Origin of the sequence: Reyranella sp., assembly GCF_004296935.1 — a bacterium.
Taxonomy (GTDB): domain Bacteria; phylum Pseudomonadota; class Alphaproteobacteria; order Reyranellales; family Reyranellaceae; genus Reyranella.
Genome location: NZ_SCVH01000061.1, coordinates 1 through 46,371 on the forward strand (window position 1 = coordinate 1; position 46,371 = coordinate 46,371).

The 46,371-nt window shown below is 64.7% G+C and carries 44 protein-coding genes; 12 read left to right on the forward strand and 32 right to left on the reverse strand.

The features are described 5' to 3' along the window. The first annotated feature begins 220 nt into the window (after positions 1–220). A complete protein-coding gene (gene mazG / locus EPO55_RS08085; RefSeq protein ID WP_296336105.1) occupies positions 221–1,003 on the forward strand; it encodes a nucleoside triphosphate pyrophosphohydrolase in 783 nt (260 codons plus the stop codon). A 10-nt stretch (positions 1,004–1,013) separates the two neighbouring features. Here mazG and EPO55_RS08090 read toward each other — a convergent pair whose 3' ends face one another. The 11 genes from EPO55_RS08090 to dusB form a co-directional block, all read right to left on the reverse strand. Beyond that, on the reverse strand, positions 1,014–1,847 hold the full coding sequence (locus tag EPO55_RS08090) for an inositol monophosphatase family protein (RefSeq protein WP_296336107.1): 834 nt from the start codon (positions 1,845–1,847) through the stop codon (positions 1,014–1,016). 5 nt (positions 1,848–1,852) lie between these two features. Next, the gene (locus EPO55_RS08095) at positions 1,853–2,140 is read right to left on the reverse strand and encodes a co-chaperone GroES (protein WP_296336108.1); all 288 of its coding nucleotides are present in this window, start codon (positions 2,138–2,140) and stop codon (positions 1,853–1,855) included. A gap of 54 nt (positions 2,141–2,194) precedes the next feature. After that, complete coding sequence (gene hflX, locus EPO55_RS08100; RefSeq protein ID WP_296336110.1) at positions 2,195–3,541, reverse strand: GTPase HflX; 1,347 nt, start codon at positions 3,539–3,541, stop codon at positions 2,195–2,197. A 1-nt stretch (position 3,542) separates the two neighbouring features. Continuing rightward, on the reverse strand, positions 3,543–3,791 hold the full coding sequence (gene hfq, locus EPO55_RS08105) for an RNA chaperone Hfq (RefSeq protein WP_296336111.1): 249 nt from the start codon (positions 3,789–3,791) through the stop codon (positions 3,543–3,545). A gap of 105 nt (positions 3,792–3,896) precedes the next feature. After that, positions 3,897–4,553: an HAD hydrolase-like protein gene (locus tag EPO55_RS08110; protein ID WP_296336112.1), complete on the reverse strand. Its 657-nt coding sequence runs from the start codon at positions 4,551–4,553 to the stop codon at positions 3,897–3,899. Next, complete coding sequence (locus EPO55_RS08115; RefSeq protein ID WP_296336113.1) at positions 4,550–5,413, reverse strand: D-amino-acid transaminase; 864 nt, start codon at positions 5,411–5,413, stop codon at positions 4,550–4,552. The genes EPO55_RS08110 and EPO55_RS08115 overlap by 4 nt, the downstream gene beginning before the upstream one ends. A gap of 18 nt (positions 5,414–5,431) precedes the next feature. Then, positions 5,432–6,844 (reverse strand): sigma-54 dependent transcriptional regulator, encoded by a 1,413-nt coding sequence (locus EPO55_RS08120; protein WP_296336115.1) that lies wholly within the window; start codon positions 6,842–6,844, stop codon positions 5,432–5,434. Positions 6,845–6,878: 34 nt separating this feature from the next. Further along, the gene (locus EPO55_RS08125; RefSeq protein WP_296336116.1) at positions 6,879–9,110 is read right to left on the reverse strand and encodes a PAS domain-containing sensor histidine kinase; all 2,232 of its coding nucleotides are present in this window, start codon (positions 9,108–9,110) and stop codon (positions 6,879–6,881) included. Between the two features lie 5 nt (positions 9,111–9,115). Beyond that, positions 9,116–10,597, reverse strand: coding sequence for a nitrogen regulation protein NR(I) (gene ntrC, locus EPO55_RS08130; RefSeq protein WP_296336118.1), 1,482 nt, complete (start codon positions 10,595–10,597; stop codon positions 9,116–9,118). Then, positions 10,594–11,706, reverse strand: a complete 1,113-nt coding sequence (locus tag EPO55_RS08135) for an ATP-binding protein (RefSeq protein WP_296336156.1) — start codon at positions 11,704–11,706, stop codon at positions 10,594–10,596. Before EPO55_RS08135 ends, ntrC begins: the two co-directional genes overlap by 4 nt. 1 nt (position 11,707) lies before the next feature. Continuing rightward, positions 11,708–12,715, reverse strand: coding sequence for a tRNA dihydrouridine synthase DusB (dusB, locus tag EPO55_RS08140; protein ID WP_296336119.1), 1,008 nt, complete (start codon positions 12,713–12,715; stop codon positions 11,708–11,710). A gap of 124 nt (positions 12,716–12,839) precedes the next feature. Between dusB and EPO55_RS08145 the strand changes: the two genes are divergently transcribed. After that, entirely contained in the window at positions 12,840–14,006 is a 1,167-nt protein-coding gene (locus EPO55_RS08145) for a bifunctional 2-C-methyl-D-erythritol 4-phosphate cytidylyltransferase/2-C-methyl-D-erythritol 2,4-cyclodiphosphate synthase (RefSeq protein WP_296336120.1), read from the forward strand. A gap of 8 nt (positions 14,007–14,014) precedes the next feature. Continuing rightward, positions 14,015–14,506 carry a CinA family protein gene (locus EPO55_RS08150; RefSeq protein WP_296336121.1) on the forward strand — a complete coding sequence of 164 codons (492 nt, stop codon included), beginning with the start codon at positions 14,015–14,017 and terminating at the stop codon, positions 14,504–14,506. Here the strand turns inward: EPO55_RS08150 and EPO55_RS08155 are convergent. From EPO55_RS08155 to EPO55_RS08195, 9 genes are all read right to left on the reverse strand, one after another. Next, positions 14,466–14,951, reverse strand: coding sequence for a type II toxin-antitoxin system RatA family toxin (locus EPO55_RS08155; protein WP_296336122.1), 486 nt, complete (start codon positions 14,949–14,951; stop codon positions 14,466–14,468). The genes EPO55_RS08150 and EPO55_RS08155 overlap by 41 nt on opposite strands. Positions 14,952–14,958: 7 nt before the next feature. After that, positions 14,959–15,930, reverse strand: coding sequence for a lipoyl synthase (gene lipA / locus EPO55_RS08160; protein WP_296336123.1), 972 nt, complete (start codon positions 15,928–15,930; stop codon positions 14,959–14,961). A gap of 6 nt (positions 15,931–15,936) precedes the next feature. Further along, positions 15,937–17,349 (reverse strand): dihydrolipoyl dehydrogenase, encoded by a 1,413-nt coding sequence (lpdA, locus tag EPO55_RS08165; protein ID WP_296336124.1) that lies wholly within the window; start codon positions 17,347–17,349, stop codon positions 15,937–15,939. A gap of 9 nt (positions 17,350–17,358) precedes the next feature. Next, a complete protein-coding gene (locus EPO55_RS08170; protein ID WP_296336125.1) occupies positions 17,359–18,636 on the reverse strand; it encodes a pyruvate dehydrogenase complex dihydrolipoamide acetyltransferase in 1,278 nt (425 codons plus the stop codon). Positions 18,637–18,654: 18 nt separating this feature from the next. Beyond that, complete coding sequence (locus EPO55_RS08175) at positions 18,655–20,025, reverse strand: pyruvate dehydrogenase complex E1 component subunit beta (RefSeq protein WP_296336126.1); 1,371 nt, start codon at positions 20,023–20,025, stop codon at positions 18,655–18,657. A 3-nt stretch (positions 20,026–20,028) separates the two neighbouring features. Further along, positions 20,029–21,081, reverse strand: coding sequence for a pyruvate dehydrogenase (acetyl-transferring) E1 component subunit alpha (gene pdhA / locus EPO55_RS08180; protein WP_296336127.1), 1,053 nt, complete (start codon positions 21,079–21,081; stop codon positions 20,029–20,031). Between the two features lie 174 nt (positions 21,082–21,255). Further along, complete coding sequence (locus tag EPO55_RS08185) at positions 21,256–21,555, reverse strand: septum formation initiator family protein (RefSeq protein WP_296336128.1); 300 nt, start codon at positions 21,553–21,555, stop codon at positions 21,256–21,258. Between the two features lie 44 nt (positions 21,556–21,599). Next, positions 21,600–22,319, reverse strand: coding sequence for an alanyl-tRNA editing protein (locus tag EPO55_RS08190; protein WP_296336129.1), 720 nt, complete (start codon positions 22,317–22,319; stop codon positions 21,600–21,602). A gap of 47 nt (positions 22,320–22,366) precedes the next feature. Next, complete coding sequence (locus EPO55_RS08195; protein WP_296336130.1) at positions 22,367–23,197, reverse strand: AraC family transcriptional regulator; 831 nt, start codon at positions 23,195–23,197, stop codon at positions 22,367–22,369. A 49-nt stretch (positions 23,198–23,246) separates the two neighbouring features. Here EPO55_RS08195 and EPO55_RS08200 point away from each other — a divergent pair, with 49 nt between their 5' ends. Beyond that, positions 23,247–23,552, forward strand: a complete 306-nt coding sequence (locus EPO55_RS08200) for an antibiotic biosynthesis monooxygenase (protein WP_296336131.1) — start codon at positions 23,247–23,249, stop codon at positions 23,550–23,552. On the opposite strand, the gene eno is transcribed toward EPO55_RS08200, so the two are convergent. The 6 genes from eno to tpiA all read right to left on the reverse strand — a co-directional run bounded on the left by eno (position 23,549) and on the right by tpiA (position 29,618). After that, a complete protein-coding gene (eno, locus tag EPO55_RS08205) occupies positions 23,549–24,829 on the reverse strand; it encodes a phosphopyruvate hydratase (RefSeq protein ID WP_296336133.1) in 1,281 nt (426 codons plus the stop codon). The genes EPO55_RS08200 and eno overlap by 4 nt on opposite strands. A gap of 156 nt (positions 24,830–24,985) precedes the next feature. After that, entirely contained in the window at positions 24,986–25,873 is an 888-nt protein-coding gene (locus EPO55_RS08210; RefSeq protein ID WP_296336134.1) for a hypothetical protein, read from the reverse strand. A 10-nt stretch (positions 25,874–25,883) separates the two neighbouring features. Then, complete coding sequence (locus tag EPO55_RS08215; protein ID WP_296336136.1) at positions 25,884–26,648, reverse strand: hypothetical protein; 765 nt, start codon at positions 26,646–26,648, stop codon at positions 25,884–25,886. A gap of 66 nt (positions 26,649–26,714) precedes the next feature. After that, positions 26,715–28,346: a CTP synthase gene (locus EPO55_RS08220; RefSeq protein WP_296336137.1), complete on the reverse strand. Its 1,632-nt coding sequence runs from the start codon at positions 28,344–28,346 to the stop codon at positions 26,715–26,717. Positions 28,347–28,447: 101 nt separating this feature from the next. Then, a complete protein-coding gene (secG, locus tag EPO55_RS08225) occupies positions 28,448–28,771 on the reverse strand; it encodes a preprotein translocase subunit SecG (RefSeq protein ID WP_296336138.1) in 324 nt (107 codons plus the stop codon). Between the two features lie 91 nt (positions 28,772–28,862). Beyond that, positions 28,863–29,618 (reverse strand): triose-phosphate isomerase, encoded by a 756-nt coding sequence (gene tpiA, locus EPO55_RS08230; RefSeq protein WP_296336139.1) that lies wholly within the window; start codon positions 29,616–29,618, stop codon positions 28,863–28,865. 128 nt (positions 29,619–29,746) lie between these two features. On the opposite strand from tpiA, the gene EPO55_RS08235 reads away from it, so the two are divergent. Genes EPO55_RS08235 through EPO55_RS08255 form a run of 5 tightly spaced genes read left to right on the forward strand, consistent with a single transcriptional unit; the run spans position 29,747 to position 35,735 of the window. Further along, the gene (locus EPO55_RS08235; protein ID WP_296336140.1) at positions 29,747–31,678 is read left to right on the forward strand and encodes a peptidylprolyl isomerase; all 1,932 of its coding nucleotides are present in this window, start codon (positions 29,747–29,749) and stop codon (positions 31,676–31,678) included. A 7-nt stretch (positions 31,679–31,685) separates the two neighbouring features. After that, positions 31,686–33,218: an anthranilate synthase component I gene (trpE, locus tag EPO55_RS08240; RefSeq protein WP_296336141.1), complete on the forward strand. Its 1,533-nt coding sequence runs from the start codon at positions 31,686–31,688 to the stop codon at positions 33,216–33,218. Positions 33,219–33,265: 47 nt separating this feature from the next. Continuing rightward, the gene (locus EPO55_RS08245; protein ID WP_296336143.1) at positions 33,266–34,078 is read left to right on the forward strand and encodes an enoyl-CoA hydratase/isomerase family protein; all 813 of its coding nucleotides are present in this window, start codon (positions 33,266–33,268) and stop codon (positions 34,076–34,078) included. Between the two features lie 13 nt (positions 34,079–34,091). Further along, entirely contained in the window at positions 34,092–34,844 is a 753-nt protein-coding gene (locus EPO55_RS08250) for an SDR family oxidoreductase (protein ID WP_296336144.1), read from the forward strand. 12 nt (positions 34,845–34,856) lie between these two features. Further along, positions 34,857–35,735 carry a TauD/TfdA family dioxygenase gene (locus EPO55_RS08255; RefSeq protein WP_296336145.1) on the forward strand — a complete coding sequence of 293 codons (879 nt, stop codon included), beginning with the start codon at positions 34,857–34,859 and terminating at the stop codon, positions 35,733–35,735. Here the strand turns inward: EPO55_RS08255 and EPO55_RS08260 are convergent. From EPO55_RS08260 to EPO55_RS08275, 4 genes are all read right to left on the reverse strand, one after another. Next, the gene (locus EPO55_RS08260; protein ID WP_296336147.1) at positions 35,732–36,856 is read right to left on the reverse strand and encodes a DUF2235 domain-containing protein; all 1,125 of its coding nucleotides are present in this window, start codon (positions 36,854–36,856) and stop codon (positions 35,732–35,734) included. The genes EPO55_RS08255 and EPO55_RS08260 overlap by 4 nt on opposite strands. A gap of 68 nt (positions 36,857–36,924) precedes the next feature. After that, positions 36,925–37,938, reverse strand: coding sequence for an aldo/keto reductase (locus EPO55_RS08265; RefSeq protein ID WP_296336148.1), 1,014 nt, complete (start codon positions 37,936–37,938; stop codon positions 36,925–36,927). A 178-nt stretch (positions 37,939–38,116) separates the two neighbouring features. Beyond that, positions 38,117–39,331 carry an acyl-CoA dehydrogenase family protein gene (locus tag EPO55_RS08270; RefSeq protein ID WP_296336149.1) on the reverse strand — a complete coding sequence of 405 codons (1,215 nt, stop codon included), beginning with the start codon at positions 39,329–39,331 and terminating at the stop codon, positions 38,117–38,119. Positions 39,332–39,456: 125 nt separating this feature from the next. Further along, positions 39,457–40,668: an acyl-CoA dehydrogenase family protein gene (locus EPO55_RS08275; RefSeq protein WP_296336150.1), complete on the reverse strand. Its 1,212-nt coding sequence runs from the start codon at positions 40,666–40,668 to the stop codon at positions 39,457–39,459. A 98-nt stretch (positions 40,669–40,766) separates the two neighbouring features. Here EPO55_RS08275 and EPO55_RS08280 point away from each other — a divergent pair, with 98 nt between their 5' ends. Then, on the forward strand, positions 40,767–42,095 hold the full coding sequence (locus tag EPO55_RS08280; RefSeq protein WP_296336151.1) for an FAD-binding oxidoreductase: 1,329 nt from the start codon (positions 40,767–40,769) through the stop codon (positions 42,093–42,095). Between the two features lie 4 nt (positions 42,096–42,099). Here the strand turns inward: EPO55_RS08280 and EPO55_RS08285 are convergent, their stop codons facing one another. Further along, on the reverse strand, positions 42,100–42,786 hold the full coding sequence (locus EPO55_RS08285) for a glutathione S-transferase N-terminal domain-containing protein (RefSeq protein ID WP_296336152.1): 687 nt from the start codon (positions 42,784–42,786) through the stop codon (positions 42,100–42,102). Between the two features lie 64 nt (positions 42,787–42,850). Here EPO55_RS08285 and EPO55_RS08290 point away from each other — a divergent pair, with 64 nt between their 5' ends. Continuing rightward, on the forward strand, positions 42,851–43,732 hold the full coding sequence (locus tag EPO55_RS08290) for an aldolase/citrate lyase family protein (RefSeq protein WP_296336153.1): 882 nt from the start codon (positions 42,851–42,853) through the stop codon (positions 43,730–43,732). Between the two features lie 19 nt (positions 43,733–43,751). After that, the gene (locus EPO55_RS08295) at positions 43,752–45,359 is read left to right on the forward strand and encodes an amidase family protein (protein ID WP_296336154.1); all 1,608 of its coding nucleotides are present in this window, start codon (positions 43,752–43,754) and stop codon (positions 45,357–45,359) included. Between the two features lie 13 nt (positions 45,360–45,372). Here EPO55_RS08295 and EPO55_RS08300 read toward each other — a convergent pair. Then, positions 45,373–46,371, reverse strand: a 999-nt coding sequence (locus tag EPO55_RS08300; RefSeq protein WP_296336155.1) for a gamma-glutamyltransferase, incomplete at its 5' end; no start/stop codon positions are given.

The window sequence follows — 46,371 nt, forward strand, 5'->3', positions numbered from 1 at the left end:
GCTCGGCGTACTGTTGACGTTGGGTGTGCCTGCGAGCGATGCCGGGCGAGGCATCAAACTCTTCGCAATATTGAAGGAAGGAATGAAAATTGACTGGTAATACCATAATATTAAACATCAATTTATATTTGTCATAATATATATTATACGATAATCAGAAATGAGGCCAGACACCGTGCCATCGGCGCGTCCAACGGCGGAAACGCTTCCCCGCGAACCAATGGCCCGCCTCTTGGCGGTCATGGCCTGGCTGCGCGACCGTACCCATGGCTGCCCTTGGGATATCGACCAGACGTTCCGGACGATCGCGCCCTATACGATCGAGGAAGCCTACGAAGTCGCCGACGCCATCCAGCGCAACGACATGCCGGCCCTCAAGGAGGAACTGGGCGACCTGCTTCTCCAGGTCGTCTATCACGCCCAGATGGCACAGGAAGCCGAGGTGTTCGGCTTCGCCGACGTGGCGGCCGCCGTGGCCGACAAAATGGTGGATCGGCACCCCCATGTCTTCGGCGATACCCGGATCGACACCGCCGAGGCCCAGACCGTGTCCTGGGAGGCACGCAAGGCCGCCGAACGTGCAGCCAAGCAGACAGCCGAACCGGCAGGAGCCCTGGACGGGGTGGCACGCGCTCTTCCCGCTCTTCTGCGTGCCGAGAAGATCCAGAAGCGTGCCGCCCGCGTCGGCTTCGACTGGAAGGAAACCACGCCCGTCATCGACAAGATCGAGGAGGAGCTGGGCGAATTGCGCGCCGAGATCACCGCCGGCACCGTCGATCAAGCCCGCCTGACCGATGAATTGGGCGACGTGCTGTTCGCCGTCACCAACCTCGCGCGCCACTGCAAGGTCGATCCCGAGGCTGCGTTACGGGCCACCAACGACAAGTTCGAGCGCCGTTTCCGCTACATCGAACGCCAGCTTGCCGGCCAGGGCCGGAAGCCTGCCGACGCCACGCTGATGGAAATGGAAACGCTTTGGCAGGAAGCCAAGACCCGCGTCTAAGGCCGGCCTGCTAAGGGCGCGGCGCCAGCAGCGGCATCTCGATGGCCTCGAACACCGCCCTCACCTCGACCAAGGTCGCCAGCGAGGCGGCGCTGATGATGCCGGCATCGGTCGGCTGCGCCGCTCCGTAGGGCGTGCCGTCGAAGCGCAGGGAGCCGCCGCCTGCTTCGGCCATCATCAGCGCGCCTGCGGCATGGTCCCAAGGCTTGGTGGTGCGGTAGAGGCTGAAGCCCGCCCGGCCCGACAGGATGTCGAGATACTCGACGCCGGCACAGCGCTGGGTCGAGATGCGCCCGAGTCTCTGGCGATCGGACGCCGGCAATTGCTTGTCGAAGGCCTTGCGGATCTTGTAGCCGACGAAGCCGTCGGGAACCCCGGCAGACGCCGCGCCGGTCACCGGGACGCCATCGAGCGTGACGCCCTGCCCTTTGATCGCAACCGCCATCCGCCCCCTCGGCGCGTCAAAGATCCAGGCTCCGACCGTGACCGCGTCGCGCACGAGGCATACGATCACGGCGAAAATTTCCTTGCCGGCCGCGAAGTTTGCAGTGCCATCCAGGGGATCCACGATCCAGCACATCTCGCCCGGGCGGCCGATCAAGTCGACCAGGCCGGGATCGGCCTCGACCGCCTCCTCGCCCACCACAGGAACGCCCGGCAGGATCTTCGCCAGGCCCGCCGCCAGCCGCCGTTCGGCCGCGACATCGGCCACGGTGACCACGTCACCCGGCCCCTTCTCGCGGATATCGTCCTTGGAGAGGTTGCGAAACCGCGGCAGCAACTCAGCTGCCGCCGTGTCCCGGATCAGTTCGGTGACCCGCGACGGGTCGCCACTACCCAGCATTCCGGTCAGCCAACGACGCCGAACAGGTCCTCTTCCTTGAGGATGACATGATCGACGCCGCCGATCTTGACCTCGGTGCCCGACCACTTGCCGTAGATCACCTTGTCGCCGACCTTGACGTCGATCGCCTGCAGCCGCCCGTCCTCGAGCCGCTTGCCCTTGCCGACGGCCACGACCTCGCCCTGCATCGGCTTTTCCTGCGCCGTGTCCGGGATGATGAGGCCGCCCTTGGTCTTGGTTTCCGCGGTCATCGGCTTGAGCAGCAGCCGATCATGCAAAGGCTTGAATTTCATGGCATTTCCTTCGTCTGGGACGGTGCCGCTTATAGATTTTGCGCCGCAGGCATGTCAACGCGCGAGCCGGCGCTCCAACTGCGCCGCGGCAGCGGTATCCAGGGCCACGGTCAGCAACGCCAATTCGCCTTCGTCGCGGCGGTCGCGGACCTCGCCGTGGCGGTAGAGCCAGGCAATGGTGGCGCCGTCGCTCAACGGTACGGAAATCTCGCGCGCGGTCCCGGACCGGCCGAGAAATTCACCGATGGCCTCGAGAAGGCGGTCGACCCCCTCCCCGGTCAAGGCTGAAACGGGATACTGAAGCGCCCGGGCGGCGCCGGCGGCGGCACGGGTCTGCAGCGTGTCCAGCCTGTCCGCCGGCAGCGCGTCGATCTTGTTCAGCGCCTCGATCAGCGGCTTGCCCCCACCTTCCTCGAGCGCCCCGAGTTCCTTCAACACCTGCTCGACATCAGCACGCTGTTGCTCGGTCTCGGGGTGGGCGATGTCGCGGACATGGACGATCAGGTCTGCTTCGATCACCTCTTCGAGGGTCGCTCGGAAGGCGGCAACGAGATGGGTCGGCAGATCCGAGACAAACCCTACCGTGTCGGAGATTACGCATCCCTTGCCGTTTGGCAGCTTGATCGACCGCATGGTCGGGTCGAGCGTGGCGAAAAGCAGGTCCTTGGCCATTACGCCGGCGCCCGAGAGTCGGTTGAACAGCGTCGACTTGCCGGCGTTGGTGTAACCGACCAGTGCGACCGTCGGCAGCCGCGCCTTCTTGCGGCCGACGCGATTGACGGCACGCGTCCGCTGCACGCCCTCAAGGTCGCGCTTGATGCGCACGATGCGCTCGCCGATGAGGCGGCGGTCGATTTCGATCTGGGATTCGCCGGGACCACCCAGGAAGCCGAAGCCGCCGCGTTGCCGCTCGAGATGGGTCCACGACCGAACCAACCGACCGCGCTGGTAGTCGAGCGCTGCGAGTTCGACTTGCAGCCGGCCTTCGTGTGTCCGGGCGCGGGCACCGAAGATTTCCAGGATGAGGCCTGTCCGGTCGATGACCTTGGTCTGCCAGGCTTTCTCGAGGTTGCGTTGCTGAACCGGCGTCAGTCTGTCGTCGACGATCACCAGGCCGATGCCCAGTTCGTCCACAGCCTCCTTCAGCCGTTCGACGACGCCTTTGCCCAGCAGCGTGGCGGGCGTGACGCGTCGCAGCGGCGCGGTCTGCGCCAGACGGACGTCGATGTCGATCGCCCGCGCCAATCCAACGGCCTCATTGAGCTTGGCCTCGCTGTCGCGTTCCTCGCCCCGGCCACGCGTATAGGGGCACAGAACGGCGGCCACCGTCGCCGGCCGTGCGGTGTCGTTGGGCGTACGCTTGCGCCTTTCGTGGACTTCCTGCTCGAGGTCTTCGATCAAATCAGCCTGCTGCCTCGGCTTTGTCCCCGTCGAACAGCTGTACCGGGGTCACCGGCATGATGGTCGAAATCGCATGCTTGTAGACCAGCTGCGAGTGACCGTCGCGGCGCAGAAGCACCGAGAAATTGTCGAACCACGTGACGATTCCCTGCAATTTCACGCCGTTCACGAGGAATATCGTGACCGGAGTCTTGTTCTTTCGCAGGTGGTTCAGGAACACGTCCTGAACGTTTTGTGCCTTTTCGCTCATGTTCTTGGCCTCTTGCTGGGCGGCCGGTTCCCCGAAGGTCGCCGGTTTGGGGGGCGCGGGGCTCTCCCCGCTACCGAGTTGAAACAAATATAGGGGACGCTTGGGTCAAAGCAATGCTAGCAACTCATGACAATTACGTGCCCTGAGGCGGGGCGGATGTTCCAGCAGGGAGGCGGAGAGTTGTTCCGCCCCCCCGACCAGAACGGGTAAACACCCCGCCGCATGGGCACATTGGAGGTCGGCAAGGGAGTCTCCGACCATCCATACGGTCTCGTCAGGGGCAATTCCCGTGCCGTCGAGGGCCAAATAGATGGGATCGGGGGCAGGCTTGTCGCGTTTGGCGTCTTTGGCACCCACCGCACGGGCGATCCAACGTTGCCAGCCTAGGTGGGCCATCTCGGTGCGCAGGTTTTCACCCACCTTGTTGCTGACCACCGCCACGTAGCAACCGGCCTCCCGGCAGCGTGCCAGCAGCGCATCGGCCCCCGGCAGCGGCTGCAAGCGCTCCAGATGGATGCGGTGAAAGGTCTCGTAGAAGACTCGTTCGGCCTCGCCCGCCTGTTCGCCGAAGAGCTTGGGGAAGACATCGCGCAACGAACCATGGGCGCGGACTTGCACCTCTTCCGCCGTCCAGGGAATCAATCCCAGGGCCGTGAAGGTATCGTGGTAGCACTCGACGATCGTGGGCCAGGTGTTGACCAGGGTGTTGTCCCAGTCGAACAGCACGGCGCGGGGCAGTTTGACCGCGGCCGAACCGCTCATGTAACCGCCTCTCCGGCTGCGGCAAAGCGCACGTATTCCTCGCGCAGACGCCGCGCCGTCAGGCCGACTTTGCCATCGCCCACGGCTTCGCCGTCAATCTTGACCACCGGCATCACGAACGAGGTTGCACTGGTGATAAACGCTTCCTTCGCCTTCTTGGCCTCCGCCAGTGAAAACGGGCGCTCGACGAACTTGAGCTGCAGCGCGTTGCACAGCGACTTCAGCGTGTGACGCGTGATGCCGGCCAGGATGCCGTTGTCGGTCTGTCGCGTCACGAGTTCGCCATCCTGCGTCACGATCCAGGCGTTGGTCGACGCGCCTTCGGTCACACAACCGTCAGCATCGATCAACCATGCTTCATACGCGCCGCTTTCCCGCGCCGCCTGCTTGGCCAGGACATTCGGCAACAAGGCCACGGTCTTGATGTCGCAACGCTCCCACCGGATGTCGGGCTGGCTCTTGACGGCAATCCCCGGGCCGGGATCGGCATCGGCGCGCTTGCTGTTCTTGGTCGTGAGCACCAACGCGGGCTTCACCGGCACGGTCGGAAAGGCATGATCGCGACGGGCGACGCCGCGAGTCACCTGCATATAGATCAACCCGTCGCGCAGACGGTTCCGGCGCATCAGTTCACGCATGATGAAGGCCAACGCCGCGCGGGTAACCGGCCAACCGATCCTGAGTTCGCGCAACGACCTGTCGAGCCGATCGATATGAGGACCCTCGTCTATCAGCCGGCCGTCGCGCACGCCGACAACTTCGTAGACGCCATCGGCAAGCTGGTAGCCCCTGTCCTCGATATGGACGCTGGCCTCGCGGTGATCGACGTAGCGGCCATTTACATACGCGTAGCGGGCCATGCCGCACTCCTTCGCTTCTCAGCCCGTGGGGTCCGTCTCGTTGCGCTCGTCGGGTGTGCTTCCGTGCAGCCCCAGCGACTTCAGCTTGCGGTGCAGGGCCGAACGCTCCATGCCGACGAAGGTCGCCGTACGCGAAATGTTTCCGCCAAACCGCGTGACCTGAGCCAGCAGGTATTCTCGCTCGAAGACCTCGCGGGCATCGCGCAGCGGCAACTGCATGATTTCTCCACCCTTTTCCCAGCGCAGGACCGACGGTGCGTCCTCGCTGACGTCGCTGGGCAATACGTCGGCCCGGATCGGGCCGCCGCCCACCGGTGCCAGGATCAGCAGCCGCTCGATGACGTTGCGTAGTTGCCGGACGTTTCCCGGCCAATCGTGCCCTTGCAATGCGGCCAATGTGTCCTCGCCGATCGTCCGCGACGGCAGACCGGTCGCGTCCGCAACCCGTCGCAGGAGGTCGGCGGAGAGCTCGGGGATATCCTCGCGGCGTTCGCTGAGCGGCGGCACGCGCAGCGAGACCACGTTCAGCCGGTGATACAGTTCCTCCCGAAACTGCCCCGAGGCGATTTCTTCCTGCAGGGTCCGGCTCGTCGAGGCAAGGACGCGGACGTCGACCTCGACGCGCGTCTTGCCGCCATCGCGCACGAAGGACTGTTCCTGGAGAACCCGCGCCAATCGGGCTTGCAGCGCCAGCGGCAGATCGGCGACTTCCTTGAGCAGCAAAGTGCCACCGTGGGCCATCTCGAAAGCGCCCGAGACGCGGAGTGTATCGCCTTCGGTCTCGCCGTCGGTGCCGAACAGTTCGATGTCCAGTCGTTCGGCGGGCAACGTCGAGCAATTGACCACGACGAACGGACCATCGGCCCGCTTGGAGCTCAGATGGATCAGGCGGCCCATGGTTTCCTTGCCTGCCCCGGAAGCGCCGACGATCAGGACGCGGCTGCCAGTGGGGGCAACCCGCTCGATCTGGGCGCGGACGCTCGCGGCACTCGCCGAAGATCCAACGAACGTGACATCTCCCCCCGCCCGTCGGCGCAAGGACGCGTTCTCGCGCTTGAGCTTGTCGGCCTCGATGGCGCGATCGACGACCAGCAGCAAGCGATCGGCTTTGAAGGGCTTCTCGATGAAATCGTAGGCACCCGTCTTGATCGCCGACACCGCGGTGTCGATCGTGCCGTGGCCGCTGATCATGACGACGGGAATGGGCGGATCCTCTCGGCGGATGACCTCGAGGAGTTGCAGGCCGTCGAGTTCGCTGCCCTGCAGCCAAACGTCCAGGATCACGAGCGCCGGCCGGCGCTGGCGCACGGCGTCGATCGCCTCGGTGCTGTTGTGGGCGCGCCGGGCGACGTGGCCCTCATCCTCAAGAATACCTGCGATCAGCGTGCAGATGTCGCGCTCGTCATCGACGATCAGGATGTCGTGGGCCATGGCTCTTCAAGCAGTCCGCTACTATCGCTGCGGATCATTGTGCGGCTGTCGCATGCGGTCGAGCCGACGCGATTTCCTTCGCGTCTCGCCGGAATACCAGACTGATGCTCGCACCGCCACCCTCACGGTCCTCCAGAGCGAGATACCCACCGTGGTCTTCCATGATTTTTTTTACGATCGCCAAGCCCAAGCCCGTACCTTTGCTGCGGGTCGTCATGTAAGGCTCGGTCAGACGCTCCCGCCCTTCCTTCGGCAGGCCCTTGCCGTTGTCCTCGATGATGATGCGCACCGTGGCACCGTCGTCCGTCAGGGCCAGCGAGATTTCGCCCGGCGGCAGCGGTGTGGCCGATGACGCCTCCCGGCCTTCGATTGCCTCAGCTGAATTCTTCAAGATGTTGGTCAGCACCTGGCCAACCTGGCGGCGGTCACAAATCAGTGGAATTGCACTCTCCGGCAGGCGCGAGACATAGCGAATGTCGGGGTTTCCGTTACGCTGAAGGAACAGCGCCTGCTGGCAAAGCTCCTTGGCGTCTTCGACCTGCACCGTTGGCCTGGGCATGCGGGCAAAAGACGAGAATTCGTCGACCATGCGACCGATGTCGCCGACCTGTCGAATGATCGTGTCGGTGCAGATCGTGAACGTTTCGGGGTCTTCCTTGATCTGCTTCAGGTAGCGACGTTTCAACCGCTCGGCAGAAAGCTGGATCGGCGTGAGCGGGTTCTTGATCTCGTGCGCGATGCGCCGCGCCACGTCGCCCCAGGCCGCCATCCGCTGCGCCGACATGAGGTCGGTCACGTCGTCGAAGGTGACGACATAGCCGGCGTCTGAGGCAGCACTGATCCGGACCAGGAGGATGCGCCGCACGCCCCGTTGCAGGATTTCGACCTGTCCCTGGGTGACACGATCCGACCGCTCTGCCGCCTGCACGACGAGTGCGGCAACCTCGGGCATGACGTCGGTCAACGGCCGTCCCAAAACGCCATCTTCGGGCAGTGCCAAAAGTTCGAGCGCCGAGCGGTTGCTGCGGGCAACGATGCCCTTGCTGTCAACACTGAGTACGCCTGCCGACACACCCGCCAGTACGGCATCGGTAAGGCGTCGACGGGTATCGAGTTCCTTGTTGGCGTTGACCAATTCGCCGCGCTGCTGCTCGATCTGGCTCGCCATGCGATTGAATGAGCGCGCGAGCTGACCCAGTTCGTCATTCGGTGGCCCCTCTTCCACACGTGTCGTGAGGTCACCACCTCGTACCCGCTCGGCCGCCAGCATCAGGCCGCCGATCGGCGCCGTCAGGCGGGTCGCGAACAGAATCGCCAGCCAAACGGCCGCCAGCAGCATCAGAAAGGCGATGGCACCGCAGACCAGGAAGATGACGAGCTGACTGCGCTGCAGGGCAGACTCGATCTGCGAGTAGAACGTTCCGGCGAACTCGATGCTCTTGATGTAGTCGACGACCCTGAGATCGACGGCATGGCCGGTTGCCAGGAAGAGCGGCTCGCCGACGAAAAGCTGCATGACGAAGTAAGCGCCCTTCGCGGAGTCGAACTGGACCGGGCGCCCTTGATTGACCGCCTGCCAGAGATACCTCGCCGACGGCAGCGGATCGACCATGCCCTCGGCATCGGCCGCCTGGGCCCGTGCGATCACGCCCTTGTCGGCATCGAAGACGGTTGCCTCGATAATCGGACGGCCATCGATCAGCGTTTCCAGGAGCCGCTTCGTGACCTCGCCGTCACGAATTCCATCGACGCCCAGAGCTTGCAAAGGAGCAGCGATTGCACCGATGTCGCGCAGAATTTCCTCTTCCCGGGCGCGTCGCACCGGCTCGCCGATTGTCCGAGCCGCCTCGTAGGCGGCCTGCGACGGCTTCACGACGAAATCCGTCAGGTTGAGAAAAAGCAGAGAAAGAATGATAGCGACGATCAGCGTCGGCGTGATGGTAAAGACGCTGCAGACCAGCACGAGGCGCATGTGAAGCCGTGAGCCAGCCGCGCCACGTCGTCGATCCAGCCATAGTTGTGTCAGGCGAACGGCGAGCACTGCCACGAGGGCGATGGCGATGACGAGGTCCGAGACCAGAAGGCCGGTCATCCAGCCGAGGGTCCCGAACGCCGCCGGCACGAACCCCGCCAACCAGGCATAGGTGGTGGCGCCGGCAACGATGGCCAGGATAGCAAGGGACACTGCCGCAAAGCGGCCGCTCAGACCGCGGAGCACCGCGCTTACCGTGTCGCCCAAGCGTGAAACGCCCAGCGCAGTTGTCACTAGAGTCACCCGCCTCGGCGAACCTGCGGCGTACGAACCACTGGGACGTCGAGGTCCTTTATCTTCTTGCGCAACGTATTGCGATTGAGCCCTAGAAGTCGGGCTGCGCGCAACTGATTCCCGCGCGTTGCCCCAAGCGCAAGCGATAGGAGCGGCCGCTCGACCTCGGAAATGACACGATCGTACATGCCGTCCGGCGGCAGCCGATCGCCATGGGCGGCGAACAGGGCTTGCAGGTGCCGGTCCATGGCGTCGGCCAGCGAGGCGTCGGCGAGACCGGGGCTGCTGGCGCCTGCGGGTTCGAACTCCGGAGCCTGGACGGCATCTGCAAGTTCCGACTCGATCGTCTCGACGCCGATCACCTCTTCCGAATAAAGCGCGGACAGGCGGCGGACGAGGTTTTCCAATTCACGCACATTGCCGGGCCAGCGGTGCTGACGCAGACGCGCCATGGCGTCCGTCGACAGCACCTTGGTCGGCAACCCGTCCATGGTCGCCGCACGCAGGAAATGGTTGGCCAGCTCCGGAATATCGTCGAGGCGTTCGCGCAGCGGCGGCAACCGGATCGGCACCACATTCAAGCGATAGAACAAATCCTCGCGGAACAGTCCCTGCTGAATCAGGCGACGCAGATCGCGATGGGTGGCGGCCACGATGCGGACATTGGCCTTGATCGGCGTGCGGCCGCCCACCGTCATGTACTCGCCTTCCTGCAGGACACGCAGCAGGCGGGTCTGCGCCTCGGGTGGCATGTCGCCGATCTCATCGAGGAACAGCGTACCGCCAGAAGCCTGCTCGAATTTGCCCGACGACCGCTGCACGGCACCGGTGAAGGCTCCGCGCTCGTGGCCAAACAGTTCGCTTTCGATCAGCTCGCGCGGGATGGCGGCCATGTTCAAGGCCACGAACGGCCCCTTGCGGCGCTTGCCATAGTCATGCAGCGCCCGTGCGACGAGCTCCTTGCCCGTGCCCGATTCACCCGACACCATCACGGTGAGGTCGGTCGACATCAACCGGGCCAGAGCGCGATAGATCTCCTGCATGGCCGCCGATCGGCCGATCAGCGGCAGGCGTTCGCTCTCCTCCGGTGGATGGGCGCCGCGCGGCATCGACGCGGCAGGCGCCGAGAGCGCCCGATTCACCACCGAGACCAATTCGTTGAGATCGAACGGCTTCGGCAGGTACTCGAACGCGCCCCGTTCGGTGGCACGCACCGCCGTCAATAACGTCGACTGGGCGCTCATCACGATGATGCGCAGATCGGGCCGGAGCTTGCGAATGCGCGGCACGAGGTCCAGGCCGTTTTCGTCAGGCATGACGACGTCGGTGATGACGAGTTGCCCCTCGCCTTCCTGGACCCACTGCCAAAGCGTCGCGGCAGCACCCGTGCTACGCACGGTGTGGCCCTGACGTCCCAGTGCCTGATGCAGGACCGTCCGAATCGCGCGATCGTCGTCGGCGATAAGAATTGTCGCAGAAGTGCTCATGGGACGGTCTGCGGGAATTGCATCGGCAGCATCACTCGGAATGTTGTCCGGCCGGGCTCGCTGTCGAATTCGATGGCCCCGCCGTGGTCGTTGATGATCTTGGCCACCAATGCAAGACCCAGGCCGGTTCCCGTCGGCTTGTTGGTCACGAATGCGTCAAACATGTGGGCACGGATCTCGTCGAGGACCCCACGCCCATTGTCGCGGACCGAAACGACCAGCGGCAGGTTGACCCTCGCCTGCTGGCCCGGGACAGCCAGGCGCAGGCCGTGGCGGAAACCGGTCGAAAGCTCGATCTCGCGCTCGCCGTCGCCCGGCGTTTCGCAGGCATTCTTCACCAGATTGAGGAACACCTGGATGAGCTGGTCGCGATCGCCATGGACCTCGGGCAGTGACGGATCGTAGGTCTCGATGAACCGTACGCCCTTGCCGAAGCCATTTTCGGAGAGGCGGCGAACGTGATTCAGGACCTGATGAATATTGATCGGGCCGCGGTCGATCGGGCGGCCATCGGCGAAAGCCTCCATCCGGTCGACCAGTGCCACGATCCGGTCGGTTTCCTCGCAGATCAGGCTGGTCAGCTCGCGGTCGCTGTCGGGAACGGATTGCTCGAGAAGCTGGGCGGCGCCGCGGATACCCGACAGCGGATTCTTGACTTCGTGCGCCAGCATGGCCGCGAGCGCGCTCACCGAACGGGCGGCGCTGCGATGAGACATCTGTCGATCGATGTTGCGCGCGATCGTCTGCTCGACCAGCGACACGGCGATCAGTCCGTCACTGTCGGCGACCGGCGACAGACGAAGGGCGCAGAATCGGGTCCCGATGCGCGGCGAGGCAAGCGTGATGCCGTTCTCTGCCAATGCACCGCCGCTTGTCTGTACCTGCTCGAGCAGCGAGAAGAGCGGCGTGTCATCTGGCACGAACTCATCCAGCGGATGGCCGACGAGGCGCGCGCGGCCGACGCCGAAGAACTGCTCAGCGGAAAGATTGGCGTATTGAATGAGCCGGCCGGCATCCACGACCACGACCGCCTCGGAGAGGGAATCCAGGATCGCCGCGGAAAACAGCTCGGGTGATGTGCCGGGGCGCTTGAGCGGGCGCAATGACATGTCAGGCCGCCTGCCGTTCGAGGGCGGGAAGGAAAAATGCGGCGAGCATCGCTCGCACCTTGGTGGGATCGGCCTCGCGATTGACGGCACCGCGAAAGTCGGCCGACGCCGGCAGACCCTTCGAGTACCAGCCGAGGTGCTTTCGCGCCATGCGCACACCCGTTTCGAGGCCATAATGCTCGAGCATCGATTCGTAGTGGGCCCGCACCGTGGCGTACTGCTCTACAAGGGCTGGATCCGGCAGCCGTTCACCCGTGCGCAGGTAATGGATCGCCTGGTTGAGGAACCATGGCCGTCCGTAGGCGCCGCGCCCGATCATTACGCCGTCGGCGCCCGATTGGGCCAGCGCCTGGTCGACGTCATCGAGCGTGTTGATGTCGCCGTTCACGATCACCGGCAGGTTCGTCGCCGCCTTGACGTTGGCTACAAACGCCCAATCGGCATGGCCTTCGTAGAATTGGCATCGTGTGCGGCCGTGCACCGTCAGCATCCGGATGCCGCAGGCCTCGGCGATGCGCGCGAGGTTGGGGGCATTGCGGTTGGTCTCATCCCAGCCCGTGCGCATCTTGAGCGTCACCGGAAGCTTCACGGCCTTGACCGTGGCTTCCAGAATCTTCGCGGCATGCACTTCGTCGCGCATCAGGGAGGATCCGGCATGGCCATTCACGACCTTCTTCACCGGACAGCCGAAGTTGATGTCGATGATGGCCGCTCCCCGGTCCTCGTTCAGCTTGGCGGCCTCAGCCATTACTTCGGGCTCGCAGCCGGCGAGTTGGACCGACATCGGGAATTCTTCCGGTGAATTCTTGGCCATCAGCAGCGTCTTGCGGTTCTCGCGCACCATCGCCGCCGAGGCGATCATCTCGGACACGACCAACCCCGCGCCGCCGCGCTTGACCATCCGGCGGAATGGCATGTCGGTGACTCCCGACATCGGAGCCAGGATGATGGGGTCCTCAAGACGGACCGGACCGATATCGACGGGGCGGAGTCGGTTGGCGCTGACCATTACTCTTGCTCAGTTAATAGGCATCTTGTGCAGTGCACAATAATTGAGCGAGCATTACCGGGTCCAGCCCCCTTCTGCAAGGGTCTGAAGTGCGCACCCCCTGTCGCGGTGTTATTAACCGCCCGTGCCCACCTGTACCGCCTTGATCGTCGCCGCTGGCCGCGGCAGCCGCTTCGGTGGCCCCCTGCCCAAGCAGTATGCGCTTTTGGGCACTCAGCCCGTCCTTTGGCACACCCTCACAGCACTTCGGGGTGCCCCCGGCATTAGCCAGATCCAGGTCGTGATCGCCCCTGGTGACGAGCTTCTCTACCAGGCCTCCGCCGCCGGGTTCGACCTCCCACCGCCCGTCGCCGGCGGCGCAAGCCGGCAACTCTCGGTTCTGAACGGGCTCGAGGCGCTGGCCGGAGCCCCTCCGGACTTTGTCGCCATCCACGACGCCGCCCGTCCCTTCGTGCGGCCAACCGACATCGCGGCCTGCCTCGACGCCGCGGCGGTGCCCGGCATCGACGGTGCGGTCCTCGGCGTGGCACTCGCCGACACGCTGAAGCGCGTCAAGAACGATGGTGTTATTTCCGAGACGGTCCCGCGTCGCCACCTTTGGCGGGCGCAGACGCCTCAGGTCTTCCGCTTCGCCCGGTTGCTCGAAGCGCATCGCGCCTCAGCGCCCCTTGGGGCGACCGAGGCGACGGCCCTGACCGACGATGCCGCCGTCGCTGAACGCGCCGGCCTCAAGGTCGTCATGGTGGCCGGCAGCGGCGATAACGCCAAGATCACCACCATCGAGGACCTGCAGCGGGCGGCGACGATGGAAACACGCACCGCGTTCGGCTTCGACGTCCACGGCTTTGCGCCGGGCAGCGCCGTCGTGCTGGGCGGGATCGCCATCCCGCATGGCCAGGCGCTCAGTGGCCACTCCGACGCGGACGTGGCGTTACATGCCTTGACCGATGCCGTGCTCGGGACGATCGGTGCCGGCGACATCGGCAAGCATTTCCCACCGTCCGATCCGCAATGGCGCGGCGCGTCCTCCGACCGCTTCATGCGTCATGCCGTCGGCCTTCTCGCCGAGCGCGGCGGGCGGATCGTCCATCTCGATCTCACCCTGATCTGCGAAGCGCCGCGCATCGGCCCACACCGCGAAGCGATGGTCGACAGCATCGCCCGCATCGCCGGTGTCGGCCGGGACCGCGTGAGCGTGAAAGCGACCACCACCGAAGGGCTGGGTTTCACCGGCCGGCGCGAGGGCATCGCCGCCCAGGCGGTCGCGACCGTGGAAGTGCCGAGAAGCTAGAGGTTCGCATGTTCGATCACGAGATGAGAGAAGCAGCCGAGCGCGTGTTGGTCGCCTGCCGCAAGCGTAAACTCAAGGTCGTGACCGCCGAGTCGTGCACCGGCGGGTTGGTGGCAGCCACTCTCACCGCCATCGCCGGCTCATCCGACGTCGTCGAACGCGGCTTCGTCACCTACGCCAACGAAGCCAAGCGGGAAATGCTGGGCGTGCCATGGGATGCACTGCTCGGTCATGGGGCCGTCAGCGAACCCGTGGCCCGGGCGATGGCGACAGGCGCCCTCACCCATTCCCAGGCCGACATTGCGGTCTCGGTGACGGGGGTTGCCGGTCCCGGCGGCGGCTCCGAAGACAAGCCCGTCGGACTGGTCCATCTGGCGGCCGTTCGGACCGGCCACGAGCCGATCGTCGAACGTCACGTCTTCCCCGGCGATCGCGACGTGATCCGCCGTGTCTCGGTCCTTACTGCGCTTGCGATGCTGGCGTCGCTGGCCGAACGCTAGGCCTGCCGTAGAGCTGGGTGGCGCGCGCCTCGAAGGCCGAGACCATGCGACGGACTGCCTCGGCGAAGAGCAGGCGGACCGTCTGCTGCAACAGCATCGAGCGGAAGTCGAACTCGAGTTCGAAATCGATCATCGTGCCGTTGGGATGAGGCTGGAAGGTCCAGCGGCTGATCAGCCGGCGGAACGGACCTTCGATCCCCGTCGTGTCGATGCGCGGACCACCCGGCAGATCCGGCGCCAGTTCGACCCTGGAAACGAACTTTTCGTGGAAGGGACCGAAACCGATCGCCAATTCGGCGATCTCGACTGCGCCATCGCGCTGGCGTACCCGGGCAGCATGGCACCACGGCAGAAACTCAGGATAGCGCCCGACATCGGCCACGAGGTCGAACAGCTGCATCGGCGTATGGCCGACGAGGCGGCGCTCGGCGTGGCGGGTCGTCAAGGTCCGGTCAGGCCCGCGACCGGCTGGCCAGTCGCTCCGACCGCGCGGCGCGCAGGCGGGCGAAGTCATCGCCCGCATGGTAGCTCGAGCGGGTGAGCGGCGAGGCCGAGACCATCAGGAACCCCTTGGCGCGGGCGAGCCTCGTCAGTTCCTCGAATTCGGCCGGCGTCCAGAAGCGATCGATCGGCGCATGCTTGGGCGTGGGTTGCAGGTACTGGCCGACGGTCAGGAAATCGACGTCGGCGGCACGCAGATCGTCCATCACCTGCAGTATCTCCTCGCGCGTCTCGCCAAGGCCGACCATCAGCCCGGACTTGGTGAACATCGAGGCGTCGATTTCCTTCACCTTCGCAAGCAGCCGTAGCGAGGTGAAATAGCGCGCGCCAGGCCGGACGGTCGGGTAGAGCCGAGGCACGGTCTCGAGATTGTGGTTGAAGACGTCGGGTCGCGCGGCAACCACGGTCTCGACAGCGCCATCCTTGCGCATGAAGTCAGGCGTTAGGATCTCGATGGTCGTCGATGGCGCCGACTTGTGCAGGGCCGTGATCACTTCGGCAAAATGCCCTGCCCCGCCATCATCGAGATCGTCGCGATCGACGGAAGTGACGACCACGTGGCCAAGGCCCAGCTTGCCGACCGCCTCGGCGATGTTGGCCGGTTCGTGCGGATTGAGTGCGCCGGGCTTGCCGGTGGCGACATTGCAGAAGGCACAGGCCCGCGTGCAGACCTCGCCCATGATCATGAAGGTGGCGTGCTTCTGCTTCCAGCACTCGCCGATATTTGGGCAGGCCGCCTCTTCACATACCGTCGTGAGGCCATACTCGCGCATCAGGCGCTTGGTCTCGGCATATTCCGGCGAGTTCGGTGCGCGCACGCGAATCCAGTCCGGCTTGCGCCGGATCGGATTGTCCGCCCGATGCGCCTTTTCGGGGTGCCGTTCGGCGCGGCTCAGGGGGAGCTTGTCGTGCGATCCGTCCATGACGCCCTAGATATGGAGCGTCCGGCCGTACGCCGCCAGTACCGACTCGTGCATCATCTCCGACAGCGTCGGATGCGGGAACACCGTGGCCATCAACTCGGCTTCCGTCGTCTCCAGCGTCTTGGCGATGCTATAGCCCTGGATCAGCTCGGTGACCTCGGCGCCGATCATGTGGGCACCCAGCAATTCGCCGGTCTTGGCGTCGAAGATCGTCTTGATGAAGCCCTCGGGCTCACCCAGGGCAATCGCCTTGCCGTTGCCGATGAAGGGAAACTTGCCGACCTTGAGTTGCAGACCCTTGGCTTTGGCTGCAGCCTCGGTCAGGCCGATGCTAGCCACCTGCGGCTGGCAATAGGTGCAGCCCGGGATGTTCTCGGTCTTCATCGGGTGCACGCCCTTTACGCCGGCGATCTTCTCGACCACCAGCACGCCCTCGTGCATCGCCTTGTGGGCGAGCCACGGCGGCCCCGCGACGTCGCCGATCGCATAGACGTTGGGCTCGCCTGTAAATCCCCACTGGTCGATCACAATGTGGGTCTTCTCGACCTTCACCTTGGTACCTTCGAGGCCAAGGTTTTCGACATTGCCGACGATACCCACGGCGCTGATCACGCGGTCGACGGTGATCTGCTCGGCTTTGCCGCCGACCGTGATGGTCGCGGTGACATTGTTGGCGCCCTTCTTCAGGTTCGACACGGCGGCGCTCGTGAGAATCTTCATGCCTTGCTTCTCAAAAGCACGCTTGGCAAAGGTGGACACCTCAGCGTCTTCGACCGGCAGGACGCGGTCCAGCACCTCGCAGACCGTTACTTCCGCGCCCATGGTTCGGTAGAAGCTCGCGAACTCGATGCCGATTGCGCCCGAACCGATCACCAGAAGCGACTTGGGAAACTCCGGCGGCACCATCGCTTCCTTGTAGGACCACACCAGCTTGCCGTCGGTCTCCAGACCCGGAAGCTGCCGCGCGCGGGCACCCGTCGCCAGGACCACGTTCTTGGCGGTGAGCGTGATGCTGCTCTTGTCGTTCATCGCCACGGCGAGCTTGCGCAAGGGCCCTTCCGTGCCGGCCAGCCTGGCCGCGCCGTCGAAGACCGCGATCTTGTTCTTCTTCATCAGACCCTTGACGCCGTTGCTGAGCTGGCTCGCGACCTTGCGCGAGCGTTCGACGATCTTCTTGGGGTCGAATGAAACCTCCTTCACCGACAGGCCGAAGGACTCGGCGTGCTTGATCAGGCTGTAGACTTCGGAGGTGCGCAGCAGCGCCTTGGTCGGGATGCATCCCCAGTTGAGGCAGATGCCGCCCATGTGCTCGCGCTCGACGACGGCGGTCTTGAGCCCGAGCTGGGCGGCGCGAATGGCAGCGACGTAGCCGCCCGGCCCGCCACCGACGACTATGATGTCGAAATTCGTTTCGGCCACAGCTCGCTCCTAGGCCAGCATTGCTGCCGGCTGCTCGACATAGGCACGCAGCGTCTGGAGGTACTGCGCCCCCATAGCACCGTCGACGACACGGTGATCGACCGCCAGCGTGCAGTTCATCATGTTACGCACGACCATCTGGCCCTTGCGAACCACTGCCCGTTCCTCGCCCGCACCGACGGCGAGGATCATCGCCTGTGGCGGGTTGATGATAGCGGCGAAATCCTTCACCCCGAACATGCCGAGGTTGGAGATGGTGAAGCCACCGCCCTGGAATTCCTCGAGCTTCAGCTTTCCCACCTTGGCCCGGGCCGCGAGATCCTTCATCTCCGCCGCGATCTGGGCCAGGCCCTTCATATCGGCGTTGCGCACGATCGGCGTGATCAGGCCGCGGTCGGTGGCAACGGCGACGGATATGTCGACGGCGCCGTATTGGATCATCTCGTCTTCGGTCCAAGAGGCGTTGCATTCCGGATGATCGCGCAGTGCTTTGGCGCAGGCCTTGATCACCATATCGTTGACCGAGACCTTGGTGCCCTTCTTCTCGACCACGGCATTGATGGCCTGGCGCGCCGCCAGCAAGGCATCGATCTCGAGCTCCACCGTCAGATAGAAATGCGGTACCTGCTGCTTCGACTCGAGCATGCGCCGCGCGATCACCTTGCGGATCGAGGTGTGCGGGATGCGGGTGTCACCCGGCGCCGCGAAGATCGGCTGCGGCGTGAAGGCCGGGGCCGCCTTCGGTGTCGGTGCCGCCGCGGGGGCCGCCCCCGGCTTGGCCTGCTCGACGTCGGCTTTGACGATGCGCCCGCCAGGCCCGCTGCCCTTGATCCGGGATAGGTCGAGCCCCTTGTCGGCCGCGATACGCCTGGCGAGCGGCGACGCGAAGACGCGGCCGCCCGAAGACACTGCTGCCGCAGATGCAGCCGGTGCGACGGGAGCAGGTGCTGCAGGCTTGGCAGCGGACGGCTCCGGTGCTGCGGCCGGTGTTGCGGCCGGTGCCGCTGCGGGAGCGGCGGGCGTGCTCGCAGGCACAGCCTTCTCGCCCTCCTCCAGGAGAATCGCGATGACGGCGTTCACCTTAACGCCCTCCGTTCCTTCCGGCACGACGAGTTGGCCGATCCGTCCCTCGTCGACGGCTTCGACTTCCATGGTCGCCTTGTCGGTCTCGATCTCGCACATCACCTGGCCGGACTTGACGGTGTCGCCCACCTTCACGTGCCACTTGGCGAGCTTGCCCTCCGTCATGGTCGGCGACAGCGCTGGCATCAGGATATTGATGGACATGGTCCCAGCCTCCCCGCGTCAGCGATTGCAGACCGCGCGGGCGGCCTCGACGATGTTGCTCGATTGCGGCAGAGCCATCTTCTCGAGGTTGGCCGCATACGGCAGCGGCACATCGAGGCCGGCAACGCGCTTCACCGGCGCATCGAGCCAGTCGAAGGCATGCTCCATCACGATGGCAGCGAGTTCCGAGCCGATACCGGCGAACGGCCACCCCTCTTCGACCGACACGAGCCGGTTGGTCTTCTTCACCGAGGCAACGATGGTCTCGGTGTCGAACGGCCGCAGGCTGCGAAGGTTGATGACTTCGGCGTCGATGCCCTGCTTGGCGAGTTCCTCGGCCGCCTGCAGCGCCTTTCCGACCATGATCGAGAAGGCCACGATGGTGACGTCCTTGCCGACCCGTTCCACCTTTGCCTTGCCGATCGGCAGGACGAAGTCGGGATCTTCCGGCACGTCGAAGGATTGGCCGTAGAGGATCTCGTTCTCGAGGAAGATCACCGGATTGGGATCGCGGATGGCGGCCTTGAGCAGCCCCTTGGCGTCGGCGGCGCTCCACGGCGCCACGACGCGCAGGCCGGGAACGTGGGCGTACCAGCTCGCGTAGCATTGCGAATGCTGGGCGGCGACCCGCGAGGCGGCGCCATTGGGGCCGCGGAACACGATCGGACAGGTCATCTGGCCGCCGGACATGTAGTGCGTCTTGGCGGCGGAGTTGATGATCTGGTCCATCGCCTGCATGGCGAAGTTGAAGGTCATGAACTCGACGATCGGCTTCAGGCCGCCGAACGCCGCGCCGACACCGAGGCCGGCGAAGCCATGCTCGGTGATCGGCGTGTCGATAACGCGCTTGTCGCCGAACTCTTCCAGCAGGCCCTGGCTGATCTTGTAGGCACCCTGATATTGCGCCACTTCCTCGCCCATCAGGAAGACCTTTCCGTCCTTGCGCATCTCTTCGGCCATCGCGTCGCGCAATGCCTCGCGCACCGTGATGTGGACGGTCTTGCCCTTCCATTCGGGCTCAGTGGCGACCGAAGAAGCGGCTGGTGTCGCAGGCGCGGAGCTCGCTGCAGGCGCCGGAGGTTCGGCTTTGGGGGACGCGGCAGCCGCCGCCGCCGGCGCCGCCTTCGCGGCATCTTCGGCGCTCTCGCCTTCGCCGGCGAGCAGGCAGATCGGCGTGTTGACCGCCACGCCCTCGGCCCCCTCCTCGATCAGGATCTTGGCAACCGTACCTTCATCGACCGCCTCGACTTCCATGGTCGCCTTGTCGGTCTCGATCTCACAGAGCACCTGACCCGACTTCACGACGTCGCCCACCTTGACGTGCCATTTGGCGAGCTTGCCCTCGGTCATGGTTGGTGACAGCGCAGGCATCAGAACCTGAATGGACATGTCTCAGGCTCCAACCAGAATGTCGGTCCACAGCTCCGCCGGATCCGGCTCCGGGCTGTGCTGGGAGAACTCGGCAGCATCGTTCACGATCTTGCGCAGTTCAGTGTCGATCGCCTTCAGCGCCGCCTCGTCGACGATCTTGCCGTCGAGCAGGCGCTTGCGCAGGTGGTCGATCGGATCGCGTTCGTTTCGATACTTGTCGACTTCTTCCTTGGTACGGTACTTGGCCGGATCGCTCATCGAATGGCCGCGATAGCGATAGGTTTGCATCTCGAGGATGTAGGGCCCTGCCCCGCTGCGTGCGTGCTCGATGGCCTTTTCGCCGGCGGCGCGAACCGCCAGCACATCCATGCCGTCGACGCGCTCGCCCGGAATGCCGAAAGCCTCACCGTGACGATAAAGTTCGGTCGTCGCGGAGGCGCGCTCGACCGACGTGCCCATGCCGTAGTGGTTGTTCTCGATGATGTAGACGACCGGCAGCTTCCAGAGTGCCGCCATGTTCATGGCCTCGTAGACTTGGCCCTGGTTGGCGCTGCCGTCGCCGAAGTAGGTCAGCGAGACGTTCTTGGCGCCGTTGTATTTGTGCGCGAAGGCCAGGCCCGTGCCGATCGGCACTTGGGCGCCGACGATGCCGTGGCCGCCGTAAAAGCTCTTCTCGCGGCTGAACATATGCATCGAGCCGCCCTTGCCCTTGGAATAGCCGCCGCTCCGGCCGGTCAGTTCGGCCATCACCCCCTTGGGGTCCATGCCGCAGGCCAGCATATGGCCATGGTCGCGGTAGGAGGTGATCACGGCGTCCTTGTCGCGCACATTGGCCTGCATGCCGACCACGACGGCTTCCTGACCGATGTAGAGGTGGCAGAAGCCACCGATGAGACCCATGCCGTAGAGCTGCCCCGCCCGCTCCTCGAAGCGGCGGATGAGGAGCATGTCGCGATAGTAGGACTTGAGCTCTTCGGCACTCGCGCTGTTGTCGCCGGGCCCAGATGACTTGGGGGGCAACTTCGATTTGACGGGAAGAGATTCGACCTTCGGCTTTACCGCCGGCTTCGCCATAGCATTCCCCTCGGTAGCCCCACTCAAGCTTATAGCATCGCTCATGCCGATGTGTTTGATCTAGCAGGAAAAAATCAGATTGCGGCCGGGTGCGCCGCAGCAATTGAGCGATTGTTTGCAAACGGACCGACGTGCCGGACAGTTTCTTTCGGCAGACCGCTTTGCGGTCTCTCTTCAGCGCGTTTGCGTGAAGATGATCGTGTCGTCCTTGCGTGCAAAGTTGAGAAGGACGCGTGCGCGCTCGTCCAGCATGTCGGGGTCGAGACTCTGGTTGCGCAACGCCGCCACCCGCCGCTCCCAGATCTTTCGTGTCGCCTCTGCTTCGGCGAAATTCTGTTCGGCGACCAGGACTTCGCGCTGGAGATGCGCCATGGCCAGCAGGCCGCGATCACCATTCACCAGGTGATATCCGAAGTAGCCGAACACCGTGGCGAAGATCACGGGGGCCAAAATCTGTCGAGGTCTCAACAACATATGCCGTATTCCCGAAGTGATAAGGCAACATATGGTGTCGAAAATCAAGATTTTTCGGCCAATCCGATCCGGACCCGCCTGTTGTGGCGTCCCTTGTTCTCGATTTTGAGGATGTGGACAGGCACCGACTCGGCGGTCGATGCGAGATGGGTCCCACCGCAGGCCTGACGGTCGAGGCCGACGATCTCGACGATGCGGATCGTGCCGTCGGGCGTGGGCGGCGGCGCCACCGAACGGCTGCGGATCAACCCGTGCTCGGCCTGCGCCTCGTCCATTGGCACGTAGAGGAAGTTGAGCGGGATGTCCTGGCGGATCAAATCGTTGATCGGCCCTTCAAGTGCGCGCAGGCGGTCATTGTCGGCGCCGGGCAGATCGAAGTCCATGCGCGCCGTTCCGTCGTCGGCCATCTGCACGCCGGTGACGAGCGCGCCATCGAAACTCTGGAACACGAGCGCGTTCAGGATATGCGTGTCAGTGTGGAGTTGGCGCATCCGGCGCCGGAAATCCGGATCGACACTCGCCTCCACGCTGCCCGCGAGTTCGACCTGTGTGTCAAGCAGGTGCCACAATTCCCCACTCGAGACGTCGAAGCCGACGATCCTTGCCTCGCCGCCGGTCCAACGCAGGACGCCACGATCGGCGAGCTGGCCGCCGCCCCCAGGATAGAAGGGAGATTGGCCGAGCGCGACCTTGCCCGGTTGGGCATCGACGATCTCGGTCTCGAGGATCAGGATGTCGGGCTGTTCATGACAAAACAGATGCATGCCGGCGTCTTACGGTCGGCGAAGGCCGGACGTATTGGCGAAAATTGCTAGGCTGCGGCAGCGCGTGCGAATTGAAGCGGCGTGATGCCGTAGCACCGCTTGAAGTGCTTGTTGAGCGCACTCTGGTCGTAGAAGCCGACCGCCGTGGCCACCTCGGCCGGTGCCGCGGCGCGCCGCAGATACCGGCAGGCCACGTTCAGTCTGACTTGTGTCAGGTAGGCATGCGGGGTCAGTCCGACCGTGCGCTTGAACAGGCCAATGAGCTGAAAAGTCGTTAGGCCGACACTCGTAGCCAGATCCTCCAAGCGGAGGTCGGAGGCATATTCGGCTTCGATGCGCGCCTGCACGCGTGCGACGAGCACTTCGTCCCGCGGCGCTCTCTTGATGCAACTGCCGCCGCTGCCATGACGCAGAAACAGGGTGCCGAACGATCCGATCAACAGTTCGCGCTCATGGAAGACGTCCCGCCCCTCTTCGATCGCGCGATGCATGGCGAGGAACGCCTGGATGAGATCGGGGTCACCGAACAGGTTGCGCATGAAATAGGGTATCGCGTCGATACCGAGCCCGTCGGCCACACGGTCGAGAGCACTCTCCGTGAGATACATGGCTCGATATTGCCAGCGCTCACTCCAGCCCATCCAGCCGGCGTGCGGCTCGGTGGGGTTGAACACGAACATGGTCGAAGCCTGGGCGTCCTGCACCTGGCCTCGGCTCTTCACCACCGAACCGCCGCGCTCCGTCACCGCCACGACCAGCGCGTCGTGCGTGTGCGGAGGATATTCATGGGTGGTGAAGTCGGCGCAGAGCAGGCTGAGGCCGGAGAGGTGCCGGTCCCACCAGTATTGGGTCGAGTTGCGGGGATCGACGCGCGCCATCCGCAATTTTTACCAATATCATCCCCGGCAATACCACTAGACTTTGCCAATGATCAGTCGTCTCTGGCGCGGCCGCGCCGAAACCGCCACGGCCAACGCCTATTATCGTCACTTCACTGAGACGGTCGTGCCCGCGTTGAAGACGCTCGCCGGTCACCGCGGAGCCTGGCTACTTCGGCGCGATGCCGACGGCGACACCGAGTTCCTGGCGATCACTCTCTGGGAGTCCCGCCAATCGATCGAGGCTTTCGCCGGCGCGAATATCGATGTCGCCATCGTCGAGCCCGAAGGGCGCGCCGTGCTCTCGGACTTCGACGATTTCGCGCGTCACTATGAGGTGGCGTTCAGGAGCTAGACGCCGCGCAGGATCGAGGTACCGGCGTAGCGCGCCTGGGTGCCGAGCTGCTCCTCAATGCGCAAGAGTTGATTGTACTTGGCGAGGCGATCCGAGCGCGACAGCGAACCGGTCTTGATCTGGCCGCAGTTGGTGGCGACCGCAAGGTCGGCGATCGTGGCATCTTCGGTCTCGCCCGAGCGGTGGGACATGACCGCGCCGTAGCTCGCGTTCCGGGCCATCGAGACGGCTTCCATCGTCTCCGTCAGCGTGCCGATCTGATTGACCTTGATCAGGATCGCATTGGCCAGCCCGTCCTTGATGCCGTCGGCGAGGCGCTTGGGATTGGTGACGAAGAGATCATCGCCCACGAGCTGGATCTTCTTGCCGAGACGGTCGGTGATGGCCTTCCAGCCAGCCATGTCGTCCTCAGCCATGCCATCCTCGATCGATACGATCGGGTAGCGCTTCACGAGATCGGCGTAGTAGTCGACCATGCCTCCGGCATCGAGCGACTTGCCCTCGCCTTCCAGCTCGTACTTGCCCTTCTTGAAGAACTCGGTCGAAGCGGGATCGAGGGCCAGCATGACGTCGACGCCGGGCTTGTAGCCGGCCTTCTCGATTGCCTTCATGACGAAGGTCAGCGCCTCGTCGGCCGTCGCCAGGTTGGGCGCGAAGCCACCTTCGTCGCCGACGTTGGTATTGTGTCCGGCGTCCTTCAGCTGGCCGCGCAGAGCGTGGAAGACCTCCGAGCCCATGCGGAGCGCGTCGGCAAAACGGCCGGCCTTCACCGGCATGATCATGAATTCCTGGATGTCGATCGGATTGTCGGCGTGGGCGCCGCCGTTGATGATGTTCATCATCGGCACCGGTAGAACCGAGGCCTGGCTGCCGCCGACATAGCGATAGAGTGGCAGGCCGCTGTCCATGGCGGCAGCCTTGGCGACCGCTAGCGAGACGCCCAGGATCGCATTGGCGCCAAGCCGGCTCTTGTTCGGGGTGCCGTCGAGCTCGACCATCGCCCGGTCGATCTTGATCTGCTCCAGTGCGTCTAGTCCGGACAGGAGGTCCATGAGGTCGGCGTTCACCGCCGCCACGGCCTTGAGCACACCTTTGCCGCCATAACGCTTCTTGTCGCCGTCACGCAACTCGACCGCCTCATGGGCGCCGGTCGAGGCACCCGAGGGCACCGCTGCCCGGCCCATCGCGCCGCTTTCGAGCTCGACTTCGACCTCGACCGTGGGATTGCCCCGGCTGTCGAGGATTTCGCGGGCGCGGATTTCGGAGATGGCGCTCATCGGGCAAACTCCCTGTGGGACCGGGCGTGGGGCGCGGCTTGTCTAGCCGCGCCCCACGCCCGGAGCAAGCGACGGAGCGGCGCAGGCATTCAATGGGGGGCTCAAGGCGGTGCTATGGACCGACGGCCGCGCCAGGGCCGGCCGGTTGGGCAGTCGCTAGCGCCAGGCGCTCTTCAGTGCCTGGTCGGTCTTCCATTTCTCAACGGCGGCGACATCGTCGCAGGAGAAGGCCTGGGTACTCTTGCGTGGCGTGCCTTCGATCCAGGCAAAGACGAGGCATTGTCGGTAGACTTCGGCGCCTTGCTTGGTCTCGAACCTGATCTCCGCAGTAGCGGCCACTCCCGTCTTGGCATCGCCATAGTCGTCGATCGAGGGCGCAATACCTCCCATCGTGCGCCCCGCCGCCTTGTTGTCGGCGTACCATTTGGCAAAGGTAGCAAATTGTTCGCCCGCCACGCCCTTGCCGTCGGCGGCGACATAGGCCTTGAGGTCGCGGATCAACGCTTGCGCCGCTGCATCGGCCTTGGGCTCGGCCGCCTTGCGGCGCTCCGCCAGCCTGTCGCGCATGGCCTTCAGCGCATCGGCATTCGAGGGCGGTGGCACGGCAACCTGTGTTGACGGCTCAATGCGACGGATCGGCGCCTTTGCCGCTTCGGCATTGAGCTGCTGGGCTTCGAGTGGCGTCAGCTTGCCAACCACCGCTGTGCCCCGCCCCTTCTGCCAGTCGCCGATCGCCTTTACGCTCGCCTCGGACTGCAGGTTGCCGTCGATGGGGCCGTTGTATTTGTCGAGCGTACGGAGTGACTCCTGGATCCGCTTACGGTCGGGCTCTGGGCTCTGCAGCACCGTCGTGTAGTCAGGCGGCGGCACTGGCCGGGCCGCTGCCACAGGCGCGCCACCGCCAGTCCCGGGACCGGGCGCTGGCGGTGCAGCGCCACCCGTTGAGCACGCGGCCGGATTCTGGAAGCAGCGCTCGACTTCGCCGGCGCTCTGGCCAATTGCCGACGCCGGCAGGAGCGCGGCAAGACCCAAAAGGAGCGACACGAGGCGCATATCAGATACCGCCATAGGTGCCGGCGGCGAGCTGTGATGGCAACCCGATCACCAGCACGATCGGCAGGCCGCGAGAAGTCTGGCCGCGGGCGATGATATGATCGTTCGGCGCGCCCATCTTTCTTTCGTAGCTGCCGTTGCCACTGAACTTGCCACCGAAGCACGACAGCGAGAACTTGCCGTTGTTCGGCCCTTCATTGGTGAAGGTGCCATCGCAGACTTGTTCGTTGCGCACGTTCTCCACGCTGAAGGTGACCGACCGGTCGCGTCCAATCAGGGCGCCATAGCGGGCCACCCCGTTCAGGCGTGCAACGTTGCCCCGGTCGTCGCGATAGAAGATCGAAGTCGGTCCGTAGGAATCGTCGGGCAGCGTGTCGCGCGGCACGACGTAGACGTCATCGCTGATCACGACCTTGCACTGGCAGTTAACGCCATAATTCTCGCCGAGCGGCCCCAGTTCAGCCAGCCTGCGGTTGCAGTTGGACAGCGCCACCTGCTGCACTTCACTCTCGCTCATCTGCCCCCTCGAATAGGAGTCGGCGTAGAGGAAGGCGCACTGACGCGGCATCGGTACGGCGACGACCTTATGGCTCGCCGCCATCGTCTCGGTGTTGACCCAGTAGCGATCTGCCATCTGGTTGAAACGCAGGAAAAGCGGATCGCGGCGCTCTGCCTTGCCGTAAGGCGATTGCGCAGCGGTCTGAGCGCCGGCGTCCGCGGCGAGCGCCATGACAGAAAACAGGACGAACAGAAGGGTGCGGATCATGGAAATGATCTTGCGCCGAGAAAGATGACCGAAATACGACCTGCCGGCGGGAATGTCCCTGCCCGTTCACACCAGCCGGCTCTGCTTCTTGGCTGCACTGATAAACGAAGTGAACAACGGATGAGGGGCAAACGGCCGTGACTTGAGCTCGGGATGATACTGCACGCCCAGGAACCAGGGATGGCCGGGGATTTCCACTACCTCAGGCAGGATGCCATCGGGCGACATCCCGGAAAACCGCAACCCGACCTGCTCCAGCCGGTCCTTGTAGTTGACGTTCACTTCGTAGCGGTGGCGATGGCGCTCACTGATCACGTCCTGGCCGTAGATGTCGTGCGCCATAGTCCCCGGCCGCAGGTGCGCCGCATAGGCGCCGAGCCGCATCGTTCCACCCAGGTCTCCCGCCGCGTCGCGTTTTTCGACCTGGTTACCCTTGATCCATTCGGTCATCAGGCCAACCACGGCGTGCTCACACGGTCCGAATTCCGTCGACGAGGCCCCCTCGAGCCCGAGCAGGTTGCGCGCCGCCTCGATCACGGCCATCTGCATGCCGAAACAGATACCGAAAAATGGCACGTTGCGTTCTCGGGCGAATTTCACCGCATGGATCTTGCCTTCGGTCCCGCGCTCGCCGAAACCGCCGGGCACGAGGATGCCATGGACGTTCTCCAGATGCGCCACGGCGTCGTCACGTTCGAAGATTTCGGAGTCCATCCACTCCAGGCCGACCTTTACGTTGCTTGCGAAACCACCGTGCGTGAGCGCTTCCGACAAAGACTTGTAGGCATCGAGCAGCACCGTGTACTTGCCAACGACGGCGATCGTCACCTTGCCCTCGGGCTCGCGCACCGAGCGCACGACGCCCCGCCATCGATCGAGGTTCGGCTCCTTGTCCGCCTCAAGGCCGAAATAACGACAGACTTCGCGATCGAATCCCTGGTCGTGATAGGCGATCGGCACCTGATAAATCGTGTCGACGTCACGCGCCTCGATCACGCGCTCCGGCTTCACATTGCAGAACAGCGCAATCTTGCGTCGCTCGTTGACGGGAATCTCCTTGTCGCCGCTGCGGCACACCAGCAGGTCGGGCTGGATCCCGACACTCAGCAGCTCCTTGACCGAGTGCTGCGTCGGCTTGGTCTTGAGTTCGCCCGCAGTCGGTACCCACGGCAACAGCGTGAGATGGATATACATCACGCGTTCACGGCCGACCTCGTTGCCGACCTGACGAATGGCCTCGAGGAAGGGCAGGCTTTCGATATCGCCCACGGTGCCGCCGATCTCGACCAGAACGAAATCCTCCTGATCGACGTCTGTGAGCACGAACTCCTTGATGGCATCGGTGATGTGCGGAATGACCTGGACGGTGGCGCCGAGATATTCGCCGCGACGCTCCCGGGCGATCACACCGGAGTAGATCCGGCCCGTCGTGATGTTGTCGGCCTGACGGGCGTCAACACCGGTGAAGCGCTCGTAGTGACCCAGATCGAGGTCGGTTTCAGCCCCGTCGTCGGTTACGAAGACCTCGCCGTGCTGGTAGGGGCTCATCGTCCCCGGGTCGACATTGAGGTACGGATCGAGCTTGCGCAGCCTGACCCGGTAGCCACGCGCTTGCAGCAACGCACCCAGCGCTGCCGACGAAAGACCCTTACCAAGCGAGGAAACCACGCCGCCCGTTATGAAGATAAAGCGCGTCATGGGCTTACAGCATACTAAACCTTGTTGGTCCCAGCCATGGGGATATCCCACCAGCGGAAGATTTCTCCGCCCGGCGACCGTCGGCATGCAGCCGTCGCCCCCTAGCGGGTGGGTGCTGCCGGCTGGGCTGGGGCAGGCGCGGCGCCGCCAGGAACTGTGGGCGTGGTCTGTCCGGGGGGCATGCGGTCCATGATGGACTTCGCTGTCCGGCCCGGGTCGGTCATGCTCCAGGCCATGAGCAAGCTGAGAGCGAAGAAGATGGTGGCGAAAATCGCCGTCAGGCGCGACAGCACATTGGCCTGACCGCGCACCGAAAACAGCGCATCGGAACGACCGCCCATGCCAAGGCCACCGCCTTCGCTGCGCTGAAGCAGGATGACAATGATCATCGCAGTCGTGACGCCGACATGGATAATGAGCAGCACCAGCCGCCAATCGTGCAGAAAGCCTCGTACCGCGTCCATTATTGTCCAGCGCTAGATGGGGATGTCCGCCAAGCGGGCGCTTCTAGCCGCTTTAGGCGGCCTTGGCGATAGCCAAAAATTCATCGGCCTTCAGGCTGGCGCCACCGACCAGGGCGCCGTCGACGTCGCCGGCCGCCAGCAATTCACCGGCATTGCTCCCCTTTACCGACCCGCCATAGAGCAGGCGCACGGCACCGGCGTCGGGTATCAGCGCGCCCAGCACATGGCGAATGTGCGCGTGTGCTGAGGCGACTTCGGCGACGGTCGGCGTCTTGCCCGTACCGATCGCCCAGACCGGCTCATAGGCTACGACCAGCTTCGCTGCCGCTGCTCCCGCGGGCACACTGCCCTTTAGCTGCGTTTCCAGCACCGCGAGAGTCCGGCCGGCCTCGCGCTCCGCCAGCGTCTCGCCAATGCAGACGATGGGCAGCAGGCCGGCACGCCAGGCCGCCTCGGCCTTGGCTCGCACGATGGTGTCGGTTTCGCCGCAATCCGTGCGCCGCTCCGAATGGCCCACAATGACGTGGCCCGCGCCGACATCCCGCAACATCTCGGCTGAAATATCGCCTGTATGGGCACCACTGGCATCGGCGTGGCAGTTCTGCCCGCCGACCAGGACGCCGCTACCTATTACGGCGTCGGCGACGGCCATGAGCAATGTCGCCGGAGGGCAGACCAGCACTTCGCGGTCGGTCCAGCCAGCCCGCCTCACGCCCTCGGCGACGCCCGCGGCCAGCGCCAGCGCATCGGCGCGCAGACCGTTCATTTTCCAGTTGCCGGCGATCAGCGGCTGCCTTGAGCGTGCCATTCAATGTCCCCCGATTCGTCTCGCGGCGTGTCTAGCGGCAGTGGCGTTTGTGGTCAAAGTCCGCTTGGTTGCCTGCCAATGGGGCTGGTGGTAGGCATGGCGCCCATTCAAAAACCCCTACCGGCTCCGTGAATCAGTTCCGCAAACTCGCCCGTTTCGTCATCCTGTTCCTGCTTTTCGGCATGCTGATCATCAGTTTTGCCTTCTGGGGCGTCGGCGACATGCTCCGCACCGACGGGCGCAGCACCGAAGTGGCCCATGTCGGCGGCACCCGAGTGCCGCTTTATGGCTGGGTCGGCGGCGCCCCGGTCTATGTCTCCGAGGTACGTGAACAGTTCAACCGCCAACTCGAGGCGATCCAGCGCCAGACGGGGCAGCGGCCGGAGCCGGAACAGGCCCTGCGCTTCGGGTTGCACGTCCGCGCCCTCGAAGAAGTCATCCAGCGCGCCGTACTCGACTATGCCATCCAGCAATTCGGACTGACGGTGAGCGACGCCGAGGTCCAGGCAGCGATCGCCCGCAATCCCGCCTTCCAGGGCACCGGCGGGTCGTTCGACCCCCTGCTCTTCCGCAATCGTCTTCAGCAAGCGCGCATCGGTGAGGCGCAATTCGTTGCCGATACGCGTCGAGAGATCGCCGCCGGCCAGCTCTTCGCCGTCGTGCGCAGCGATGGGCTCTCGCCCAAATCGTTGCGCGACAACATTTTCCGTCTCGAGAGCGAGAAGCGCGTCGCCGATACGATCTACGTCCCCGATTCCATCGTCGTGGATGTGCCGAAGCCAACAGCCGAACAACTCGGCACCTACTTCGAGGCCAACAAAGCCAAGTTCCAGATTCCGGAATATCGTGCCTTCTCCTACGTCCTGCTGACAGTCGACGACATCCTGCCGCAGATTTCGGTATCGGCCGATCAGATCAAGCAGGAGTACGATGCCCGCGTCGCCGAGTTCGGCACGCCCGAGAAGCGCGACGTCGATCAGGCGATGGCCGACAGCGAGGCCAAAGCCAAGGCGATCATCGCCGCCACTGCCGCCGGCAAGTCGCTCGAGGACGCGGCCAAGGAAATCCTCGGCAGCGCCGACGGCGTCATCAAGCTTGGCCCTGTGACGAAGAAGGAACTACCGCCCGGCCCACTTGCCGACGGTATCTTCGCCCTGCCCGAAGGCATTGCGCCGGCACCGATCCAGTCGCCGCTTGGCTGGCATATCGTTCGCATCAACAAAATCGAGCCGGGCAAGTCGGTGCCATTCGACGAGGTCAAGGAGAAGCTCGAGAAGGACATGCGGGCACAGCAGGCGCCCGACCTGCTGATCAAGCTGGTCACCGATTTCGAGCGCATGCTGGGCAAGACCCAGTCGATGAAGGCCGCCGCCGAGGACCTCGGCATCAAGGTGAAGACCTACGAGAACGTCGACGCGCGTGGCCAGGATCCGATGGGCAAGCAGATCGTCGTCGGTCCGGCCGCCGCCGAACTGATCCAGGCGGCCTTCGCCACGCGAGAAAGCGCGGAGAGCGACCTTCTGGAAACCCAGCGTGGCGAGTACTTCATCGTACGGACCGACCGCATCACGCCGGCACGCATTCCAGCCCTCAATGAGGTCGAAGCCAAGGTCGTCGAGGCTTGGCAAACCGAAGAGCGGCGCAAGCTCGCCGAGGCCAAGGTCAAGACCGCGCTCGAAAAAGCCAACACCGGCGTCGACCTCGCCGAAGTCGCCAAGGATCTCGGCCTCGAGGTCCGGACCACGAAGGCGGTCACCCGGTTCGAAGCCGATGCCGGCAATTACCTCAGCCAGCCGGTTGTCCAGGAACTCTTCAAGCTCGCTCCGGGCAAGACCGAGGCAGTCCGCACGGCGGAGGGGAGTGTCATCGTCCGTCTCAAGCAAGTTGAAACGCCCGACCTCGCCAAGGACAAGGAATCGCTCGAACGTTTCGGCAAGCAGCTCGACACCATGATGGCCAATGACCTCATTCTAGAACTCGTCGCAGCACTTCGCGCGAAGTACGGTGTCACCGTCGACGACGGCGCCTTTGCGGCAGCGTTCCGCCCGCAGCAGCAGTAGCCGCACCATGTCGATCTCTCCCGACTTCGACGCCTTCGCGGCGCGCTACGATGCCGGTCAGCCGCAGGTTGTCTCGACCACGCTGGTTGCCGACCTGGACACGCCGGTATCGGCCTACCTCAAGTTGGCCGATGGCCGCGCCAATTCATTCCTATTGGAGTCGGTCGAGGGGGGGTCGGTCCGCGGTCGCTACTCGATCATCGGCTTAAAGCCCGATGTCATCTGGCGCTGCACCAAGGGCAAGGTCGAGATCAACCGCCGTGCCCGCACAGACGCCCAAGCCTTCGAGGCGATGGACGGCCGGCCACTCGAGACGCTGCGCCTGCTGATCCGCGAATGCCAGATGGAGCTGCCGCCCGGCCTGCCGCCCATGGCTTCGGGCCTGTTCGGCTTCCTGGGCTACGACATGGTCCGCGACATGGAGCGGCTGCCCGACGAAAACCCCGATCCGATCGGTCTGCCTGACGCGATCATGGTGCGACCGACCCTGATCTGCGTTTTCGATCGACTGGAAGACAACGTCACTCTGGTCACCCCGGCCTGGCCAATTCCCAGCACCAGTGCTCGTGCAGTCTACGAGGCAGCCCAAGAGCGACTGGCCGACGCTGTGTCGGATTTCGAGCGCACGCTGCCCTTCCGTGGCGACGATGCCGCCGCGCTCGACGCCCTGCCCGAGCCGCAGGCCAACATGTCGAAGGACGACTTCAAGAAGATGGTCGAGACCTGCAAGGAGTACATCCGCGCGGGTGATGCCTTCCAGATCGTACCCTCGCAGCGCTTCTCGCTGCCCTTCACCCTGCCGCCGCTGTCGCTCTACCGGGCGCTGCGCCGTATCAACCCTTCGCCGTTCCTGATCTTCTTCGACTACGGCGACTTCTCGATCGTGGGCTCGAGCCCGGAGATCCTGGTCCGCCTGCGCGACAACATCGTCACCATCCGCCCTCTGGCCGGCACCATCCGGCGCGGCGCCACGCCCGAGGAGGACAAGCAGCTCGCCGACAAGCTGCTGGCCGACCCCAAGGAGCATGCCGAGCACCTCATGCTGCTCGACTTGGCGCGCAACGATGTAGGTCGCGTCGCCAAGATCGGCTCGGTGCGGGTCGTCGAACAGTTCACCATCGAGAAGTACAGCCATCTCCAGCACATCAGCAGTCACGTCGAGGGTACGCTCGAGGACGGGCTGGATGCGATCGATGCGCTCAAGGCCGGCTTCCCCGCCGGCACGCTGTCGGGCGCCCCCAAGGTGCGCGCCATGGAGATCATCGAAGAGGTCGAGCCGGTGCGCCGCGGCATCTATGCCGGCTGCGCCGGCTACTTCGCCGCCAACGGCTCGATGGATACCTGCATCATGCTGCGCACGGCCTTCGTGAAGGATCAGGTCATGTACGTGCAGGCGGGCGTGGGCGTCGTGGCCGATTCAGACCTCGAGGCCGAGTACCAGGAGAGCGTGCTGAAGGCGCGTGGCCTGGTTCGCGCGGCGGAAGAAGCCGTGCGCTTCGCCAGCTCGCGCCAATGGAACGCCGGCAACACGCGGCGTTGAGCGGACGGGACGAAGCGGGATAGGCTCCTCCCAACGGAGGAGACCCAATGTCCGACTGGCAAAAGCGCTATCAGCGTCTCGTTTTCGATCGTCCGCACCCCAAGGTGCTTCGGGTGACGATGAACCGCCCGGAGAAATACAACGCCACCGACGCGATCATGCATCGCGAGCTGGTCGACGTCTGGCGCGACATCGACGGCGACGACACCGTCAACTGCGTCATCATCCAGGGTGCCGGCGGCAAGGTGTTCTCGGCCGGCGGTGACTTCGACATCATCGAAAAGAATATCAAGGACTACAACGCGCTGCTCCGTACCTGGAAGGAAGCGCGCGACATCGTCTACAACGTAATCAACTGTTCCAAGCCGATCGTGAGCACGATGCGCGGACCGGCCGTCGGAGCCGGCCTCGTCGCCGGCATCCTGGCCGACGTCTCGATCGCCTCGAAGAAAGCGAAGATCATCGATGGCCACACGCGGCTGGGTGTCGCCGCCGGCGACCACGCCTGCATCGTCTGGCCCCTGCTCTGCGGTATGGCCAAGGCGAAGTACTATCTGCTGCTCTGCGAGGCCATCGATGGCGAGGAGGCCGAGAAGATCGGCCTGGTCTCGCTCTGCGTCGAGGACGACCAGCTCGAAGCCAAGGGTCTCGAAGTGGCGACCAAGCTCGCCGAGGGCGCGCAGACTTCTATCCGCTTCACCAAGTACGCGCTCAACAACTGGCTGCGCATGATGGGCCCGACCTTCGATACCTCGCTCGGTCTCGAGATGCTGGGTTTCCTCGGTCCCGAAGTGAAGGAAGGGCTCGCCTCCCACCTCGAGAAACGCAAGCCCAAGTTCGACCCCTACTCGCCCCTCTGAGGAGCACCACACCATGCGTGGACTGGACGGCAAGAATGTCATCGTCACCGGCGGCGGCGGCGCCATCGGCAGCGCGATCTGCCGCCGCTTCGCGGGCTACGGCGCGCGCGTGGGTGTGTTCGACAAGAATCTCGAGGGCGCGAAGAAGGTCGCCGCCGAGATCAAGGGCTTCGCGTCATGCGTCGACATCGCCGACTACGAGGCCGTCGGCAAGGCGATCGCGGAATTCGAAAAGCAGGCCGGCCCGACGGACATCCTGGTGAACAACGCCGGCTGGGACCGCTTCGCCAACTTCGTCGACACGACGCCCGACCTCTGGGACCAACTCATCGCCATCAACCTGCGCGGCCCCCTCAACATGAGCCACTTCGTGCTCAAGACCATGGTGGCGCGCGGCAGCGGCCGCATCGTCAACATCGCCTCCGACGCAGGCCGCGTCGGCTCCTCGCAGGAAGCCGTCTACTCGGCCTGCAAAGGCGGCATCATCGCCTTCACCAAGACCGTGGCGCGCGAAGTCGCCCGCAAGGGCATCACGCTCAATGCCGTCTGCCCCGGCCCCACCGACACGCCGCTGCTGGCCGCCGTCGCCGGCAACGACGAGCGCGGCCAGAAGGTGCGCGCCGCCCTGGTGAGCGCCATCCCGATGAAACGGGTCGGCCAGCCCGAGGACATCCCCGGCGCCGTCTGCTTCCTGGCCAGCGACGATGCCGCCTTCATCACGGGCCAGACGATCAGCGTGTCGGGTGGCCTGACCATGCATGGCTAACGGAGAACCGAGGTGAGTGAGCTCTGGATTCAGCCGAGCGGCGGCGCACTGGCCGCCGACGTCCATGGCGTCGATTTGTCGAAGCCGATCAGTGATGCGGTCTTTGCCCGTATCGCCGAAGCCTGGGGCAAGCATCTCGTGCTTCGCTTCTCCGGCCAGAAGCTCGACGATCCGACCCTGATGAAATTCAGCGCCCGCTTCGGCGCACTCGATCGCGTGCCGATCGCAGCGGCTAGCCTCGACCGTGCCAACTCCGGTGTCGTCCCGGAAGCTGCGGAATGGGTGGCGGTGATCGCGAGCGTCAAGAAGGACGGCAAGGCGGTCGGTAGTCTCGGCAGCTATGAGCTCGTTTGGCACACCGACATGTCCTACAACCCGCTGCCGCCGCGCGCCTCGCTGCTCTACGCGCTCGAAGTGCCGCCCGATGGCGGCAACACCGGCTTCCTCAACATGTATGCCGCCTACGAGACCCTGCCCTCCGATCTCAAGCGTGCGATCGAGGGCAAGAGCTGCATCCACGATTCCAGCCGCAACTCGGCCGGCGAGCTGCGCAAAGGATTCCAGCGCACGATCGACGTCCGCCAGACGCCGGGTGCCGCACATCCCCTTGTCCGCCTGCATCCCGTCACCAAGCGCAAGGCGCTGTTCCTCGGCCGCCGGCCCGGCGCCTACGTCCACGGCCTGCCAGTCGAGGAAAGCGAAGCGCTGCTCGACGCCGTATGGGCGCACGCCACCCAGGAGCGCTTCGCCTGGTACCAGAAGTGGCGGGCCGGTGATCTGGTGCTGTGGGACAACCGCTGCGTCATGCACCGCCGCGACGCTTTCGACGAGAACCTGCGCCGGCTGATGCATCGCACGCAGATCGTCGGCGAGCCGGTGCTGGCGGGCTAGTTCTCGACTCGATGGTTCGGGGGCAGCGGTCGCGCATAATTGGTGCGGCTCTTCACCGACACATGGATCAGCGCGCCGTCTGGCACCTGACGCCGCCGGAAGAAATTGATACGGAACGCGCCGTGAATGCCTCTCGGCACCGGCACGAACTCCACCAACGGCCAGAAGCCGCGCATGGAATTGTGCATCTTTGCGTCAGGGTCCGGCTTCGACTTGCCAGCCGGTGGCCCGCTCAACAGGCGCTCCAGGACAGCCTGGTCGACGAGCAGGCCATGGGCGACCGCTTCTCGCATCATCCATTGCAGGGCGGTCTTCGAAAGGCCGCCTTGCTCCTCCGGGTAGCCGCCGCCGACATCGGAATGCACGCCGGCAAACCAGACTTCCTTGATGTCGTGCGGCCCGGTCGGCGCCGCCAGCGGATCACGCTGCCAGAGGTTGCGGTTGAAGAATACCCGGCGCTCGTCGAGAGCCAGGGCATGCCGTCCGACGGCAATGTCTGCATTGTTGGCGGTGTAGGGAATGCGCGTCGGACTGAGCAGGCCAACCGAGCTCACCGTGTCCCAGACGCCGACGAAGTGTGGCTTGCAGGATCGGGTGGCGAAGTAAGTCCGAACTTCGGTCGCCTTGTCGAATTTGCTGCCGACCAGCTTGGCGTTCAGCTTCCAGACGCCGAAGGTCAGCCGGTCGACGAGCCGCAGGAAAAGAGAATCGACATGCAACAGCTCGCGGACGATGTACGGCACCAGCGATTCGTTGCCGATCCGCAACAGCCCGTACATGCGCAACGATGATGCCACGGCCCGGGCCGTGTAGGCGCCGCGGCTGAAGCCGAACAGGAAGAGCCTGTCACCCGGCTCGTAGTGAACCATGATGAACGAATAGGCATTGCGGATATCGCGCGCGATGGCATAGCCGGACGCCAGCCCGGCGAGCTTCGTCCAGACTCTCTGCCACCAGGTGAGCGCGCCTTCGGCCTCCATCGTCCCGAGACCGGGACCATAGTAGATGATCTGGGCAGGGCCCTTGATCGCGGCGGCGCACAGTCGCACGACGTTGGTGTTGTCGCCGGACACGACCTGGTTGGCCGTGCCATCACAGCACACGACGATATTCTTCGGCATGATGCAACCCCCGCTGGCAGGCGGGCGCAGGTTACCACTCCGGTGGCGGTTTCAAAGCACCTTTGCCTCTACATCCCCGGCATCTTGATCGCGCTATTGCGGCGCTCAACCATGGGCTCCTCGAACGCTCGCGGGTAGCGGTGCGGCTGCCTGGAGACCTTCTCGAGTGACTCGAACACGGCGTCCGGTAGCCGCCAGCCCCCTGCTCCCAGTGTCTCCTTGAGCTGATCGGCATTGCGGGCGCCGACGATGGCGCTTGTCATGAAGGGCTGGTCCATCACCCAGCGCAGCGCGGTCTGCGCCGGCGACTTGCCGATCCCCTTCGCCGTGTCGAGGAGCGTCTGCAGGATCTCGCCGTGGTTGGGCGCAAAGAACCTGTTCTGGAAACCCCAGCCTTCGGCCGAGCGCGTGCCCTGCACTTTCAGGCTGCCCGGCGTGTATTTGCCGGCGAGGTAACCTGACGCCATCGGCGACCAGGCGACAACGCCCAACCCTTTCAACTGGCACGCCGGCACGATCTCCTCGTCGATGTCACGCACGACCAGGCTGTACTGCGGCTGGTAGGCCGAGAAGCTCGCCCACCCCTTGGTCTCGCTCAGCCACTGCGCTTCCATCAGGCGCCACGCCTCGAAGTTGCTGCAGCCGGTGTAGAGGATCTTGCCCTCGCGCTGGAGATCGTCGAGCGCGCGCAGCATCTCCTCGAGCGGCGTCTGATGGTCGACGTGATGGATGAAATAGACGTCTATGTAGTCGGTCTGGAGTCGCTTCAGGCTGCCTTCGATCTGCTGCTTGATATGCAGCCGCGACTGGCCTGAGTCGTTGGGCCGCCCGCCCATCGGATTGAAGAATTTGGAGGCGATGATGGCGTCCTGGCGCTTCCCTTTCAGCGCCACGCCCAGCATCGTCTCCGACGTGCCGCCGACATAGGAATTGGCGGTATCGAAGAAATTGACGCCAGCATCGAGGGCGGCATTCACCATCGCCGTAGCGCCGTCCTGATCCGCGCCGTTGCCGAAGGTCATGGTGCCGAGACAGATTTCGGAGACTTTCAGGCCGGCACGGCCCAGGCGGCGATAGTCCATTCCTTTTTCCTCTCCACTAACCTCATGCTGAGGAGGGCGCAAAGCGCCCGTCTCGAAGCATGGGCAACAGACTCGGTGCTCGATCCCATGCTTCGAGATGCACCCCTTCGGGGCGCTCCTCAGCATGAGGTTGGTGTTTGCTCAGCATTGAATATGACCGACGGAACTGGCAGCCGAGTCAAATCCCCAGCATCGCTTTCGCCATGATGTTGCGCTGGACCTCCGACGAGCCGCCGTAGATCGTGCTCTTGCGGGTGTTGAAATAGCGCGGCGCGGCGTCGTCGACGTATTCGCCGCCGACCGGCACGACGTTGCTGTCGTAGTTGCGGAGCTCGGTGAAGGGCACGCCGTACCAGCCCACCGCCTCGACCGCGAGCTCGGTCACCTTCTGGCCTACTTCGGTGCCCCGCATCTTCACGACCGAGGCCATCAGGCCCGGCGCCTCGCCGGTCTTGAGGCTGGAGTAGAACATCATCTCGTTCATCTCCACGGCATCGATCTCCATTTCGAGCGCCGCCATCTTCTCGCGCCAGGTCGGGTTGTCCGACAGCGGCTCACCGCGGTCGATCTGGCTGTGGGCGAGATGCTGCAGGTGGCGGAAGGCCTTGCGCAGGCGCGGGCCGTGCGCCTGGCCGCCGCGCTCGAACTCGAGCAGGTACTTGGCGTAGGTCCAGCCCTTGTTCTCCTCGCCGACGCGATTCTCGACCGGCACTTTCACGTCCGTGAAGAACACCTGGTTGACCTCGTGCCGCATCGGCGTGCGCGTGCCGTCGACGAGATAGATCGGATCGACCTTGATGCCCGGCGACTTCATGTCGATCAGCAGGAACGAGATGCCCTCCTGGTTCTTGCCCTCGGTCGAGGTTCTCACCAGGCAGAAGATCCAGTCGGCCCAATGGGCGTTGGTCGTCCAGATCTTCTGGCCGTTCACGATGTAGTGGTCACCGTCGCGCACGGCGCGCGTGCGAAGTGAGGCCAAATCAGAACCCGAGCCCGGTTCGGAATAGCCCTGGCACCACAGCTCCTCGGCGGCAGCGATCTTCGGAAGAAAGCGCTTCTTCTGCGCCTCACTGCCGAATTTCATCAGGACTGGCGCCACCATCTTGATGCTGAACGAGGAGAGATAGGGCGAGTCGGCGCGCGCCATTTCCATCTCGAAGATGAACTTCTGCGTCGAATTCCAGCCTGTCCCACCATACTCCTTGGGCCAGTTGGGGCAGAGCCAGCCCCTGCCCGCGAGCTTCTTCTGCCACTGCAGCAGCCGCTCCTTGGAGACGTGGCTCGACCGGCTGCGGCGGCTCTCCTCCGCCACCTCCGGCGGCATGTTGGCGGCGATCCAGTCGCGCACTTCGCGCTGGAAGGCGAGTTCGGCTTCGTTGAAGGCTAGGCGCATCGATTTCTCTCCCGACCCCCTCCACCCCTTCGGGGCACCTCCCCCGAGACGGGGGAGGAGGGAAAATTATCTCGTAGCCCTCCCCCGTCTCGGGGGAGGTGCCGCGTCAAACGTGGCGGAGGGGGTCAGAGCCCCAGCATGACTTTCGACATGATCCCACGCTGCACTTCCGACGAGCCGCCGTAGATCGTCATCTTGCGGCCGTTGAAGTAGCGTGGCGCCAGCACGTCGACGCCCTCGGGCCCGATCGGCTCGACATTGGCGTTCCAGGCGCGCTGCTCGGGGAACGGTTGGCTGTAGTAGCCGGCGGCCTCGACAGCGGACTCCTGGACCTGCTGCATGACCTCGGTGCCGCGCAGCTTGATCATCGAGGAAAGAGGACCGGGGTTCTGGCCCGAGGCGAGCTTCGAATAGAATTCCTGCTCGAACATCTCCAGGCCCGAAATCTCGATGTCCATGCGCGAGAGCTTCTCGCGCCAGGCCGTGTCGGCCATGATCGAATCCTCGCCGTCCGGCATCGACATTGCCAGCCGCTTCAGCTTCTCGAACCCGGAGCGCAGACGCGGGCTATAAGGATTGCCGCCGCGCTCGAACTCGAGCAGGTACTTGGCGTAGGTCCAGCCCATGTTCTCTTCGCCGACGCGATTCTCGACCGGCACTTTCACATCGGTGAAGAACACCGAGTTCACTTCCTGGGTACCGGCGCGATTGCCGTCCGAGGTGATGATCGGTTCGACCGAGATGCCCGGCGTCTTCATGTCGATCAGCAGGAACGAGATGCCCTCCTGGCGCTTGCCCTCGTTGGAAGTTCGCACCAGGCAGAAGATCCAGTCGGCGGTCTGCGCAAGCGTCGTCCAGGTCTTCTGGCCGTTCACGATGTAATGGTCGCCGTGGAGTTCGGCCTTTGTGCGCAGGCTCGCAAGATCGGAACCGGAGCCCGGCTCGGAATAGCCCTGGCACCAGATCAGGTCGGAATTCAGCATCGGCGGCAGGTGGCGCGCCTTCTGCTCGGCCGAGCCGTATTTCATGATCACCGGCGCACACATCTTGGGGCCGAACGGTGACGTGCCGGGAGCGCCTGCCTTCGCCATCTCCATCTCGAAGATGTACTTCTGCGTCGTGGTGAAGCCCGGCCCACCGAATTCCTTGGGCCAACCGGTGCAGAGCCAGCCCTTTTTCGCCAGACGCTTCTGCCAGTCGATCAGGCGTTCCTTGGGCATGTAGGCATTCCGGCCGACCTTCGATTCGCCCATGATCTCGGGCGTCAGGTTCTCTTTCAGCCAGCTGCGCACTTCCTGCTGGAAGGCCAGTTCTTCCTTGCCGAATGTCAGGTCCATTGGGGGCTCCTTCTGGCCTTCAGGGTACCGCGCCGGGTTCCGCGCCGTAAAGCGTAGGCTATGGTGTGCGCCTCGGTAGCGTTCGTCAGGAAAAATCGATGTCCCCGCCCGTTCAGCCCGTCATCAGCGACCTCAAACTCCCCGCCTCCGCCGACGTCGTCGTGATCGGCGCCGGCATAGCCGGCAGTGCCGCGGCCTATGCACTCGCCAAGAAAGGCCACAAGGTCGCCCTGCTCGACAAGGGCGTGGTCGGCGGCGAGCAGAGCAGCCGGAACTGGGGTTGGTGCCGTCAGCAGCATCGCGACCTGCGCGAACTGCCGCTCGCCATGAAGAGCCTGGAGATCTGGAAGGGCCTCAACGCCGAGCTGGGTATGGAAACCGGCTTCCGCCACACCGGCCTTCTCTACGTCACGACGCGGGCTGCGGACTTCGCGGAGTGGGAGGAATGGACATTGCGGGCGCGCGAGTACCAGATGCACAGCCGCATCCTCAGCCCCACCGAGGCCAAGGCGATGACGCCGGGCAGCGTGCCCGACTGGATCGGCGGGGTGCACTCTCCGAGCGACGGCCGCGGCGAGCCCTCCCTCGCCTCGCCTGTCTTCGCCGAAGCGGCGCGCAAGCTCGGCGCCACCATCCACCAGAATTGCGCGGCGCGCGGCCTCGACATCGCGGGCGGCAAGGTGTCGGGCGTGATCACCGAGCAGGGCCTCATTCGCACGCAAGCCGTGCTCTGTGCCGGTGGTGCCTGGAGTTCGCTGTTCTGCCGCCGCCACGGCCTCAGACTGCCGCAGGCCGGCGTGCGCTCGACATCATTCGCGACGACGGAAGCACCACAGGTGACCGACGGCGGCCTCTCGCTCCCCGACGTCACGATCCGGCGCCGGCTCGACGGCGGCTACACGGTCGGCCTGGGCGGACGCGGCACCGTCGACCTCTCGCTCCAGGGGTTGCTCTATGCCCGGCAGTTCCTGCCGACCGCCAAGAAACGGAGCAAGGGGCTCACCTTCGCGGTGGGACGCTCCTTCTTCCAGGGGCCGGAAGGCTTCGCCAACTGGTCGTTCGATCGCGTCTCACCCTTCGAGCGTCAGCGCACCTTCGATCCCGCGGCCGATCCGCGGCTCGTGCAGGAGGGCCTGACGACGCTCGGCGAACACTATCCGGCGCTCAAGGGGCTGAAGGTCGCGCACGCCTGGGGTGGCATGATCGACTCCACGCCCGATGGCATTCCGGTCATCTCGGCGGTCGATCCGGTGCCCGGGCTCTATCTGTCGACCGGCTATACCGGCCACGGGTTCGGCATCGGCCCCGGCGCAGGACGGTTGGCCGCCGATCTCGTCGCCGGCGACCCGCCGATCGTCGATCCTCATCCCTTCCGCTACAGCCGCATGATCGACGGCACCGATCTCGGCGCGCCGGGGATGATGTAGGTCTTCAGGCGACCTTCTTGGCGAGATGCGGGAACATCGCGACGCGGGCGGCGTCGTCCATCTCGGTCTTGAAGGTGTGTTTGTCCTTGAGCGCGAGCGCCCGCACAGCGGCCGGACGCGCGCTGATCTCGGCCAGGTGACGCTGCAGGTTCGGCAGCTGCTTCGCGGCGTCCGGCCCCAGCACGAAGGGGATCAGTCGCGACCAACCCCACACCGCCATGTCGACGATGCCGTAGGCCTCGCCGCACATGAAGCGCTGCTTGCCCAGCCGGGCCTCGAGGATACCCCAATGGCGCTGGGCCTCGAAAGTGTAGCGGTTGACGGCGTAGTCCTTCGGCTCGGGCGCGAAGTTCCTGAAATGCACGGACTGCCCTGAGTAAGGACCGATGCCGGAGGCGACGAACATCAACCAGGACAGCATCTCGCCGCGCTCCTTCAGCGATTTGCCAGGCAGGAACTTCCCCGTCTTTTCCGCCAGGTAGAGAAGGATGGCGTTGCTGTCGAAGACCGTGGCATCACCATCGACGATGACCGGGACCTTGGCGTTGGGATTGATCGCCAGGAACTCGGGCGTGTGCTGCTCGCCCTTGCGCGTATCGACCGGGAAGAGCTCGTAGGCGAGGCCCATCTCTTCCAGGCAGAGTGCCACCTTGGTCGGGTTCGGCGCGGTGTTGTAATAGAATTTAATCATGGCTCGCTCCCTTTCGATCCAGTCTACGAGCTATGCTGGACCAAAGGAAACTGGAGGGAACCGCATGGCAAACCGCATCAACCGGGCCATCGAACTCCTGGAGGCCGACCAGGCGATCTACTACGACGGCCCGCACACCGGCCATGTGCTGACCTACGAGCAGGGCCACAAGGATGCCCGGACCTGGGCCGACTACATCAACGTCGGCATGGAGCACGGCGCCTTCGACATGACCGGGCTCGAGGAATACATGCGCGGACTGGTCGATGCCGGGCCGACCAATTCGGGCCACCGCACGCCCACGGTAATCGTCGAGGCGCCAGTGAATGGCATCGACGGGCCGAACGTCGCCTTCAACGCCTGGCAGTTCCGCCAGATCCTGGCCCGTGGTGTCCACGGCATCCTGCTCTGCCAGGCCGAGTCGGCCGAGGCGGTACGGGAGTTCGTGCGCGCCTGCCGCTTCCCGCACCACAAGGCAGGCATCGACAAGATTGGAGGCGGCACGCGGGGCCGCGGTTCCGAGCCCACGGCCGCTCCGGTCTGGGGCATTGATCAGCAAGAGTATTTCGAGCGGTGTGAGCCTTGGCCGCTCAATCCGAAAGGCGAGCTTCTGCTCGGTGTAAAGATCGAAAGCCCGCCGGGCGTCGCACGTTGCGAGGAAATCTTGTCAGTACCTGGATTGGGGTTTGCCGAACTGGGCCCGGGCGATCTCGGCCTGTCGCTCGGCTACACCACCCTGCAGCGCCGGCCCTACCCGCCCGAGATGGAAGCCGCCCGCGCCAAGGTCTTCGCTGCCTGCAAAAAGAACAAGCTCGCGTTCCTCGAAGGCGCCACGCCGGACAAGATCGCGGCCAGTCTGGACGAGGGTGTACGGGTGATCTCCGGTCACAATCCCGAATCGGCCAAGGTTGGCCGGGCCCATCAGAAGCGGACCATGCCGGTTTAGCAACCGGCGGAGGAGCACCGTGGCAAGAGCAACGAAACGAAACCGCACGGCGCGCGCCCGCGGCGGGGTGACCCGCCGCGGATTGGCGGCGATCCCGGTCGACAATGCCTCGCTCGCCGATTTGCAACAGGCGCTGGCGCAGGAAAAGATCACGTCGAGCGCCCTCACCCGGGCCTATTTGGCGCGCATCAAAGCCTACGATCGTGACGGCCCCAAGCTCAACGCCGTGCGCGAGATCAATCCCGATGCGCTCGCAATCGCTCGCGACCTCGACGGCGTGAAGCCATCGAAGAAGCAGCCGCTCGCCGGCGTGCCGATCCTGGTCAAGGACAACATCGCCACTGGCGACCGACAGCACACGACCGCGGGCTCGGTGGCGCTCGCGACGGCGCGGGCACGTGCCGACGCTCCCGTCGTGAAGCGCCTGCGCGCAGCCGGCGCCGTCATCCTGGGCAAGACCAACCTCACCGAGTTCGCCAACATCCTCACCGTCGACATGCCCTCGGGCTACAGCTCGCTCGGCGGCCAGGTGAAGAACCCCTACAGCCCCAAACTGCTCGACGACCGCGGTATCCCGGTCGTGCTGCCCGGCGGTTCGAGCGGCGGCTCGGCGGTTGCGGTGGCCGCCGGCTTCTGCGCCGCGGCGCTCGGCACCGAGACCTCGGGCTCGCTCCTCAGCCCGGCGACGCAGAACGGCCTCGTCACCGTGAAGCCCACGGTCGGGCTGGTGAGCTGCGACGGCGTGATTCCGATCTCGCACAGCCAGGACACCGTGGGCCCGCTCACCCGCACGGTGCGCGACGCCGCGATCCTCCTGAATGTGCTGTCAGAGAGAACCGTCGACTACACCGCCGGCCTCGACAAGGACGGCCTGAAGGGCGCGCGCATTGGCCTGCCGAGCGACCCAGGCGATCCCGGCAACGACGTCTACTACGGCAAGCTCCCAAAGCAGCCGGCAGCCGTAATGGCACGCACGATCAAGATGTTGGAGCGCGCGGGTGCCACCATCGTGCGCGCCAACATCCCGACGGTCGGCTGGATCGGCGGGCCGGGCACGACCATGAACGTGCTCATCACCAACCCGCTCAGCCGACGCACGAACCAGGTCGCTCCAGCGCCTGTCGTCTTCCTCTACGAATTCAAGCGCGACCTCAATCTCTACCTGCGCGACTGGGCGACCGGCACACGCAACAGGACGCTGAAGGCGATCATCGCCTACAACAAGGCGCATGCCCGCAAGGCGCTGCGATTCGGCCAGGACCTCGCGTTGGCAGCCGAGGCGACGCGTGGCGATCTCAGCGAGCTCGAGTACCGCTCGGCGCGCGCCATGGATTTGCTGGCGGCCAAGCAACGCGGCCTCGATACCTACATGCGCGTCCACAAGCTCGACGCCGTGCTGTTCCCCGCGGCCCTTGGCGCGGCGATCGCAGCCAGGTCGGGCTATCCCAGCGTGCAGGTGCCGGGCGGCTTCATCTCGAGCTTCGAGGGCAAGAAGACGCCACCCTACCCGTTTGGCGTCACCTTCACCGGCCGTGCCTGGAGCGAGGCGAAGCTTCTGCGCCTAGCCTATGCCTTCGAGCAGGCCTCGAAGGCTAGGCGCCCGCCGCCCGGCCTGCCGATGCTGTAGTGAGGTCTGATCCCTAGACCGCGATCACCACGCCGTCGTGACCGGGGTCGGCGCCGCCATCGAGCCCGTCCTCGTGGATGCGAATGGCGTGGACGGCGGCAAAGCCGAAGCCGTAGGGGCTGCGCACGACCGGATAGCCCTGCGCATTTAGCTCGCGCTCGACGCGACCCTGGATGCGGTTGGAAATGTCGATCGTGTCGGAGGTCGCCGAGAAACGCGGCGCGCTCACGGCCTCGACCATGGTCATGTCGAAATCGAGAGCGTTCAGGATCACATGCAGCACGCCCATGGCGATCTGCGTCGCACCCGGCGCACCGATGATGAGGTGCGGCTTGCCGTCCTTGAAGAGGATCGAGGGCACGACCGAGCTGAAGCGTGCCTTGCCCGGTGCGATGGAGCCTGCCCGGCCCGGCCGCGGGTCGAACACGCCCATGCAGCCGTTGTACATGAAGCCCAGGCCCGGCGTGACGACGCCCGAGGGCATGCCCAGCGAGTGGGTCATGGTGAAGCAGTTGCCATCCTTGTCGATGACGGAGATGTGCGTGGTGTCCTTGGAGATGGCACCGGAATTGAAGCGCGGGACCTCGGCCTTCACGCCGCGCTTGATCTCTTCGGCCATTTCCCTGGCATAGGCCTTCGAGGTCAGCCGCTCGACCGGCACGTTTACGAACTTGGGATCGCCGACATGGGCGTCCTTGTCGACGGTGGCGCGCTTCATCGCCTCCGACACCACCCGCAGATATTCCGCCGAGCCGTGCTCCATGGCGGCGAGATCGAAGTTCTCCAGGATGTTCAGCATCTCGATCAGCATCACGCCGCCCCCCGGCGGCTGGTTGGTCGAGACCTTGTAGCCGCGATAGTCGCCCCACAGAGGCGCATTGCGCTCGGGTTTCCACGCCTTGAGGTCCTCGATGGACAGCAACGCCTCGTTCTTCTTCATGTCTTCGGCGATCGCCTGGGCGATCTCGCCGGCATAGAAGGCGTCGGCGCCGCCCTTGGCGATGGCCGGCTC

Bases quoted from the DNA above. Each gene is read 5' to 3' on its own strand.
- EPO55_RS08135 (WP_296336156.1), bottom strand. From the start codon at position 11,706: ATGTCATTGCGCCCGCTCAAGCGCCCCGGCACATCACCCGAGCTGTTT.
- EPO55_RS08175 (WP_296336126.1), bottom strand. From the start codon at position 20,025: ATGTCCATTCAGGTTCTGATGCCTGCGCTGTCACCAACCATGACCGAG.
- EPO55_RS08245 (WP_296336143.1), top strand. From the start codon at position 33,266: ATGTCCGACTGGCAAAAGCGCTATCAGCGTCTCGTTTTCGATCGTCCG.
- EPO55_RS08285 (WP_296336152.1), bottom strand. From the start codon at position 42,786: ATGATTAAATTCTATTACAACACCGCGCCGAACCCGACCAAGGTGGCA.
- EPO55_RS08185 (WP_296336128.1), bottom strand. From the start codon at position 21,555: ATGTTGTTGAGACCTCGACAGATTTTGGCCCCCGTGATCTTCGCCACG.
- EPO55_RS08110 (WP_296336112.1), bottom strand. From the start codon at position 4,553: ATGAGCGGTTCGGCCGCGGTCAAACTGCCCCGCGCCGTGCTGTTCGAC.
- EPO55_RS08090 (WP_296336107.1), bottom strand. From the start codon at position 1,847: ATGCTGGGTAGTGGCGACCCGTCGCGGGTCACCGAACTGATCCGGGAC.
- EPO55_RS08215 (WP_296336136.1), bottom strand. From the start codon at position 26,648: ATGATCCGCACCCTTCTGTTCGTCCTGTTTTCTGTCATGGCGCTCGCC.
- EPO55_RS08265 (WP_296336148.1), bottom strand. From the start codon at position 37,938: ATGGACTATCGCCGCCTGGGCCGTGCCGGCCTGAAAGTCTCCGAAATC.
- EPO55_RS08200 (WP_296336131.1), top strand. From the start codon at position 23,247: ATGATCAGTCGTCTCTGGCGCGGCCGCGCCGAAACCGCCACGGCCAAC.
- EPO55_RS08280 (WP_296336151.1), top strand. From the start codon at position 40,767: ATGTCCCCGCCCGTTCAGCCCGTCATCAGCGACCTCAAACTCCCCGCC.
- EPO55_RS08120 (WP_296336115.1), bottom strand. From the start codon at position 6,844: ATGGCCCACGACATCCTGATCGTCGATGACGAGCGCGACATCTGCACG.
- hfq (WP_296336111.1), bottom strand. From the start codon at position 3,791: ATGAGCGAAAAGGCACAAAACGTTCAGGACGTGTTCCTGAACCACCTG.
- tpiA (WP_296336139.1), bottom strand. From the start codon at position 29,618: ATGGCACGCTCAAGGCAGCCGCTGATCGCCGGCAACTGGAAAATGAAC.
- trpE (WP_296336141.1), top strand. From the start codon at position 31,686: ATGTCGATCTCTCCCGACTTCGACGCCTTCGCGGCGCGCTACGATGCC.
- EPO55_RS08190 (WP_296336129.1), bottom strand. From the start codon at position 22,319: ATGCATCTGTTTTGTCATGAACAGCCCGACATCCTGATCCTCGAGACC.
- EPO55_RS08250 (WP_296336144.1), top strand. From the start codon at position 34,092: ATGCGTGGACTGGACGGCAAGAATGTCATCGTCACCGGCGGCGGCGGC.
- EPO55_RS08170 (WP_296336125.1), bottom strand. From the start codon at position 18,636: ATGTCCATCAATATCCTGATGCCAGCGCTGTCGCCGACCATGACGGAG.
- lipA (WP_296336123.1), bottom strand. From the start codon at position 15,930: ATGGACGGATCGCACGACAAGCTCCCCCTGAGCCGCGCCGAACGGCAC.
- EPO55_RS08220 (WP_296336137.1), bottom strand. From the start codon at position 28,346: ATGACGCGCTTTATCTTCATAACGGGCGGCGTGGTTTCCTCGCTTGGT.
- EPO55_RS08195 (WP_296336130.1), bottom strand. From the start codon at position 23,197: ATGGCGCGCGTCGATCCCCGCAACTCGACCCAATACTGGTGGGACCGG.
- EPO55_RS08270 (WP_296336149.1), bottom strand. From the start codon at position 39,331: ATGCGCCTAGCCTTCAACGAAGCCGAACTCGCCTTCCAGCGCGAAGTG.
- EPO55_RS08115 (WP_296336113.1), bottom strand. From the start codon at position 5,413: ATGGCCCGCTACGCGTATGTAAATGGCCGCTACGTCGATCACCGCGAG.
- EPO55_RS08095 (WP_296336108.1), bottom strand. From the start codon at position 2,140: ATGAAATTCAAGCCTTTGCATGATCGGCTGCTGCTCAAGCCGATGACC.
- EPO55_RS08260 (WP_296336147.1), bottom strand. From the start codon at position 36,856: ATGCCGAAGAATATCGTCGTGTGCTGTGATGGCACGGCCAACCAGGTC.
- EPO55_RS08290 (WP_296336153.1), top strand. From the start codon at position 42,851: ATGGCAAACCGCATCAACCGGGCCATCGAACTCCTGGAGGCCGACCAG.
- EPO55_RS08275 (WP_296336150.1), bottom strand. From the start codon at position 40,668: ATGGACCTGACATTCGGCAAGGAAGAACTGGCCTTCCAGCAGGAAGTG.
- EPO55_RS08150 (WP_296336121.1), top strand. From the start codon at position 14,015: ATGTTCGATCACGAGATGAGAGAAGCAGCCGAGCGCGTGTTGGTCGCC.
- mazG (WP_296336105.1), top strand. From the start codon at position 221: ATGGCCCGCCTCTTGGCGGTCATGGCCTGGCTGCGCGACCGTACCCAT.
- eno (WP_296336133.1), bottom strand. From the start codon at position 24,829: ATGAGCGCCATCTCCGAAATCCGCGCCCGCGAAATCCTCGACAGCCGG.
- pdhA (WP_296336127.1), bottom strand. From the start codon at position 21,081: ATGGCGAAGCCGGCGGTAAAGCCGAAGGTCGAATCTCTTCCCGTCAAA.
- dusB (WP_296336119.1), bottom strand. From the start codon at position 12,715: ATGGTCAGCGCCAACCGACTCCGCCCCGTCGATATCGGTCCGGTCCGT.
- ntrC (WP_296336118.1), bottom strand. From the start codon at position 10,597: ATGAGCACTTCTGCGACAATTCTTATCGCCGACGACGATCGCGCGATT.